The sequence below is a fragment of the Pantoea sp. 1.19 genome (genome assembly GCF_001922585.1).
Taxonomy (GTDB): Bacteria; Pseudomonadota; Gammaproteobacteria; order Enterobacterales; family Enterobacteriaceae; genus 1-19.
On the sequence record NZ_MRBS01000004.1, the window covers coordinates 115343 to 171993 of the forward strand.

The 56651-nt window shown below is 60.4% G+C and carries 57 protein-coding genes (2 of these 57 running past the window's edge); 33 read left to right on the forward strand and 24 right to left on the reverse strand.

All coding sequences use genetic code 11. The annotated features are described in order from the left end of the window. From BS626_RS09710 to yacG, 5 genes are all read left to right on the forward strand, one after another. A protein-coding gene (locus BS626_RS09710) for an ATPase, T2SS/T4P/T4SS family (RefSeq protein WP_075182199.1) crosses the window boundary here: on the forward strand, positions 1–1025 show its 3' portion. The gene continues 358 nt to the left of window position 1, outside the view; 1025 of the gene's 1383 nt are visible here — the last part of the coding sequence; its start codon lies off the left edge, out of view; it ends in the stop codon at positions 1023–1025. Beyond that, a complete protein-coding gene (gene hofC / locus BS626_RS09715) occupies positions 1012–2229 on the forward strand; it encodes a protein transport protein HofC (protein ID WP_075182200.1) in 1218 nt (405 codons plus the stop codon). Before BS626_RS09710 ends, hofC begins: the two co-directional genes overlap by 14 nt. A gap of 560 nt (positions 2230–2789) precedes the next feature. Then, the gene (coaE, locus tag BS626_RS09720) at positions 2790–3422 is read left to right on the forward strand and encodes a dephospho-CoA kinase (protein WP_075182384.1); all 633 of its coding nucleotides are present in this window, start codon (positions 2790–2792) and stop codon (positions 3420–3422) included. Beyond that, positions 3400–4143 carry a cell division protein ZapD gene (gene zapD / locus BS626_RS09725; protein WP_075182201.1) on the forward strand — a complete coding sequence of 248 codons (744 nt, stop codon included), beginning with the start codon at positions 3400–3402 and terminating at the stop codon, positions 4141–4143. The genes coaE and zapD overlap by 23 nt, the downstream gene beginning before the upstream one ends. A 9-nt stretch (positions 4144–4152) precedes the next feature. Continuing rightward, positions 4153–4350: a DNA gyrase inhibitor YacG gene (gene yacG, locus BS626_RS09730; protein ID WP_075182202.1), complete on the forward strand. Its 198-nt coding sequence runs from the start codon at positions 4153–4155 to the stop codon at positions 4348–4350. 27 nt (positions 4351–4377) lie between these two features. Here yacG and mutT read toward each other — a convergent pair whose 3' ends face one another. Beyond that, on the reverse strand, positions 4378–4776 hold the full coding sequence (mutT, locus tag BS626_RS09735; RefSeq protein ID WP_075182203.1) for an 8-oxo-dGTP diphosphatase MutT: 399 nt from the start codon (positions 4774–4776) through the stop codon (positions 4378–4380). Positions 4777–5045: 269 nt separating this feature from the next. Between mutT and BS626_RS09740 the strand changes: the two genes are divergently transcribed. The 14 genes from BS626_RS09740 (at position 5046) to BS626_RS09800 (ending at position 16560) form a co-directional block, all read left to right on the forward strand. Then, on the forward strand, positions 5046–5555 hold the full coding sequence (locus BS626_RS09740; RefSeq protein ID WP_075182204.1) for a cytochrome b/b6 domain-containing protein: 510 nt from the start codon (positions 5046–5048) through the stop codon (positions 5553–5555). 305 nt (positions 5556–5860) lie between these two features. Beyond that, positions 5861–6400 carry a helix-turn-helix domain-containing protein gene (locus BS626_RS18120; RefSeq protein WP_139308808.1) on the forward strand — a complete coding sequence of 180 codons (540 nt, stop codon included), beginning with the start codon at positions 5861–5863 and terminating at the stop codon, positions 6398–6400. Positions 6401–6458: 58 nt separating this feature from the next. Further along, on the forward strand, positions 6459–6908 hold the full coding sequence (locus BS626_RS09745; protein ID WP_075182205.1) for a type II secretion system protein N: 450 nt from the start codon (positions 6459–6461) through the stop codon (positions 6906–6908). A gap of 15 nt (positions 6909–6923) precedes the next feature. Further along, positions 6924–8873 carry a type II secretion system secretin GspD gene (gene gspD / locus BS626_RS09750; RefSeq protein WP_075182206.1) on the forward strand — a complete coding sequence of 650 codons (1950 nt, stop codon included), beginning with the start codon at positions 6924–6926 and terminating at the stop codon, positions 8871–8873. Continuing rightward, positions 8873–10333, forward strand: a complete 1461-nt coding sequence (gene gspE, locus BS626_RS09755; protein ID WP_075182207.1) for a type II secretion system ATPase GspE — start codon at positions 8873–8875, stop codon at positions 10331–10333. The genes gspD and gspE overlap by 1 nt, the downstream gene beginning before the upstream one ends. Next, positions 10330–11520 (forward strand): type II secretion system inner membrane protein GspF, encoded by a 1191-nt coding sequence (gene gspF / locus BS626_RS09760; protein ID WP_170870457.1) that lies wholly within the window; start codon positions 10330–10332, stop codon positions 11518–11520. The genes gspE and gspF overlap by 4 nt, the downstream gene beginning before the upstream one ends. An 11-nt stretch (positions 11521–11531) precedes the next feature. Continuing rightward, positions 11532–11978, forward strand: a complete 447-nt coding sequence (gene gspG, locus BS626_RS09765) for a type II secretion system major pseudopilin GspG (RefSeq protein ID WP_075182209.1) — start codon at positions 11532–11534, stop codon at positions 11976–11978. Continuing rightward, on the forward strand, positions 11975–12469 hold the full coding sequence (locus tag BS626_RS09770; protein ID WP_075182210.1) for a prepilin-type N-terminal cleavage/methylation domain-containing protein: 495 nt from the start codon (positions 11975–11977) through the stop codon (positions 12467–12469). Before gspG ends, BS626_RS09770 begins: the two co-directional genes overlap by 4 nt. After that, positions 12466–12828, forward strand: coding sequence for a type II secretion system minor pseudopilin GspI (gene gspI, locus BS626_RS09775; protein WP_075182211.1), 363 nt, complete (start codon positions 12466–12468; stop codon positions 12826–12828). Before BS626_RS09770 ends, gspI begins: the two co-directional genes overlap by 4 nt. Further along, on the forward strand, positions 12825–13388 hold the full coding sequence (gene gspJ / locus BS626_RS09780; protein ID WP_075182212.1) for a type II secretion system minor pseudopilin GspJ: 564 nt from the start codon (positions 12825–12827) through the stop codon (positions 13386–13388). Before gspI ends, gspJ begins: the two co-directional genes overlap by 4 nt. After that, positions 13385–14263, forward strand: a complete 879-nt coding sequence (locus BS626_RS09785) for a type II secretion system protein GspK (protein WP_139308809.1) — start codon at positions 13385–13387, stop codon at positions 14261–14263. The genes gspJ and BS626_RS09785 overlap by 4 nt, the downstream gene beginning before the upstream one ends. Further along, positions 14263–15330, forward strand: a complete 1068-nt coding sequence (gene gspL, locus BS626_RS09790; protein ID WP_075182214.1) for a type II secretion system protein GspL — start codon at positions 14263–14265, stop codon at positions 15328–15330. The genes BS626_RS09785 and gspL overlap by 1 nt, the downstream gene beginning before the upstream one ends. Next, positions 15327–15797 carry a type II secretion system protein GspM gene (gene gspM / locus BS626_RS09795; protein ID WP_075182215.1) on the forward strand — a complete coding sequence of 157 codons (471 nt, stop codon included), beginning with the start codon at positions 15327–15329 and terminating at the stop codon, positions 15795–15797. The genes gspL and gspM overlap by 4 nt, the downstream gene beginning before the upstream one ends. Further along, positions 15787–16560 carry an A24 family peptidase gene (locus tag BS626_RS09800; protein ID WP_075182216.1) on the forward strand — a complete coding sequence of 258 codons (774 nt, stop codon included), beginning with the start codon at positions 15787–15789 and terminating at the stop codon, positions 16558–16560. Before gspM ends, BS626_RS09800 begins: the two co-directional genes overlap by 11 nt. Here BS626_RS09800 and gspS read toward each other — a convergent pair. Next, positions 16557–16934, reverse strand: coding sequence for a type II secretion system pilot lipoprotein GspS (gene gspS, locus BS626_RS09805; protein ID WP_075182217.1), 378 nt, complete (start codon positions 16932–16934; stop codon positions 16557–16559). The genes BS626_RS09800 and gspS overlap by 4 nt on opposite strands. Before the next feature lie 292 nt (positions 16935–17226). Between gspS and gbpA the strand changes: the two genes are divergently transcribed. Then, a complete protein-coding gene (gene gbpA, locus BS626_RS09810; protein ID WP_083615933.1) occupies positions 17227–18672 on the forward strand; it encodes an N-acetylglucosamine-binding protein GbpA in 1446 nt (481 codons plus the stop codon). A gap of 122 nt (positions 18673–18794) precedes the next feature. On the opposite strand, the gene secA is transcribed toward gbpA, so the two are convergent. Both secA and secM read right to left on the reverse strand, forming a co-directional pair. Next, positions 18795–21500 carry a preprotein translocase subunit SecA gene (gene secA, locus BS626_RS09815; RefSeq protein ID WP_075182219.1) on the reverse strand — a complete coding sequence of 902 codons (2706 nt, stop codon included), beginning with the start codon at positions 21498–21500 and terminating at the stop codon, positions 18795–18797. Between the two features lie 51 nt (positions 21501–21551). Continuing rightward, a complete protein-coding gene (gene secM, locus BS626_RS09820) occupies positions 21552–22070 on the reverse strand; it encodes a secA translation cis-regulator SecM (protein ID WP_075182220.1) in 519 nt (172 codons plus the stop codon). 21 nt (positions 22071–22091) lie between these two features. Here secM and BS626_RS09825 point away from each other — a divergent pair, with 21 nt between their 5' ends. Beyond that, positions 22092–22583, forward strand: coding sequence for a DUF721 domain-containing protein (locus BS626_RS09825; protein ID WP_075182221.1), 492 nt, complete (start codon positions 22092–22094; stop codon positions 22581–22583). A gap of 25 nt (positions 22584–22608) precedes the next feature. Here BS626_RS09825 and lpxC read toward each other — a convergent pair whose 3' ends face one another. From lpxC to mraZ, 16 genes are all read right to left on the reverse strand, one after another. Continuing rightward, positions 22609–23526, reverse strand: coding sequence for a UDP-3-O-acyl-N-acetylglucosamine deacetylase (gene lpxC / locus BS626_RS09830; protein ID WP_075182222.1), 918 nt, complete (start codon positions 23524–23526; stop codon positions 22609–22611). Positions 23527–23627: 101 nt separating this feature from the next. Continuing rightward, positions 23628–24782, reverse strand: a complete 1155-nt coding sequence (ftsZ, locus tag BS626_RS09835; protein ID WP_075182223.1) for a cell division protein FtsZ — start codon at positions 24780–24782, stop codon at positions 23628–23630. A gap of 62 nt (positions 24783–24844) precedes the next feature. Next, a complete protein-coding gene (gene ftsA, locus BS626_RS09840; RefSeq protein WP_075182224.1) occupies positions 24845–26101 on the reverse strand; it encodes a cell division protein FtsA in 1257 nt (418 codons plus the stop codon). A gap of 2 nt (positions 26102–26103) precedes the next feature. Further along, positions 26104–26937, reverse strand: a complete 834-nt coding sequence (ftsQ, locus tag BS626_RS09845; protein ID WP_075182225.1) for a cell division protein FtsQ — start codon at positions 26935–26937, stop codon at positions 26104–26106. A 2-nt stretch (positions 26938–26939) separates the two neighbouring features. Next, positions 26940–27860, reverse strand: coding sequence for a D-alanine--D-alanine ligase (locus BS626_RS09850; protein WP_075182226.1), 921 nt, complete (start codon positions 27858–27860; stop codon positions 26940–26942). Beyond that, complete coding sequence (murC, locus tag BS626_RS09855; RefSeq protein WP_075182227.1) at positions 27853–29328, reverse strand: UDP-N-acetylmuramate--L-alanine ligase; 1476 nt, start codon at positions 29326–29328, stop codon at positions 27853–27855. Before murC ends, BS626_RS09850 begins: the two co-directional genes overlap by 8 nt. Positions 29329–29370: 42 nt before the next feature. Next, positions 29371–30429: an undecaprenyldiphospho-muramoylpentapeptide beta-N-acetylglucosaminyltransferase gene (gene murG / locus BS626_RS09860; protein WP_075182228.1), complete on the reverse strand. Its 1059-nt coding sequence runs from the start codon at positions 30427–30429 to the stop codon at positions 29371–29373. 2 nt (positions 30430–30431) lie between these two features. After that, the gene (gene ftsW / locus BS626_RS09865) at positions 30432–31637 is read right to left on the reverse strand and encodes a cell division protein FtsW (protein WP_075182229.1); all 1206 of its coding nucleotides are present in this window, start codon (positions 31635–31637) and stop codon (positions 30432–30434) included. Further along, positions 31634–32941 (reverse strand): UDP-N-acetylmuramoyl-L-alanine--D-glutamate ligase, encoded by a 1308-nt coding sequence (gene murD, locus BS626_RS09870; RefSeq protein ID WP_075182230.1) that lies wholly within the window; start codon positions 32939–32941, stop codon positions 31634–31636. The genes ftsW and murD overlap by 4 nt, the downstream gene beginning before the upstream one ends. 2 nt (positions 32942–32943) lie before the next feature. Beyond that, a complete protein-coding gene (gene mraY, locus BS626_RS09875) occupies positions 32944–34026 on the reverse strand; it encodes a phospho-N-acetylmuramoyl-pentapeptide-transferase (RefSeq protein ID WP_075182231.1) in 1083 nt (360 codons plus the stop codon). Next, a complete protein-coding gene (murF, locus tag BS626_RS09880) occupies positions 34020–35378 on the reverse strand; it encodes a UDP-N-acetylmuramoyl-tripeptide--D-alanyl-D-alanine ligase (RefSeq protein WP_075182232.1) in 1359 nt (452 codons plus the stop codon). The genes mraY and murF overlap by 7 nt, the downstream gene beginning before the upstream one ends. Beyond that, positions 35375–36856: a UDP-N-acetylmuramoyl-L-alanyl-D-glutamate--2,6-diaminopimelate ligase gene (gene murE / locus BS626_RS09885; protein ID WP_075182233.1), complete on the reverse strand. Its 1482-nt coding sequence runs from the start codon at positions 36854–36856 to the stop codon at positions 35375–35377. Before murE ends, murF begins: the two co-directional genes overlap by 4 nt. After that, a complete protein-coding gene (locus tag BS626_RS09890; RefSeq protein ID WP_075182234.1) occupies positions 36843–38606 on the reverse strand; it encodes a peptidoglycan glycosyltransferase FtsI in 1764 nt (587 codons plus the stop codon). The genes murE and BS626_RS09890 overlap by 14 nt, the downstream gene beginning before the upstream one ends. Before the next feature lie 15 nt (positions 38607–38621). Then, positions 38622–38942 (reverse strand): cell division protein FtsL, encoded by a 321-nt coding sequence (gene ftsL, locus BS626_RS09895; protein WP_075182235.1) that lies wholly within the window; start codon positions 38940–38942, stop codon positions 38622–38624. Next, a complete protein-coding gene (gene rsmH / locus BS626_RS09900) occupies positions 38939–39877 on the reverse strand; it encodes a 16S rRNA (cytosine(1402)-N(4))-methyltransferase RsmH (RefSeq protein ID WP_075182236.1) in 939 nt (312 codons plus the stop codon). Before rsmH ends, ftsL begins: the two co-directional genes overlap by 4 nt. Positions 39878–39879: 2 nt before the next feature. Continuing rightward, on the reverse strand, positions 39880–40338 hold the full coding sequence (gene mraZ / locus BS626_RS09905; RefSeq protein WP_075182237.1) for a division/cell wall cluster transcriptional repressor MraZ: 459 nt from the start codon (positions 40336–40338) through the stop codon (positions 39880–39882). Positions 40339–40523: 185 nt separating this feature from the next. On the opposite strand from mraZ, the gene BS626_RS18605 reads away from it, so the two are divergent. After that, entirely contained in the window at positions 40524–40778 is a 255-nt protein-coding gene (locus tag BS626_RS18605) for a hypothetical protein (protein ID WP_170870450.1), read from the forward strand. A gap of 64 nt (positions 40779–40842) precedes the next feature. On the opposite strand, the gene cra is transcribed toward BS626_RS18605, so the two are convergent. The 3 genes from cra to ilvI form a co-directional block, all read right to left on the reverse strand. Beyond that, positions 40843–41853 (reverse strand): catabolite repressor/activator, encoded by a 1011-nt coding sequence (gene cra, locus BS626_RS09910; protein ID WP_075182238.1) that lies wholly within the window; start codon positions 41851–41853, stop codon positions 40843–40845. A 177-nt stretch (positions 41854–42030) separates the two neighbouring features. Beyond that, positions 42031–42522 carry an acetolactate synthase small subunit gene (gene ilvN / locus BS626_RS09915; protein ID WP_075182239.1) on the reverse strand — a complete coding sequence of 164 codons (492 nt, stop codon included), beginning with the start codon at positions 42520–42522 and terminating at the stop codon, positions 42031–42033. A 2-nt stretch (positions 42523–42524) separates the two neighbouring features. Further along, on the reverse strand, positions 42525–44249 hold the full coding sequence (gene ilvI / locus BS626_RS09920) for an acetolactate synthase 3 large subunit (RefSeq protein ID WP_075182240.1): 1725 nt from the start codon (positions 44247–44249) through the stop codon (positions 42525–42527). 699 nt (positions 44250–44948) lie between these two features. Between ilvI and leuA the strand changes: the two genes are divergently transcribed. The 11 genes from leuA (at position 44949) to ruvX (ending at position 55638) form a co-directional block, all read left to right on the forward strand. Further along, on the forward strand, positions 44949–46511 hold the full coding sequence (gene leuA / locus BS626_RS09925; protein WP_075182241.1) for a 2-isopropylmalate synthase: 1563 nt from the start codon (positions 44949–44951) through the stop codon (positions 46509–46511). A 2-nt stretch (positions 46512–46513) separates the two neighbouring features. Next, complete coding sequence (gene leuB, locus BS626_RS09930) at positions 46514–47605, forward strand: 3-isopropylmalate dehydrogenase (protein ID WP_075182242.1); 1092 nt, start codon at positions 46514–46516, stop codon at positions 47603–47605. Position 47606: 1 nt separating this feature from the next. After that, positions 47607–49007 (forward strand): 3-isopropylmalate dehydratase large subunit, encoded by a 1401-nt coding sequence (gene leuC, locus BS626_RS09935; protein WP_075182243.1) that lies wholly within the window; start codon positions 47607–47609, stop codon positions 49005–49007. A gap of 10 nt (positions 49008–49017) precedes the next feature. Continuing rightward, positions 49018–49623 (forward strand): 3-isopropylmalate dehydratase small subunit, encoded by a 606-nt coding sequence (gene leuD / locus BS626_RS09940; RefSeq protein WP_075182244.1) that lies wholly within the window; start codon positions 49018–49020, stop codon positions 49621–49623. A 429-nt stretch (positions 49624–50052) separates the two neighbouring features. After that, a complete protein-coding gene (locus BS626_RS09945) occupies positions 50053–51447 on the forward strand; it encodes a sugar porter family MFS transporter (protein ID WP_075182245.1) in 1395 nt (464 codons plus the stop codon). A gap of 65 nt (positions 51448–51512) precedes the next feature. Beyond that, the gene (locus BS626_RS09950) at positions 51513–52034 is read left to right on the forward strand and encodes a SprT family zinc-dependent metalloprotease (protein ID WP_075182385.1); all 522 of its coding nucleotides are present in this window, start codon (positions 51513–51515) and stop codon (positions 52032–52034) included. 78 nt (positions 52035–52112) lie between these two features. Next, the gene (gene endA / locus BS626_RS09955; protein WP_075182386.1) at positions 52113–52796 is read left to right on the forward strand and encodes a deoxyribonuclease I; all 684 of its coding nucleotides are present in this window, start codon (positions 52113–52115) and stop codon (positions 52794–52796) included. A gap of 70 nt (positions 52797–52866) precedes the next feature. Next, the gene (gene rsmE, locus BS626_RS09960) at positions 52867–53598 is read left to right on the forward strand and encodes a 16S rRNA (uracil(1498)-N(3))-methyltransferase (RefSeq protein ID WP_075182246.1); all 732 of its coding nucleotides are present in this window, start codon (positions 52867–52869) and stop codon (positions 53596–53598) included. Positions 53599–53645: 47 nt separating this feature from the next. Next, positions 53646–54590: a glutathione synthase gene (gene gshB / locus BS626_RS09965; RefSeq protein WP_075182247.1), complete on the forward strand. Its 945-nt coding sequence runs from the start codon at positions 53646–53648 to the stop codon at positions 54588–54590. A 65-nt stretch (positions 54591–54655) separates the two neighbouring features. Then, entirely contained in the window at positions 54656–55216 is a 561-nt protein-coding gene (locus BS626_RS09970) for a YqgE/AlgH family protein (RefSeq protein ID WP_075182248.1), read from the forward strand. Further along, positions 55216–55638, forward strand: coding sequence for a Holliday junction resolvase RuvX (gene ruvX, locus BS626_RS09975; protein WP_170870451.1), 423 nt, complete (start codon positions 55216–55218; stop codon positions 55636–55638). The genes BS626_RS09970 and ruvX overlap by 1 nt, the downstream gene beginning before the upstream one ends. Positions 55639–55698: 60 nt before the next feature. On the opposite strand, the gene BS626_RS09980 is transcribed toward ruvX, so the two are convergent. Next, on the reverse strand, positions 55699–56651 hold the 3' portion of the coding sequence (locus BS626_RS09980) for a type IV pilus twitching motility protein PilT (protein ID WP_075182250.1). It continues 37 nt past the right edge of the window; the window shows 953 of its 990 coding nt (coding positions 38–990); its start codon lies beyond the right edge, outside the window — the gene reads right to left on this strand; it ends in the stop codon at positions 55699–55701.

A 56651-nucleotide genomic window follows, 5' to 3' on the forward strand; every position in this document is an offset into this window, starting at 1 on the left:
TGCCGCCACTCGCGCTGGCCCAGCATGCGCCGCTGCTGGCGCGGCTAAAAATCCTCGCCGGGCTGGATATTGCCGAACGTCGCCTGCCGCAGGATGGGCAGTTCAGCCAGTGGGTAGGCCAGCGTCCCTGCGCGTTTCGACTGGCTACGCTGCCGACCCGCCACGGTGAGAAAGCGGCGATTCGCCTACTGGAAAGCCGGGCGCAGGCGCGCTCGCTGGCCAACCTTGGCATGCCGGCGGAAGCGCTGGCCTGCTTTCAGGCGGCACTGGCCCGCCCACAGGGCATGATTCTGGTTACCGGACCGACCGGCAGTGGGAAAACCTTCACCCTCTACAGCGCCCTGCAGGCAATCAATACCCCCTGCCGCAAAGTGTGCAGCGTGGAAGACCCGGTGGAAATGCCGGTGGCCGGCCTTAACCAGACCCAAACGCATGCGCCCAGCGGGCTCGATTTTCAGCGGGTGCTGCGCGCGCTGCTGCGTCAGGATCCCGATGTGATCATGGTTGGCGAGATCCGCGATGCAGAGACGGCCGATATCGCACTGAAAGCGGCGCAGACCGGCCACCTGGTGCTCTCCACCCTGCACACCAACTCCACCACCGACACCCTGATCCGCCTGCGGCAGATGGGCATCCCCGGCTGGTTGCTGGCGACCTCGCTGCGTCTGATTATCGCCCAGCGGTTGGTCAGACGCCTGTGTCCGCACTGTCGCCATCCTGCGGCGGCATCTCCCTCGCCGCCGGCGGAACCGGCAGCCGCCTGCGCCTCGCCGTGGATCGCACCGGGGTGTGAGCGCTGCTATTCCGGTTTTTACGGGCGGCTGGCGCTGTTTGAAATACTGCCGATCGACGCCCGACTGCAGCAGGCCATCGCCGGTGAGGCCCCGGCCGATCGCCTGGCCGACCTGGCCCGCCAGCAGGGTATGCGCACTCTGTATCAGGCGGGAGAGCAGCAGATCGCCCTGGGTGAAACCACGCTGGCGGAGCTGCATCGCGCGGTCGGTCTACCCGATGACGACGCGTAAGCTGTGGTACTGGACGGCACTTGACGCCAATGGCGCTCTGCATACCGGATGCACCTTTGCCTCCAGCCGTCAGGTGCTGGACGAGATGCTGTGGCAGCAACAGCGGCTGCAGACGCTCAGCGTCAGGCGGCTGGCGCGCCAGCATCGCTTTCATCATCGGGATCACGAGCGGCTTATCGCGCTGTTTCGCCAGCTGGGTACGCTGCTGCACACCGGAATAACGCTGTCAGATGCGCTGCGCCTGCTGGCGGACGGCGATCCCCTGCCTGCCTGGCGGGCGCTGCTTGCCGACCTGCGCCTGCAGCTGAACCAGGGCACCCCTCTCGCTACGGCGCTACAGGCCTGGCCGGACGTGTTCAGCCCGCTCTGTGCGGCGATGATCGCCGTGGGTGAACTGACCGGCAGGCTGGCGGCATGCTGTGAACAACTGGCCGCGCAGCAGACGCGTCAGCGTCTGCTGCAGCAAAAAGTGGTAAAAGCCTTGCGCTATCCGCTGCTGATCCTGCTGGTGGCGCTGGCGGTCAGCGCCGGCATGCTGCTGTTCGTGTTACCGCAGTTCGCCGCCGTATATCGCAGCCTTGACGCGCCGCTGCCCACCTTTACCCGGATGCTGCTGGATCTCGCCGCGGCGCTGGCGCAGTGGGGCGGTGCGGCGCCGCCGCTGTGCGGGCTGGCGCTGCTCCTGTACCGGGCCGCGGGCAGGCGCTATTCGTCGTTCGTCGCCCGGCAGCAGCGGCTGCTGCTGCGATGCCCCCTGCTGGGCCCGCTGTGGCAGGGCAGCCAGCTGGCGAGGCTGTACGCTACCCTGACGCTGACGCAAACCGCCGGCCTGACGCTGGTGCAGAGCCTGAGCGCCGCAGAGCGGGTCCTGCCTCCGCCGCTGTGGCAGGAGGCGATCGCCGCGCTGCGCGCGCACATCGCCGGCGGTAACACGCTGCACAGCGGCATCGCCGCCCAGCCGCTGTTTACTCCCCTCTGCCGCCAGCTGATACGTACCGGCGAAGAGTCCGGCACGCTGGACGTGCTGCTGGAGCGGCTGGCGGTCTGGCACGAGGCACGCAGTCTTGAACGGGCGGATAGTCTGGCGGCGGCGATGGAGCCAGTGATGCTGCTGCTGACTGGCGGGCTGGTTGGGGCGCTGGTTATTGGGATGTATCTGCCGCTGTTTGGCCTGGGTGACGCGCTATCAGCGGCGGGCGGTTAGCCCGACGGCGGCGCGGGTGCCAGTGCCGCTGCTCGCTGGCGGGCGGGTCGGGGCGCGGGTTATCGGGATGTCTCGGCCGCAGGTTGGCCTGATGACGCGCGTTCAGCGGCGGGCGGTTAGCCCGGCGGCGGCGCGGGTGCCAGTGCCGCTGCTCGCTGGCGGGCGGGTGGGGCGCGGGTTATCGGGATGTCTCTGCCGCGGGTTGGCCTGGGTGACGCGCGTTCTGCGGCGGGCGGTTAGCCCGGCGGCGGCGCGGGTGCCAGTGCCGCTGCTCGCTGGCGGGCGGGTCGGGGCGCGGGTTATCGGGGTGTCTCGGCCGCAGGTTGGCCTGATGACGCGCGTTCTGCGGCGGGCGGATAACCGCCGGCACCGGCACCCGCTTTCCCCTGCGCGGGCAGTCATCCGCGTCATCCCACAGGCGGAAAAACCCGGCGCCGGGCGTGCGAATACCGGCGCTTTTAGGCTACAATCGCCTGCATACCGTGCGTGATAATACGCTACCACGCGGACGCGTCGGGACCATCGCCGGCTACGCGCACCGCAACAGAGACTGGCAGCTTATGGTTTATACAGTGGCCCTGACCGGCGGCATCGGCAGTGGCAAAAGTAAAGTCGCCGAGGCGTTTGCCGCACTGGGCGTACCGATCATAGACGCCGACGTGATTGCCCGCCAGGTGGTTGCACCGGGCCAGCCGGCGCTGGACGCTATCGTCGACCATTTTGGCGGTGAGATACTGCGGGCCGACGGCCACCTCGACAGGGCGCGACTGCGCCAGCGTATTTTCGCCGATCGCGAAGAGAAACGCTGGCTGAATGCGCTACTGCATCCACGGATTCAGGCCGAAACCCGGCGACAAATCGCCGCCTGCCGCGCCCCCTGGTGCCTGTGGGTCGTACCACTGCTGGTAGAAAATCAGCTGCAGTCGCGAGCCGATCGCGTGCTGGTGGTGGATGTGGATATCGACACCCAGCGGATCCGCACGCAGCGCAGGGATGGCGTCAGCCGCGAACAGGCTGAACAGATTATCCAGGCCCAGGCCTCGCGCGCCGCGCGCCTGGCCGTCGCGGATGATGTCATTGATAACAGCGGCAGTGCTGAAGCGATAGCACCGCGCGTTGCCGAACTGGCGCAGTGCTATGCGCGCCTGGCGGCTGAACAGGAAAACCAGCATGACAACCACCGTTCTGTTTGAACACCCTCTGAATGAGAAGATCCGTACCTGGCTGCGGATAGAATTTCTGATAGGACAGCTGCGGGCATGCCCGCCGCTGAGCGACTCCCTCAGCGCGCTCAGTTTTTTCCGTAATCTTACCGAACTGCTTGACGTGTTTGAGCGTGGCGAGCTGCGCACAGAGATAGTGAAAGAGCTGGATAAACAGCAGCAAAAGCTGCTGGCCTGGCGGGATGTACCCGGTGTCGATCCGGACGTGGTGAACAGCCTGAGTGAGAAGCTTAAACATCGGTCGGCGCAGCTGATGGCGGCCCCGCGCATGGGCCAGCCGTTGCGGGAGGACCGGCTGATTGGCCTGGTTCGCCAGCGCATGAGTATTCCAGGCGGCTGCTGCTCTTTTGATTTGCCCACCCTGCACATCTGGCTGCATATGCCGCAGGCCGTGCGGGATGCACAGGTCGCCGGGTGGCTCGCAACGCTGCTGCCGCTGGCCGAAGCGCTGGATGTAGTGCTGGAGCTGATTCGCCAGTCTGGCACCTTTCGCCAGCAAACCAGCCTGAACGGCTTCTTTCAGGATAATGCTGAGGACGGGGAGTTGCTGCGGCTGCAGCTCACGTTAGAAGATGCCCTCTATCCCCAGGTTTCCGGCCATAAAAGCCGGTATGCCATTCGTTTTTTGCCGCTGGATAGCGAACGCGGCGACGTCCCGCCGCGCCTCGATTTCCAGCTGGCCTGTTGCTAAGGAGCCGCCATGAGCGACGTCATGATTGTTAACTGCCCCACCTGCAGTAAAGCGGTCGTCTGGGGCGAAATCAGCCCTAACCGCCCCTTTTGCAGCAAGCGCTGCCAGCTGATTGATTTAGGCGAGTGGGCGGCAGAGGAAAAGCGCATTGCCAGCCAGGGTGAGCTGAACGAAACGGAGAACTGGAGCGAGTCCCAACCGGAGTGATCCGGCCAGGAGCCTCACCCGATGGCGCTATTCGGTGGCTTCACGCTTTAGCCGTTCGATAATTCCGGCGTTAGCGGGTGGAAACTCATCGGCGTCGAGTTCACCCTGCGCCACCCAGCGTCCCGGTTGCCCTTCGCGCCCCCACGGCTCACCGCGCCAGGCCTCTACCAGATAAAAGTGCAGCGTCACCCGCCGCTCGTCAAACGCGTGCTCAACAATTTCATAGGGGGAGGCACGCTCAACGTCGATACCCACCTCTTCATTGAGTTCGCGCGCCAGCGCCATGTCGGCGGTTTCGCCGGATTCAAATTTGCCACCGGCAAACTCCCATTTGCCGGCCATATGGCTCTGCGCAGCGCGCTGGGTAAGGAAAATGCGCTGTTGGCCGTCGCGGATGATGCCGACCGCGATATTGAGATGTGTCATTAAGCTGGCTCACTCTGTCGTCATGTAAACCCGCTTAGTGTATACCCAAAACCGCATTGATGGCATTGCCCACAACGGACAGCGCATTCGCCGGCCCGCTCTTCTCCTGCTATCCGGGCGGGCCGCCCCGTCGCGGCGGTCGATTACGCTCCGCCGGCCGCCCTCACCCCGGTACTGCCTTAAATTAAGGTGTGTAAGATGTAAAATCTGTACCCGGCTGGCGACCAGATTTTATAGTGATGGCCTGTTCCATCCGTTAACTACTGCACATGAAAACAACCTATTCACGACCGCAAATTTTTCTTCACTGGATGTCTGCACTGGTTATCCTCTGGGCAACGGCCAGTGGATTTTATAATGCTTTTTTTACTCCAACACCGCACATAAAAACCTGGATTGCCTGGTTCAACGTATCGCTGACCACGCTTTTCATTCCTTTTTTTCTTCTGCGCATCGCCTGTTTATGGCTTCACGGCAAGCCCGACTGCTCATTATTAAGCGCGCATGAAAAAAAGATTGCCCGTGTGGCCCACGCGTTGCTCTATATCAATATATCTGCCGTGCTGATCACCGGCGTGTTAATGATGGACCGCCCCATCAATGTCTTTCACGTAATCACCCTGCCCCAACCAATAACGGCCGCCTATCTGATTGGCGGATTTAATGTGGCACACAAAGTTTTTTGCATTTCATTAAGTATGCTGATCGTTGCACACCTTCTTGCCGTGATAAAACATCACCTGGCGGGGAAAGACATCATCAAAAAGATGCTCCCATGAAGGCGTCACCGGCAGGGCAGCAGCGGGGATACCCTGGGGAGAAAACTGTGCTCCTCCTGCGCAAATCAAGGCGCACTGAGCCCCCCTTTAATGCGTTATAAAAAATATAATCCCATATTAATATCTGCACACTAACAAACTTAAGATAAAAAAATAATTAATAAAATCATATAGATAAAACGAAAAAACTTAACATTTTTCGATTAACAAAATAAGTAAATTGCATCGTCAAACAGGGTTGCCTATAGTGCTCGCCAGATTAAGACAATCCCTGCATGATAAACCATATAAAAGGAACGTGTACCATGCTTAGTGATGAGCAATCAAGAGAACTTCTTGAGATTGAGCGGGCTCACTTCGAGGAAACCCTTTACGTCGACTGCTGCCTTAATACGCTGACCATCCCAGCCATAACGCTCACGCTATCGATAAACGAGGCGCAGAAACGCCTGCTATGCTGCCTGTTCAGTAATATCACATGTAAAAGAGAAATTATTCGCATTGTCTGGAGAGAGAATCATCAAAGAATCAGCGACAATAATTATCACCAACTCGTCTTTCAACTGCGTGCGTTACTGAACAAACACGGACTGCCGCGAAATCTTATTCTAACTATCCCGTATCACGGACTGAAGCTGAACATCCCGCTGATACGATCGTTACTTAAACAGGAACGTAATCCACCTCAAAAGGACGCGTCTGCCTGTACCAGCGCCTTTTCGGCATTATCCCGTAGTTATCCACGTAAAATACACACAGGCAACCACGGTAATAAACGCCTGCTCTCGCGTCTTTATCATATCGCTCATCCATTTATTTGTATTTCACTGGTTGTCATTATCTGATATGCGCCGCTCAGTATTAACGTCTGTTTTACACCGGATAGTGACACCGCATCAGTCATTGCTGTACCGCCTGGCCGCTATCATGCTGACGGCGCTGCTGATGGCGCGCGTCGCGCTGGCTTGCGTTGCCGCGATCGGCGAAAGGCCTGCGCTGCTGACGGCACGGCCAGCGGCAACCGGTACCCCGTCGCCCGTCGCCCCGCTTCCGCTGACGCTGTTTGACGTCACTGGTCGCGACTGGCTGTACGACACCGAATGGCTGGCGCCGGACGACCGGCGAATCGTAGATGCACCGCGCAGCCGTTTACCCCTCACCCTGACCGGCATCGTGCTCAGCTCGCATCCGCGACGATCCCTGGCGATTGTCGCGCAGGGAGCACAGCAGTTCTCCCTACAGGAACAGGATGCCCTCCCCTCCGGCGGAGCAACGGTAGTACGCATCTTTGCTGATCGGGTCATCATTGCCCATCAGGGAAGATATGAATCCTTAATCATGGAGCCCGGCTAAGCCGTCAACGTCCCGATGACTTTTCTAACATTATTACTCTTTCGCGTCAGGCTGCTCAAACGCCGCATCTGCGGACTGCTGCTGCTGCTGTTGATGTTCATCACTACGCCGCTGTGCGCCGAGGCGTATCGCGCCAGCTTTAACAAAACCGATATCAGTGAGTTCATCAGTACCGTCAGTAAAAACCTGAAAAAAACCATCATTATTGACCCTGAGGTGAAAGGCAGCATTAGCGTGCGCAGTGAAGAAACCCTGAGCGATGCGCAATATTATCAATTTTTCCTCAGCGTTCTGGAGGTTTATGGCTTTGCGGTCATTGAAATGCCTGATGAGGTATTGAAAGTGATACCGGGTAAAAAAGCGAAAAATGGCGTGCGCCCGCTGATGCAAGAGGCGGGCTCACACCCCGGAGATGCACTGGTTAGCCGGGTTATTCCTCTGCGCTATATCACCGCCCGAGAACTGGCCCCGCTGCTGCGCGAACTCAATGATGCCGCGACGGGAAGCGTGGTGCATTACGATCCCGGCAACGTAATCTTAATGACCGGACGGGCCGCGGCGATCGAACAGCTTACGGCGATCGTGGAGAGCGTCGATGTGCCGGAAGACAGTGATGTGGAGACGCTCACGCTGGAAAATGCCTCGGCGCCAGAGGTAGCGGAGATAGTGAACAGCCTGCACGCCGACCAGCAAAAAAGCGGAAAACGCGCTCCCGCCAGGGCCGTTGCCGATCAGCGCACCAACACGCTGCTGATAACGGGTGAGGCGGTGGCGCGCCAGCACATGATAGACACCGTGCTGGCGCTGGACGGCAAGAGCGAGACGCGCAGCCATGCCAAAGTGATTTACCTGAAGCATGCCAAAGCCAGGAATCTGCTGGAGGTATTGACGGGCATCTCCGGAGAGGTTGACAACCACGCCGGGCAGGGATCGGCCGCGCGTACTATTTCGCTACTGAAAGACCGGGTTGTTAAAGCGGATGAGCACACAAATTCCCTGATTATCCAGGCATCCCCCACTGAAATGAACAACCTTGAATCCATTATCCACCAGTTGGACATCGATCGCGCCCAGGTGTTAGTGGAGGGCATCATTGTGGAAGTGCAGGACGCTGATGGCCTGGGACTGGGCGTGCAATGGTTTAACAAGTATGGCGGCGGTACGCAGTTTCCCGGCGCGGGAACCCCGGTCAGCGACCTCTCCCCAAGGGGAATGGCCGCGTCGCTCGGAAAGTTTAACGGCCTGGCTGCCGGATTTTACCGCGGCAACTGGGCGGGTCTGTTTACGGCGCTGCAAACCAACAGTCAGAATAATATTCTGGCCACGCCGAGCATTGTCACCCTGGACAATATGGAGGCCGAATTTACCGTTGGTCAGGATGTGCCGGTACTGACCGGATCGCAGACCACCAGCGGCGATAATCTGTATCAGACGGTGTCGCGGCGCAGCGTGGGGATCAAGCTGAAGGTGAAGCCGCAAATTAATCAGGGTAATTCGGTAATGCTGGAGATTGAGCAGGAGGTCTCCAGCGTGGCTGAAGAGGCGTCGAAAGACAACCTTGGCCCCACCTTCAACACCCGTTCGGTGCGAAACGCGGTGCTGGTGAGTAACGGGAGTACGGTCGTGGTCGGCGGCCTGTTGGATAACAGCAGCAGCCAAACCCAGCACCGCGTCCCCCTGCTGGGCCGGCTGCCGCTGATAGGCCCGCTGTTTCGCTATCAGTCCGATAAGCGTGCTAAACGCAACTTAATGCTGTTTATTCGCCCAACGATCATGCGAACACAGCCGGATTATGCCGGTACCAGCGCAACGCAGCGGGACAAATTTACGGCGTCACTGGCTGACGATCACACAGCGGAAGCGCTGCGCCAACGGCTGGATCCTCCCCGCCAGCCCGGACAAAGCAACCATGCTGTCCGGGATACCCAGCGTTTAATTGCCGATTTTTATCGGGTGACGCCCTGATGAGCCTGACGCGATTTCCCTGGAGCTGGGTGGAGCAGCATGGGGTGCTGCTGGAAAGCGCGCCAGACTCGGTGCGCTTAGTGCTGCATCCGGGCACCGCGCTGACCGCGCTGGCTGAAGCGCTCCGGGTCGAGCCCGACGCCTCTCTGACCCTGATCGATACCGCGGAGTTTATGCCCCGGGCAGCGGCGCACTATCAGCCAGCTTTACCGGCCAATCCAATCCTGGGGCAAGCGCTGGATCTGCGTGAACTGGTAGAGGCGCTTCCGGAAGATAATGACCTGCTGGACAGCGAGGATGGCGCCCCGGTGATCCGCCTGATTAACGCCATTCTGCTGCAGGCGGTGCGTGAAGGGGCCTCTGATATCCATCTGGAACCGTTCGAAAAGCAGCTCAGCGTGCGTTTTCGCATCGATGGCATCCTGCGCCCAATACTGGCCCCGCCCGTTCAGCTGGCGCGCTACCTGATCTCGCGGATCAAAGTGATGGCCAGGCTGGATATTGCTGAAAAGCGCCTGCCGCAGGACGGGCGTATTTCCCTGCGGCTCGGTGGCCGCCATATCGACGTCAGGGTCTCCACCCTGCCCTCGCGCTTCGGTGAGCGGGTGGTGCTGCGCGTGCTGGATAAAAACGCTCAGCAGCTGTCGCTGGCGCACATCGGGATGCACGCGACGCTGCGCGATACGCTGTGCCACCAGCTGGCGCTGCCGCACGGTATCATTCTGGTAACCGGCCCAACCGGCTCTGGAAAAAGTACCTCGCTGTATGCCGCGCTCCGGCAGCTCTGGTCGCCGGAAAAAAATATTTTAACCATTGAAGATCCGGTGGAGTACGAGCTGGAAGGCGTAGGGCAAACCCAGGTGAATGCCCGGGTTGAGATGACCTTTGCCCGCGGACTGCGCGCCATTTTGCGCCAGGATCCGGATATCGTGATGATCGGTGAAATCCGCGACGGTGAAACGGCGCAGATTGCCGTGCAGGCCTCACTGACCGGCCATCTCGTGCTGTCGACGCTGCACACCAATACCGCGCTCGGGGCGATTGAGCGCCTGCGGGATATGGGGGTGGAGCCTTTTTTGCTGGCTAATGCGCTGAGTGCCGTACTGGCGCAGAGATTAGTGAGAAAACTGTGCGCTGAGTGCCGCCAGCTGGCCAGTGAACAGACGCTGCCGGCGGCGCTGGCCGCTGTCGCAGAGCCTCCGGAATCGGCACAGCTTTACCGCGCCGTTGGCTGCGACAGCTGCCGTCATACCGGGTATCGCGGCCGTACGGCTATTCACGAACTGGTCGTGATGGACGCATCACTGCGCGCTGCCATCAGCCGCGGAGAGAGCGAACAGGCGCTGCAGCAGCGGCTGAGCGGGCAGCGGCGCACCCTGCTTCAGGACGGCATCGATAAGGTACTGGCGGGCATCACCACCGGCGATGAAGTGCTGCGCGTATCCCGGGAGGTGCCATAATGCAGTTTCGCTATCAGGCGCTGAATGCGGCGGGCCAGCGGGAGAAAGGTATCATCGACGCCGACTCCCCACGCCAGGCTCGCCAGCTGCTACGCGACCGCGCACTCCAACCGCTGACCCTGCAGCCCCGACGTACCGGGCGTCCTGTCCAGCCGGTCATTAAAGGCCGCGATGCCGTGTTGCTGATCCGCCAGCTGGCCACGCTGGCGGGGGCCAGCCTGCCGCTGGAACAGACGCTGTACGCGCTGGAGCAGCAGAGCGAACGGCTGCCGCAGCGGCGGCTATTGCAGGGGCTGCGACAAAAAGTGTTGGAGGGCAGTGCATTAAGCGAAGCGGTAAAGCACTACCCAAAAACCTTTCCTCCGCTCTACCACGCGATGATTGCCGCCGGCGAAGCCTCCGGACAGCTGGCCCAGGTGCTGGAGCAGCTGGCTGACTACAGTGAAAACAGTCAGCAGCTCAAAAGCAAGCTGACCCAGTCCATGATCTATCCGCTGCTGCTGACCAGCGTTGCCCTCTGCGTCGTGATGATTTTGCTGACCGCCGTAGTACCGAACGTGATTGCGCAGTTTACCCATCTGCAGCAGACGCTACCGACGACCACTCGCGTGCTGATGGCCCTCAGCGCCGGTGCCCAGCGCTGGGGACCGGCGCTACTGGCGTCAGCGACCGTGGCCGTACTGGTTAGCCGGCTGCGCCTGCGCCAGCCGGCGTCGCGCTTTCGCTGGCATCAGCGTCAGCTTCGTCTGCCGGTGATAGGCCGCGTCGCGCGGGATCTCCACCTCGCTCGCTACGCGAGAACATTGAGCATACTGACCCGCAGTGCCGTGCCGCTGCTGGAAGGGATGCACATCAGCGCCGCCGTGCTCAGCAACGACTATGTGCGCCAGCGTCTGCAGCAGGCCCGCGAGCGGGTCCGCGAAGGTGCGACCCTCAGCCAGGCCCTCGGCGAGACGCGTCTGCTCTCCCCGATGATGCAACACATGATCGCCAGCGGAGAGCGGAGTGGCGAACTGGACAGCATGCTTACCCGCGCCGCTGACGTTCAGGACCGCGCGTTTGTCGGTCAGATGACGCTCGCGGTCGGCCTGTTTGAACCCCTGCTAATCGTGGTGATGGCCGGCGTAGTGCTGTTCATCATTCTTGCCATTCTGCAACCCATTCTTCAACTTAACAGTCTGATATAGGAACCATCGTAATGACCTGTGTTTCCCCCCCGCTTTCTCCCCGCCAGCGCGGTTTTACCCTGCTGGAAATCATGGTGGTAATTGTCATTCTCGGCGTACTGGCAAGCCTGGTGATTCCCAGCCTGATGGGCAATAAGGACCGTGCCGATCGGCAAAAAGCGGTCAGCGATATTGTCACCCTCGAGAACGCGCTGGATATGTACAAACTGGACAATGGCCGCTATCCGACGACGGAGCAGGGATTGCAGGCGCTGGTCAGTGCGCCGGTGCTGGCACCGGTGCCGCGGCAATACCGGCACGATGGTTACATCCGTCGCCTGCCGCGGGATCCCTGGGGTAATCCGTATCGCCTGGTGAGCCCCGGCAAGCATGGCGCTTATGATCTCTCCTCCAACGGTCCCGACGCGCTTCCGGAGACGGAGGATGACATTAACAACTGGCAGCTGGAGGCGCCGTGAGTCGCCGGTCTGCGCACTGTCGGGGCTTCACCCTGCTGGAAATGATGATGGTCATCCTGCTGACAGGCGTCATTGCCAGCAGCGTGATAATGACGCTGCCTGCGCCCGCTGCCGCAGGGTCACCGCTGGCCACCCTGCTTGCCACCGCGCGCTGGGCTTCAGATCAGGCGCAGCGGGAAGGCCGGATCTATCGTTTGCGTATCACCAAAACTGGCTGGCAGCTGGCGGTGCTCTCGATGAGCGCCCCCAAAGAGGATCCGCTTGCCGACGCGATTGACTGGCGGCCCGTCCGCCTGCCCGTTCAGTTACCAGAGATGACCGGCGAGCTGCGACTGGCTGGCGATCGCCTTGGGCAGCCGCTGCCGGCCTGGCTGTGGTTTATGCCAGAAGGTGAAGTCAGTCCGGCCACCCTGGAATACCATCCCACGCGCGGCCCCCGGCAGCAGCTCCGGCTGGGGACGGTGCTCGCCAGCCGCGGGAGCCCCGAATGAAGCAGCAGGGCATGACGCTGATTGAAGTGATGATTGCGCTGGCAATCCTGGCCATTGCCGGACTGGCGGTGATGAAGACCAGCATGGAGCAGGTACGTCACCTGGACAGCCTGGAAGAGCAGCAGCTGGCCGGCTGGGTGGCCGATAATCAGCTGGCGGAACGGCGTCTGCGCGGCGTGCATCCGCAGATGTTTCCCCTGCGCGGCGAGGTCACCCAGGGCGAGCGGCGCTGGCGCTGGCAAATAGTCCGGATGGCGACCAGCGATGCGCGCCTGATGGCGCTGCAGGTTACCGTGAGCCGCGCCGATTCTCCCGCCCGCCCGCTGATCACCCTCTACAGCTGGTGGCGGATGCCATGAGCAGCATAAAACAGCGCGGTTTTACACTGATAGAGATGCTGCTGGCGCTGGCTATCTTTGCGCTGATAAGCCTGGCGGGATTTCAGATTTTGCAGAGCGTGCTTCGCGCTCAGCAGCAAACGCAGGCGCACAGCGAAACGTTCGCCGATCTGGTTCGCCTGTTTAGCCTGCTGGAGCGCGACTTGCAACACGCTGTCGTTCCCAGTACGCCGCTGGCGTCAGACGCGACGCGGGCGACGCTGTACGCCACCGGGCCCGTTATTCTGGGGCTGACGCGCCGCAACCGGCCCGATCCGCAGGCGCTGGCGCGCGCATCCTGGCAGCAGGTGGAGTGGCGGTATCAGCAGCACCGCCTGCAGCGGTTCGACGCGATCGACCAGCGTGAAACGGCGCGTTTCGATCAGATTGTCCGGATAGATCTGCGTTTTTATCACGCCGGCCAGTGGCTAACCCGCTGGGAATCGCCGATATTGCTGCCCGCCGCAGTAGAGATCACGCTGCACACCGCACGCTGGGGTGCGGTGCAGCGTACCCTTCTGCTGTCGGGGGCAACGCCGTGAATCGCCAACAGGGGATGGCGCTGCTGACGGTGCTGCTGATGGTCGCCATGATGACCGCCCTGGTGGTCGCCAGTCAGCGCACGTGGCAAAGCGCCCTGCAGCGTACTTCCGCACAGCAGTTTTCTCTGCAGGCCGGCTGGACGCTGTACGGGGCCGAGCAGTGGCTGCGCGCTGCGCCGGCGCCGCCCAACGCCGGATTCGATAGCCTGCAGCTGGACACGCAGCGAGTAAACCTGCGCTGGCGCGACGCGCAGGCCTGCTTCAACCTTAACGCGCTTGCGCGACCGGGACGACGCGATGACGAGGGGCAGCTTCAGCCCACGCTGGCGCAGCAGCTGTTTCAGCGCCTGCTGGAAAACGCCGGCCAGCCGCCGGCGCAGGCGGCAGCAATCACCCAGCAGCTGCACCGGATGCTGAATCCTGATGAAACCCCTCGCCCCCCGGCGATGATGGATGAACAACGCCGGCTGATGTCGCGGCTGCCACCGGACCAGCGGCGGCATCTGGCCCCGTCGCTGTGTCTGCTGCCCACGCCGCAACTCAGCATCAGCGTCAATGGGCTGCAGCCGCACCAGGCACCGCTGCTGGTTGCCCTGCTGGACAACCGATTCAGCGAGGAGCAGGCCCGGCAACACATTGCCGCACGACCCGCGTCGGGTTGGCAACATCTGGCTGATCTGTTTGCTGACCAGACGGGCAAAGCGGCGCAGGAAAACGAGACCTTTGTGAGCCTGGCCAGGTTTACCAGCGAGTACTGGCAATTGACGCTGTGGCTTGACGAGGCCCCATATCAGGCTGTGCAGCGCAGCCTCTGGCAATGGACAGCGGGCGCGCTAATGCTTATCCACCGAGAATACGGCGTGAGTGAAGAGTGATGAAGACTAACAGAACCGCGACAACCAGCCATCTGGTGTTGCACCTGGCCCCAACAGCCTCTGCGCAGTACCGCTGGGTCTACCTGGAGAACCGGCGCGTCATCCTGCAGGGTGAGAGCCGGGAAAAAGGCGGGGTGGCGGCAGGGGCGGAGGGCATCCTGCTGCTCCCCGCCGACGATCTCATCCTGCAATGGGTGACGCTGCCGGGGGGAAATACCGATGCTCTGAAGTGGCAGCTGGAGCCGCGCATACTGTCGGATGTCGATACGCTGCACTGCGCCGTGCTGAACCAGAAAGGCGATGATTATCTGCTGGCCGCCATCGATAAACAGCGGCTCCAGCACCATATCGATACGGCGCGGGCGTGGGGTATTGAGCCGCAGCGGGCGCTGCCCGATGTTTGGACACTGCCTGACGGACAGGCGATTCAGCTGGACGATCGGTGGCTGACCCGCCCAACCGGCTCAGCAGGCTTCGCCTTTCCGACGGAGGCGCACTCCCTGCTGATCCCGGTGTATCCCGAACTCGCTGCCGTTACCCGGCTGGCCAGTGACGATCTGACGCCGCTGGCGCGGGGCGCCCTTGACGCCCCCGGTAACCTGCTGCAGCAGGACTTTGCTCCGCGCACCCGCCGCGGACCGGCGGCGCGTATCGCCGCCCTCGCCGGCATCGGCCTCCTGCTGAGCCTGCTGCTGGAACCACTGCTGCAGGGAGCATACGCCCACTATCAGCACGGGCGGCTGGAGGCTCAGGTGCTAACCCGCTATCAGCACTTTTTTCCGCACGCGCGGCCGTCGGATCCGCTGGCGCAGATGAGACGCCAGGCGCTTCAGACCGCGGCGCCGACCGCACAGGCGGGAGTGCTGGATTACCTGCGACAAAGCGCGAGCCTGCTCGCAACGCTGAACAATAATCCGCTTAAAAGACTGGATTGGGCGGCGGAGCAGCAGCGCTTATCGTTAGACTTCAGTCAGCCCGTAGCCAACCTCAGGTCGCTTCCCGCGCCGGAAGGCCTGACGCTGACTATCCATCATCAAACGGAAGTGATTATCGGGAGCGCACCATGAAAAAATACCGGATAACCCCCTGGCCTGCGCGTCAGCCGCGCGAGCAGCGCCTGCTACTCTGCGCCGCCGCGGCGCTGGGGATCCTGCTGCTGCATGGCGGCTGGCAGTGGAGCGTCGGGTTTCGCGACGCCGCCCGGCAGGCGCTGGCCGATGAACAACGCGCGCTGCGCAACCTTCCCGCGCTGGAGCAGAAGCTGGCACAGCGCCACTCCACGCCGCCGGCGGTCTCGCCGCCCGCGCTGGACGACCTGCACCGGCTGGCCGGTGAAATGGGCCTGGCGCTGAGGCTGCGTCATGAAGGCTCACGCTACCGGCTTCACGCCCCGATCGACGTTGCGTTTCCCACCCTGATACGGTGGCTGGAGGCGCTGGAGACCCGCTGGGACGTCCGCGCCAGCCGGCTGCAGCTGCAGCGGCAGCAACAGCGGCTTCAGCTGCTTCAACTGGAGTTACAGTATGGATCCTGAATGGCTGCTGTGGCTGCTTTATGCCCTGGCTGCCCTGAGCGTGGGCAGCTTCCTGAACGTGGTTATCTGCCGTCTGCCGCAGATGATCCTCTCGCCTCAGCCGGGGTATCATCTCAGCCTGCCGGCATCCCACTGCCCGCAGTGCCGCACGCCTATCCGGCCGGTGGATAACATTCCCTTACTCAGCTGGCTGAGGCTTCGCGGCCGCTGCCGCCACTGCCGGCAGCGGGTTTCGTGGCGCTATCCGGCGGTTGAGCTGGCCAGTCTGCTGATTGCCCTGCTGCTGGCGGCCTGGCTGCCGGCCGAAGGGATGCTGCTACCCGCGCTGATATTGACCTTCTTTTTGCTGGCCCTGTCGCTGATTGATGCCAGACATCAGCTGCTTCCCGATGCACTGACGCTGCCTTTGCTGTGGCTGGGTTTATTATTCAGCGCCGGCTTCTCCCTCTCTCCGGTTACGGCAGGCGACGCCATCATCGGCGCGGCCAGCGGCTACGTTCTGTTCAGGCTGCTGGCCGAGGGGTATCGCCGCCTTCGGGGCGTGGACGCACTGGGGGGCGGTGATGCCAAACTGCTGGCGGCCGCCGGGGCGTGGCTGGGCTGGCAACCGCTTCCTCAGCTGCTGCTGCTGGCGTCCTGTGGGGGATTACTGGCGGCCTTCGCCGCGAGGCTGTTCTGGCGACGGCCGCTGCATCGGGCCGTGCCTTTTGGTCCATGGCTGGCTATCGCCACAGAGATACTGTTTCTCTGGCCGCTGCGTTAGCCCGCGCTGAGCGTGCGCAGGAAAGGCGCCGCCGCCGGATTCAGCGCCGCGCATTTTTCTGCCGTGGTGCCGCGCTCAGCGCTCAGCGCCTGATAGCGGCGCTGGCTTTGCTCTCTCACCTGCTGCTCCAGCAACGGCGTGATTGTCCAGTCGCGTTGGCGCGCCTGCTGCAGCGCGTGTTCAATCAGCGGCTCTTCTGCGGCAATGTCCTGACGCTGACAGCGATCCCGCAGCCAGTTAGCTGCCGCAACCAGAGCTGACAGCTGCGCTGCCTGCTGTGATGGCGGCGGCAGTGAGCGGGAGGGATGCTGGCACCCCGTCAGTATCCACGCGGCGAGAATGCCGCAGGCCAGGCGGCCCGGTTTCACGTTCATCGTTCTGTGCCTCATGCTGTAACAGCCGGCAGTATACCGCAGGCGCCGCGTCACCCGGCGGGAGGCTAAGGACACTAAGGGGAATAAGGTGATTTCTCCACCTGTTGAAGCATATTAAGCCGAACAGATCTTTTTCCCAGACAAGATATATCCACGCCATTAATAACTCTAACGGCAATTAATTGCGGTTTTTCAATTTCTTCTATTAGCGTATCCCTGCCTGGGATGATAGCTACGCACCAGGAAAATAATGACGCCGACCGGCGTCGAGAAAAATAGAAAAGGAAACGCTATGAAATTGAGTAAACTCGCCCTGGCCATTTCCGCGCTGGCCTTCAGCGGCGGCGTACTGGCGCACGGCTATATCAGTGAACCTGCCTCGCGCGATCAAATGTGCCGCATGAAAGACGGCAACACGCAGTGCGGGCAGGCGCTGTACGAGCCGCAGAGCGCAGGCGAAGGACCGGACCGCTTTCCGGAGACGGGTCCGCGCGATGGCCATCTGGTGAGCGGCGACGGCGCCAGCGAGTGGATTGGAGCCAACCTGAATGCGCAGACCAGTGACCGCTGGGTTAAACATCGGGTTTCCGCCGGTAAGAGAGACTTTACCTGGACCTTTACCGCCTCACACCCTATTCGGGATTTTCGTTATTTTATGACCAAAGAGGGCTGGGACCCTAATAAGCCGCTGTCACGGGCGGCCTTCACCGCGGATAACCAGGACGGGCCGGAACCGTTTTGTACTATTCCGGGTGGACCCGCCATTCCCGGCAGCACCACCCACAGCTGTACCCTGCCCGAACGCAGCGGGGGCTACCACGTGATTTATGCCGCCTGGGATGTCTCGGACACGACCAATACGTTCTACAAAGTTATTGATGTCATTTACGATGACGTAGCTTCTGAGTGGAAAAACAGTATTGGCTCGATCCAGCCTTCCCGAGCACTGGAGGCCGGCGACAGCGTGAAGGCCCGACTGTTTGATGCGCACGGTGAACGCGAACCGCTGAGCGTAACGCTGAATATTGATTCTGCGGAGGCGGGCGAACCGAACAGCTGGGCGCTGGCGCTGGCGAAAAAAATCAATGCCGCGCACGACACTATCCGCGCCGGCGTGATGAATAAAGAGGGTGAAGTCGTGCCGACCGCGGGCACGAACACGATTTACAGCAAAGCCGGGAGCGAGATCGTGCGCGTGGAGATCCAGGTCAACGCGCAGGCAGACAGCCGCCCGAGCCTGACGCTGGTGACGCCGCCCACCAGGCACGTGATCACCGAAGGGGAAAACCACATTGATTTCTCAGCCAAAGTGACCGGTGAGATGGCGCTGAACGCTAAGGTGTATAACGCGAAGCAGGAAAATGTGGGCTTTGGTTCGGCGAAGCTGGAAAACAGCACCGACACTGTGACCCTGAAGCTGTGGCAGGCTGAAGCCGGCCCGCATACCGTCGTGGTTGACGGCAATACGCCGGATGGTCAGCATTTCCAGCAGAGTTTTGATTTGGCGCTGATCAACAATACCGCAGGGGATTATGACTTCGTGTTCCCGGACGGAATGGCAAACTACACAGACGGGACCAAAGTACTGCAGCCGAAAACGCAGCAGGTGTATGAATGTAAACCGTTCCCCTATTCCGGCTGGTGTAAACAAAACGCACATCCGTATGAACCGGGAGTCGGTTCAAACTGGCAGGACGCCTGGTCCCTGAGCGGCGCGACAAAAAAACACGCTCACTGATTGCTGAACGGTCACACTGAATAAACAAGCGGCAGCCCGGTGGGCTGCCGCTTTTTTTGGACCTCAGCGTCCGTGCGCCCGACAAGCACGGCCCGTCACCAAACGGGCTGTGCGTCAGAGCGTCACGCCAGGCGACCGTGGCACTGCTTGTATTTTTTGCCGGAACCGCACGGGCAGGGATCGTTACGCCCCACTTTGCGATCGCCACCCTGCGCGGCCAGCGCCTCAGCGGCTTCGGTCTCGTCATCAACGTGGTTAAAATGCTGCTGGGCGGCCAGCCGCTCGGCCTCTTCCCGACGCTGCGTTTCCATCTCTTCGACTTCTTCCGGCATCCGTACCTGCACCTTGCTCAGGGTGCTGACCACTTCATACTTCAGCGACTCCAGCATCGCGCCAAACATGGCGAACGACTCGCGCTTATACTCCTGCTTCGGATCTTTCTGCGCGTATCCGCGCAGGTGGATCCCCTGTCGCAGATAGTCCATCGCCGCCAGGTGCTCTTTCCACAGTGAGTCGAGGGTTTGCAGCATGACGCCTTTTTCAAAGTGGCGCATCATTTCGGCACCCACCACTTCCTCTTTCTGCTGAGACTGCACGCCGGCCTGTTCCAGGATCCGCTCACGCAGGGTCTCTTCGTGCAGATCCGGCTCTTTATCCAGCCATTCGGCAATCGGCAGCGCGAGGTCAAAGTCGTTTTTCAGACGCTCTTCCAGCCCGGCAACGTCCCACATCTCCTCCAGCGACTGCGGCGGAATGTAAGTATCAATGGTGGTCTTGAACACGTCTTCGCGAATACTGGCAATGGTTTCTGACACATCGGATACGTCCAGCAGTTCGTTACGCTGGGTGTAAATCGCACGACGCTGGTCGTTGGCCACATCGTCGTATTCCAGCAGCTGCTTACGGATATCAAAGTTGCGGCTTTCCACTTTACGCTGCGCGTTGGCAATCGCTTTGGTGACCCACGGGTGCTCAATCGCTTCACCCGGCTTCATACCGAGCTTACGCATCATGCCGGAGACGCGATCGGAGGCAAAAATACGCATCAGCGCATCTTCCATCGACAGATAGAAGCGGGAGGATCCTTTGTCGCCCTGACGTCCTGAGCGCCCGCGCAGCTGGTTGTCGATACGGCGGGATTCGTGGCGCTCGGTACCAATAATGTGTAAACCACCGGAGGCCAGTACCGCATCGTGACGCGTTTGCCAGTCGGCTTTAATCTGCGCAATTTGCTCATCGTCAGGTGCATCCAGCGCCGCCACTTCTGTCTGCCAGCTGCCGCCCAGTACGATATCGGTACCGCGGCCGGCCATGTTGGTCGCAATGGTGACCGCGCCCGGCTGACCGGCCTGAGCCACAATGTCCGCTTCGCGGGCGTGGAATTTGGCGTTAAGTACGTTATGTTTAACGCCCGCACGGGTCAGTTCGTGGGAAATCACTTCCGATTTCTCGATCGAGATAGTTCCCACCAGCACCGGCTGGCCGTTGGCGGTGCGCTCACGAATGTCCTCAATGATCGCCTGGATCTTATCCATTTCGGTCATATAAACCAGATCCGGCAGATCTTTACGCACCATCGGACGGTTGGTCGGCACCACAATGGTATCCAACTTGTAGATCGAGCTGAATTCAAAGGCTTCGGTATCAGCCGTCCCGGTCATCCCGGCCAGTTTCTCGTACAGGCGGAAGTAGTTCTGGAAGGTGATGGAGGCCAGGGTTTGGTTCTCATTCTGGATTTCCACACCCTCTTTCGCTTCGACGGCCTGATGCAAACCGTCCGACCAGCGGCGCCCCTGCATGGTTCGGCCGGTGTGCTCATCGACGATGATCACTTCGCCCTCTTTGACGATGTAGTCCACGTCGCGGGTAAACAGCGCGTGGGCTCGCAGCGCCGCGGTAACGTGGTGCATCAGCATGATATTGGTCGGTGAGTAAAGCGATTCGCCCTCCTCCATGATGCCTTCGCTGACCAGCAGCTCTTCCACGGAGACCAGACCACGCTCGGTCAGATGCACCTGACGCGCCTTCTCATCTACCGAGAAGTGCCCTTCGCCGGTGAAGGAGTCGGAGTCTTCCTTTTCCTGACGAATCAGGCGCGGAATGATTTTGTTCACTTTGATGTACAGCTCAGAGCTGTCTTCGGCCGGACCGGAAATGATCAGCGGCGTACGCGCTTCATCGATCAGAATGGAGTCGACTTCATCCACCAGCGCATAGTGCAGTTTGCGCTGCACGCGATCTTCCGGGCTGAACGCCATGTTGTCGCGCAGGTAATCAAAACCATATTCGTTGTTAGTGCCGTAGGTGATATCGGCAGCGTAGGCTTCGCGCTTCGCCGGTGCCGGCATGCCCGGCAGGTTAATCCCGACGCTCAGACCGAGAAACTCAAACAGCGGGCGGTTGTTTTCCGCATCGCGCTGAGCAAGGTAGTCGTTGACGGTCACCACATGAACCCCTTTGCCAGTCAGGGCATTGAGGTAGGCCGGCAGCGTGGCGGTCAGGGTTTTACCCTCACCGGTACGCATCTCGGCGATGCAGCGGTTGTTGAGGATCATGCCGCCCATCAGCTGCACGTCAAAGTGGCGCATGCCGAAGACGCGCTTGCTGGCCTCACGCGCGGTAGCAAAGGCCTCCGGGATCAGGCTCTCCAGCGTCTCGCCTTTTTCCAGGCGGGTGCGGAATTCAACGGTTTTCGCTTTCAGTTCGTCATCGGAGAGCTTCTCAAAATCCGGCTCCATTTTATTGATGACGTCCACCACCTTACGCATGCGACGCAGGGTACGATCGTTACTGCTACCAAATACTTTGGTTAAAATTTTACCTAACATAATTCGCTTTCTCTCAGCTCGCGCTGTGTGTATTCAAAAGATAGTGTGCTGTTACAGAGGGATGGCGCTGAGAGCGGCGGGGCCGGCGCGGGTGCCCTGCACCTGCGATAGCCAGATCCCGGCCTGCCATGCCGCCGGCGGATGGGTCACGCTGGCGGGAAGGATCGGCGCGCTGACCCGCGAACGCGATTCGTGCGTTAGCAGCACGCTTAGGGTATCCAGCAGCACCAGCGCGTGGGCTTCGGCCGGCAGCGCACTGATCAGTCTGTCCTCGTGCAGCGGGGTCAGCGTGGTAAATGACAGGTGACGAATGACGGTGCGGATGGCGTGCTGCTGCCAGAAATCCACCTGACTGCCGGGGCGGCGCAGGCTGCCTTGCAGCAGGGCAAGGTTGTTGAGCGGGGTGATCCGGGTAATGGTGTGGCTGCGGCTCAGGGTCTCCGGATGCGCGCTGGCCTCATTCGCCTGTGCAACGGGCAGACCAAAGCCGGCCGCAACCATCCCCAGCAGGAGATGAGGCCAAAAATAACGTCTGCCAAATTGTCGCCAACGATTTAGAATAGCGATCACGTTTCTTCACCGGAGTCCGCCATGCGTAGCAGCAGACCACATTCCTTAGAGCATTTGTTCGATGAGACGCAGGACAAAAGTATTCTGCGCCAGGTGCAACAGCGCGCCGGTGTACTGGTGCGGTTAAACCGTGCCGTACAGGGGCTGCTGCCAGCCACGCTGCATCCATGGGTTCGCGTGGCAAATTATCGTCAGGGCATTCTGGTGCTGGAAGTCGCAAACGCCAGCTGGATGATGCGTTTACGCTACGAACAATCCGCCCTGCTCTCTGCATTGCGAGCGGAAATTCTACCATCATTGGCGGCGATCGACATCAGGATTAATCCCGCGCTGGCGGCAAAAGGGGAACCGACTGCGCAGGAAAGCAGCAGTCAGGCGGAGAAGAAAGTGGCAAAGCGACAGCTCAGCGCAGCCAGTGCCCAATCCCTGCGGGATGTGGCAGAGCGCAGTCCGGAAAAATTACGCAGGATAATAGAACGACTGGCTTCACGGGCCGGAGAGGGTACCCGCTAAACCAGTCGTTACTGACAGGCCTGGCTTACGCCAGAACCAGATTAGGTGCTTTGAATGCCAGCGGCAGCTCGGCTTCGTCTTCGAAGGTCGCCCATTCCCAGGCTTCCTGCTTCGCCAGTACGGCCTGCAGCAGCTTATTGTTCAGCGCGTGGCCAGATTTGTAGGCGGTGAAGGCACCAATGATGTTGTGCCCGCACATAAACAAGTCACCGATCGCATCAAGCATCTTGTGACGCACAAACTCGTCTTCAAAACGCAGGCCGTCTTCATTCAGTACGCGGTAGTCATCGACCACGATCGCGCAGTCGAAGCTGCCGCCGAGGCACAGGCCACGCGACTGCAGCGCTTCAATATCGCGCATAAAGCCGAAGGTACGGGCGCGACTGATTTGACGCGTAAAGGCCTCCGCAGAGAAGTTCATGCGGTAGCGCTGCGAACTGGCATCGATCGCCGGGTGATTAAAGTCGATGGTGAAATCGAGAGAAAACCCGTTAAACGGCGCCAGTTCAGCCCATTTGTCGCCGTCTTCCACCCGGACAGGCTGTTTCAGACGGACAAACTTCTTGGCACAGTTCAGCTCTTCGATGCCGGCATCCATCAGCAGATAGATAAAGGGGGCGGCGCTGCCATCCATAATTGGAATTTCAGGCGCGTTCACTTCCACCACAATATTATCGATACCGAGGCCTGCCAGCGCAGCGTTCAGGTGCTCGACCGTGGAAATACGCACGTCATGCTCATTGACCAGGCAAGTACAGAGCATGGTATCACGCACGGATTTGGCATCAGCCGGGAAATCAACCGGTGGATTCAAGTCAGTGCGACGATAGATGACCCCCGTATTCGCCGGTGCAGGGCGCAGCGTCAGGGTGACTTTTTTGCCGGTATGCAAACCGACGCCAGTCGCCTGAACAATACGTTTTAGTGTCCGTTGTTTGATCATCGCATTATCTCGCAAAATTACTGATCCTACCGCCAGTTTACTCGACTAACGGCGGGACAGTTTAGCACAAAAAGCGGAGATGCCAAATTTTCGGCTTATTCCTAGTCCGCCTGCTTACGCAGGAAGGCAGGAATATCGAGGTAATCCGGCTCTTTACCCGACTGTGCACTCTGATCGTTAACCACTTTGGCGGCCGGCTTCTGCTCCTGCGGCAGCGGCGACATGCCGTGCTGCTGATAGCGGTGGTCGATTACCGGCTGCGGCTGCTGCTTGTTGGTGACCAGGGTAATTTCCGGGCGTTTATCCATACCGATGCCGGTGGCGACGACGGTCACGCGCAGCTCGTCGTTCATTTCCGGATCCAGCGAGGTACCGATGACCACGGTGGCGTTATCGGAGGCGAAGGCGCGAATAGTGTTACCCACGGTTTCAAACTCATCCAGACGCAGGTCGAAGCCGGCGGTGATGTTGACCAGCACGCCGCGCGCACCGGACAGATCGATGTCTTCCAGCAGCGGACTGGAGATCGCCATCTCGGCGGCCTCTTCCGCACGGTCTTCACCGCAGGCGACGCCGGAGCCCATCATCGCGTAGCCCATTTCGGACATCACGGTGCGCACGTCAGCGAAGTCGACGTTCATCAGCCCCGGACGGGTGATCAGTTCGGCAATGCCCTGCACCGCGCCTTTCAGCACATCGTTCGCCGCGCCAAAGGCATCCAGCAGAGAGATACCGCGACCCAGCACTTTCAGCAGCTTGTCGTTCGGGATGGTGATCAGCGAGTCTACATGTTTGGAGAGCTCGGCAATCCCCTGCTCGGCAAACGCCATGCGCTTTTTGCCTTCAAAGTTAAACGGTTTAGTGACGACGGCTACGGTCAGGATCCCGAGATCTTTCGCCACTTCCGCCACCACTGGCGCGGCTCCGGTACCGGTGCCGCCGCCCATACCCGCGGCGATGAAGACCATGTCAGCGCCGTCCAGCGCTGAGCGCAGGGCTTCGCGGTCCTCTTCCGCTGAGGTACGGCCCACTTCGGGGTTGGCGCCGGCGCCAAGCCCTTTGGTGATATTGGTACCGATTTGAATCGTCTGACCCACGGCAGTTTTACGCAACGCTTGCGCGTCGGTATTCACCGCGAAGAACTCTACACCTTCAATGCGCTCGCGCACCATATGCTCTACGGCGTTGCCACCGCCACCGCCGACGCCGATGACTTTAATCACCGCGTCATTGGTTAATTCCATAGGTTCAAACATGATTTCTCTCCGTTATGTGCCTGTCGCCTGGGAGTCCCAACACCACCGACTCCCTTTGAAAATTAAAACTCTTTTTTCAGCCAGCTGTTGATTCGTTTGAACCAGTTGCCAACCGACGCGCGTTTTTCAACATCCGCCTCACCGCTGAGGTGAGACTCTTTACCGTAGTGCAGCAGCCCCACCGCCGTTGAGTAGTAGGGCTCCTGCGCGTAATCCGTCAACCCGGTGATGTTCAGCGGCTGCCCAATGCGCACCTGCGTATGGAATACGCGCTGAGCGCAGGCCGCCAGGCCTTCAATTTGTGCCGCACCACCGGTCAACACGATACCGGCGGCCAGGTGATGCTTCACCCCCTGCTGACGCAGCTGCTCTTGCAGCTGCAGGATCTCGTCGTTGACCAGATTCAGCAGCTCGGTGTAGCGCGGCTCAATCACCTCTGCCAGCGTTTGACGCTGCAAACTGCGCGGTGGACGCCCTCCCACACTGGGCACCTCGACATTCTCATCTTTCCCCACCATCGACCCCAGCGCGCAGCCGTGGCGAACTTTGATCGCCTCGGCGTCGGTGGGCGGCGTGCCAAAAGCATAGGCAATATCGCTGGTTACCACATTTCCGGCGTAAGGAATCACTTTCGTGTGCCGCAGCGCGCCACCGGTGTACACCGCCATGTCCATGGTGCCACCACCGACGTCCACGACGCAAACGCCCAGCTCACGTTCGTCTTCAGTCAGTACGGCAAAACTGGACGCCAGCCCGGCGAAAATCAGTTGGTCCACTTTCAGGCCGCATCGTTCAACGGCTTTGACGATGTTTTTCGCCATATCGTTGTGACAGGTGATTAAATGGACTTTCGCCTGCATCCGCACGCCGGACAAACCGACCGGATTCTTGATGCCTTCCTGATAATCGATCGCGTACTCTTGCGGAATGACGTGCAGGATGCGGTGCTCGTCGCGCACCCGAACGGACTTGGCGGTATGGACCACGTTATCCACATCTTCCTGGGTCACTTCCTCTTCTGAAATAGGAACCATCCCTATTTCGTTCTGACAACTGATATGTTTACCCGAAAGCGCAAGATAAACCGAGGAAATTTGGCAATCTGCCATTAATTCGGCCTGATCGATGGCGCGCTGTACGCATTTTACCACCGATTCCAGGTCATTCACCCCGCCTTTGTCCATTCCGCGCGACGGGCAGCTGCCCACGCCAATGATATTGACCATGCCATCGGGCAGAATTTCACCCACTAATGCGGCGACCTTCGCAGTGCCAATCTCGAGTCCAACTACCAGTTTTCTGTCCGTCGCCTTGATCATTGTTATTCAGCCTGTGCCTGATTCTGTTGTTGATTACTCACCTGGGGCTCCAGTGGCGCCGCCGCCCAGCCGACGGCCGCGCCGGAGTCATAGCGTAAATCCACATAGCCAATCCGCTTGTTCTCCGCGATGGCCTGCTGCTGTAGCACCGGGTAGAGCTCGATAAAGCGCTTCAGGCGCTTCATGTCCTCGTTGCGTCCCAGTTCCAGACGGACATCGTCGCTCAGCACCAGTTGCCAGGAGCGACGCGCCGTCATCGACGCCATCTTCAACTTCATTTTCGCCGCGGCCAGCACCTGATCCATGGCGCGGTAGCCGCTTAACACATCTTTTTCCGTCCCTTCCGGACCGTACAGCATGGGCAGTTGGCCTTTGCCAATATAGCGAGTGGGTACGCTAAACGACTTACCGTCGGCATCGACCATGTGCAAATCATTCCAGCGCGCCACCGGCACATACTCCACCAGATGGATTTTCAGCTCATCCGGCCACTGCTTGCGCACGCTGACCTGCTTAATCCACGGCAGACGTTCAATCTGCTGCTGAATGACGTTCACGTCCTGCGTCATAAAGGTCCCGGGCGAACCAAGCGATAAAATCGCCTGGCGAATATCGTTCTTGCTGGTGTAATGCAGGTCACCGGTCACCACCAGTCGCGAGAGCGGCAGCCGCGAGGCGTCATTCATCCACTTCAGCACCGTCCAGCCGCCCCAAACCAGGGTGCCTAGTACCATCAGCAGGAACAGCATCCCGGCCAGGTGGCTGCCGTAGCTGCGCCCCCGAGTGCGCTTTTCCTGCTTCTCACTTTTTCGAACTCTGATCGCCGCCTGAGACATAATCAGTCGGCCAGCTCCAGAATACGCGCCACCAGCTGCGAGAAGCTCATGCCCGCCTGCTTAGCGGCCATCGGCACCAGGCTGTGACTGGTCATGCCCGGCGAGGTGTTCACTTCCAGCAGGAAGAACGCCCCGTTACCGTCCATCATCACATCGACCCGCCCCCAGCCGCTGCAGCCCATCACCTGCCAGGCGCGCTTCACCAGCGCGTGCAGCTCTGCCTCACGTTCGTCGGTCAGACCGCTGGGGCAAAAATACTGTGTCTCGTCGGAGAGATACTTCGCCTCGTAATCGTAAAAGGAACTGGCAGGCTGAATGCGGATAGACGGCAGTGTACGATCGCCCACGATCGCCACCGTGTACTCAGCCCCGGCCAGAAAGGCCTCCACCAGCACGTCATCATCATGGCGGAAAGCCTCCTCCAGCGCCGCCGGCAGTTCGCTGGCGACATTCACCCGGGAGATACCGACGCTGGACCCTTCGCAGCTCGGCTTAACGAACACCGGCAGTCCCAGCGCCGCAATGGCGTCGCGCTGCGCCTGCTCCAGGCCGGCCGTAAACTGCTGACGGGTAAGCGCCACGTACGGAGCAATCGGTAAGCCGGCCGCCTGCCACAGCATTTTGGTGCGCATTTTGTCCATGGTGATCGCCGACGCCATTACGCCGCTGCCGGTATAGGGCAGCTGCAGATACTCCAGCACGCCCTGCAGAGTGCCGTCTTCACCGCCGCGGCCGTGCAGGGCAATAAAAACTTTCTCAAAGCCCGCTTCTTTCAGGCGCATGACCGGATACGCGCACGGGTCTACCGGATGCGCGTCCACGCCAGCTTCATGTAATCCGGCCAGCACTGCGGCGCCGGAGAGCAGGGAAACGTCGCGCTCAGCAGAGGTGCCACCAAACAATACCGCTACTTTTTCAGCCATGTTGTTCCTCTTCGTTTTTTTGCGGCTGCAATTTTTGTTCTGCCAGTTTGCGCGCGATCTTGCCGATATTACCCGCTCCCTGGACGAGGATCAGATCGTTACCGGTCAGGGTCGGCGCCAGCATATCGGCGATCGCCTCGTGATCCGGCACGAGGATCGGATCGACTTTGCCGCGGCCGCGAATCGTGCGGCATAGCGAGCGGCTGTCGGCCCCGGCGATCGGCGCTTCACCCGCCGGATACACATCCAGCATCAGCAGCACATCCACCTGCGACAGCACGTTTGCGAAATCGTCGTACAGGTCACGGGTGCGCGTGTAGCGATGGGGCTGGAAAACCATCACCAGATTTTTATCCGGCCAGCCGGCGCGGGCGGCTTTAATCGTCACGTCGACCTCTGTGGGGTGATGGCCGTAGTCATCCACCAGCATCGCGCTACCGGCTTTCCCGTTCACCGGCAGCAGCGGGAAGTCACCGAGGTGATCGAAACGACGCCCGGTTCCCTGGAACTGGCTCAGCGCGCTGAGGATCTCCTCATCGTCAATGCCCTCTTCGGTCGCCACCGCCACCGCCGCCGCCGCGTTCAGGGCGTTGTGACGCCCCGGCGCGTTCAGCGTGACGCACATCGGTGCTTTATCCTGACGGATCAGGGTAAAGTGCCCCTGCGCTCCGCGCTGCTCGTAGTGTTCGATTCGCACATCAGCATCGTCGCTAAAGCCGTAGGTGGTGACGTGTCGGCCTACGCGCGGCAGCAGCTCGCGGATCACCGTATCGTCCACGCACAGCACTGCGCGACCGTAAAACGGCAGATTGTGCAGAAAGTTAATGAACGTCTGCTTCAGGTTCTCAAAATCGCCCTGATAGGTATCCATGTGATCCGCTTCGATATTGGTCACGATCGCCACCATCGGCTGCAGGTGCAGGAACGACGCATCGCTTTCGTCCGCTTCGGCAATCAGATAGCGGCTGCTGCCGAGGCGCGCATGGGTGCCCGCCGCCTTCACCAGCCCCCCGTTAACAAAAGTCGGATCGAGTCCGCCCTCGGCGTAAATGCTGGCGACCATCGCCGTGGTGGTGGTTTTTCCGTGGGTACCGGCTACGGCAATACCGTGGCGGAATCGCATCAGCTCTGCCAGCATCTCTGCGCGACGGATCACCGGGACGCGCGCTTCCCGCGCCGCAACGATCTCCGGGTTGTCCGCTGAAATGGCGGTAGACACCACCACCACGCTGGCATCCTTCACATTTTCCGCCCGGTGATGGTAGTAAATCGTCGCGCCCAGCGCGCTCAGGTGCTGCGTTACCGCGTTGGGGGCCAAATCGGAACCGCTAATGGCGTACCCTTCATTCGCCAACACTTCGGCAATACCGCCCATGCCGGCACCGCCGATGCCAACAAAGTGAATGTGCCGGACGCGACGCATCTCGGGCACGATAGAACGCAGTTTTGCCAGTTGTTGTGTATTCATCTCGTCGTCTGTTCCCGGGCGGGCTGAGCCCTGCCCTTACTATTACAATGCGGCACGCGTAATCGCTTCGGCGACGCGTTCGGTCGCATCCGGAATGGCTACCGCACGCGCCTTTTCAGCCATCGCCAGCAGCGTGGGGCGATCCCAGCCGGCCAGTGTGTCCGCCACAACCGCCGCGTTAAACTGCGGCTGCTCATAAATTTTTGCCGCTCCGGCCTGCTCCAGCGGCAAAGCATTCCAGTACTGCTGACGATCTTTATGCTGAAACGGCACGAGGATCGCCGGCAAACCGGCGGCGGCCACTTCGCTGACGGTCAGCGCGCCGGAGCGGCACACCACCACGTCGGCCCACGCATAGGCCGCGGCCATGTCGTCAATAAATTCGGCCACCCGATGTCCGTGCTGCCCGACGGCGTCATAGGCCGCCTGCACCGACGGAAGATTGCCTTTCCCTACCTGATGCCAGAGGGTGATTTTATCACCCAGACGGGCCGCCACGTCCGGAAGTGTCTGATTTAGCACGCGAGCCCCCTGACTGCCGCCAATCACCAGCACCCGAATCGGGCCATCGCGATCGGCCAGCCGCACGGCCGGCAGCGGCAGCGCCAGCACGTCGGTGCGCACCGGGTTACCTACCACCGCCGCGCGGCGGAAGGCTCCGGGAAAGGCCTGCATGACCGTCGTGGCAATTTTCGCCAGCCATTTATTGGTCAGGCCGGCGATACCGTTCTGCTCGTGCAGGACCACCGGGATACCGCAGCTCCACGCCGCCAGGCCACCGGGTCCGGAGACGTAGCCGCCCATCCCGAGTACCGCATCCGGTTTCCACGCTTTCAGGATCGCGCGCGCCTGACGTACCGCCTGAAAAATGCGCACTGGCGCGGCCAGCAGCGCCAGAATGCCCTTACCGCGCAGTCCGCTGATGCGGATAAAATCAATCCCGATACCGTGCTTCGGCACCAGATCGGCCTCCATGCGATCGGCCGTCCCCAGCCAGCGCACTTCCCAGCCTTGCGCCATCAGGTAATGCGCCACGGCCAGTCCGGGAAACACATGCCCGCCGGTGCCGCCCGCCATGACCATCAATCGCTTGCCACTCATCCTTACCTCGCGAACGCCTGGGCTTTTGCCAGGCGCGTTTCATAATCTATGCGTAACAACAACACGATGGCCGTCGACATAATGATCAGGCTCGATCCGCCGTAGCTGATAAGCGGCAGCGTCAGCCCTTTGGTCGGCAGCATACCGGCGGCGGCGCCAACGTTGACCAGCGCCTGAAAACTAAACCAGACGCCAATTGAGCAGGCCAGAAAACCGGAAAACCGCTGGTCAATTTCCAGCGCGCGGCGGCCAATCGACATCGCGCGAAAAGCGACGAAGAATACCATTAACAAGGCGAAAACCACACCGATATAACCCAGTTCCTCGCCGATAATCGAGAAGATAAAATCGGTGTGCGCCTCCGGCAAATACTCCAGTTTTTGCACCGAATTTCCCAGCCCCTGCCCCCACACTTCACCGCGGCCAAAGGCCATCAGGGATTGCGTCAGCTGATAGCCGCTCCCGAAAGGATCGTCCCACGGATTGAGGAACGAGGTGACGCGGCGCATACGGTAAGGCTCTGCAATAATCAGTAACACAACGGCAAAGATGCCGGAGCCGATAATCGCCAGAAACTGCCACAGTTTGGCACCAGCAAGGAACAGCATCGCCAGCGTGGTGACGAACAGCACCACCACCGTACCAAGATCCGGCTGGGCCAGCAGCAGTACCGCCAGCACCACCATCACGCCCATCGGTTTGCAAAAGCCCCAGAAGTTATTACGCACCTCTTCTACCTTGCGTACCAGATAGCTGGCGAGGTAGCAGAACAGCGACAGTTTAGAGAGCTCCGCCGGCTGAATACGCAGCGGGCCCAGCGCGATCCAGCGCGAGGCGCCGTTGACCGAACTGCCCACCACCAGCACGATCAGCAGCATGATCACCGAGATCAGCAGCATAATGTTGCTGTAGCGCTGCCAGACATCCATTGGTATACGCAGCGTCACCAGCGACAGGGCGAACGCCAGGCCAAGATAGAAAGCATCGCGCTTGGCGAAGAAGAACGGATCTTCCTGCAGCCGCTGCCCTACCGGCATGGAAGCCGAAGTCACCATCACAAAGCCGACGATCGCCAGGGCAAAAGTCATCCACAGTAGCTTACGGTCATACAGCACCAGCGAGTTGGCATCGCCGTCGCGTGTGCCCATCACCCAAGTCCTGGCGCGGGCAGATAGCCAGTTCAGCACCCCCAGCCCCGGCATCTTCATGCGCCTAACTCCTGTGCCAGCTGGGCAAACTGCTCGCCGCGCTGCTCAAAATTCTTAAACTGATCGAGGCTGGCACAGGCCGGGGACAGCAACACCATATCGCCGGGTTGCACCTGCGCGGCGATCTGGCGCATGGCGTCTGCGAGGGTATCGGTCTGCGTCGCTGCGTCCGGCCGCAGCGCCGCCAGCGCCGCGCGATCGCGGCCAAAACAGAACAGGCGCACTTTATCGCCCTGCAGCCAGCGCGCCAGCGGAGTAAAGTCAGCCGATTTGCCGTCTCCTCCCAGCAGCAGCCATAGCGTGCCCGCCACCTGTAAACCGTTTAGCGCCGCTTCGGTGCTGCCGACGTTGGTGGCTTTTGAATCATTGATCCAACGTACACCGCGTGCTTCATACACCTGCTGAAAGCGGTGCGGTAAGCCGCGAAAGGTGTGCAGCGCACGCAGCGCACCCTCACGCGCTACGCCGACCGCGTCCGCCAGCGCCAGCGCCGCCAGCGCATTGGTATAGTTATGCTGGCCAACCAGCTTCAACGCGTCGACCGGCAGCAGCGCCTCACCGTGCGCCTCAAGCCAGCCATCGCGCAGGCGGTAATCGCCCTGAGCAATGCCAAAGCTCACCGCCCGGCCGCGCTGATCGCGCAGCGGCTGAGTCAGGGGATCGTCTGCGTTGCTGACGCACACCGCGGCGCGGTCATAAATGCGCAGCTTGGCAGCGCGATACTGCTGCATCCCCAGCGGATAGCGATCCATATGATCTTCGCTCACGTTCAGCACGGTGGCCGCCGCCGCACGCAGCGTCGAGGTGGTTTCAAGCTGGAAGCTGGAGAGTTCCAGCACGTAGATATCGGCCGGCTGCTTCAGCAGGCTCAGCGCCGGCAGGCCAATGTTGCCGCCAACGCCGGCTTTCAGCCCGGCGGCCCGAACCATCTCGCCCACCAGCGTGGTGACGGTGCTCTTGCCGTTGGAGCCGGTGATCGCCACGATCGGCTGCTGCGCCTCGCGGCAAAACAGTTCGATATCGCCAACGATCTCTACTCCCGCTGCCGCCGCGGCCGCCAGCGCGGGGTGGCTGAGGGCCATTCCCGGGCTGGCGACAATCAGATCGGCGGTCAGCAGCCATTCTTCATGGAGCGAACCGGTCCAGCGCTCCACGCTGACCGGCAGCCGATCAAGGCCCGGGGGCGACACGCGGGTATCCAGCACCCGCGGCACCACACCGCGCGAGAGGAAGAAATCAACACAGGAGAGGCCAGTTAGGCCCAGCCCGATGATGACCACTTTTTTACCCTGATAGTCAGCCATGATTAACGTACCTTCAGCGTGGCCAGGCCAATCAGCACCAGCATCAGTGAGATAATCCAGAAGCGCACAATCACGCGCGGTTCCGGCCAGCCTTTTAATTCGTAATGGTGATGAATCGGCGCCATGCGGAAGATGCGCTGACCGCGCAGCTTAAATGAGCCGACCTGCAGAATCACCGACAGGGTCTCAACCACAAACACTCCACCCATGATCACCAGCAGAAACTCCTGGCGCAGCAGCACGGCGATAGTGCCCAGCGCGCCGCCCAGCGCCAGCGAACCGACGTCGCCCATAAACACCTGTGCTGGATAGGTGTTAAACCACAGGAAGCCCAGCCCGGCACCCACGATGGCGGTACAGACAATCACCAGCTCCCCCGCGTGGCGCAGATAGGGAATGTGCAGGTATTCGGCAAACTTGACGTTCCCCGTCGCCCAGGCGACCAGCGCAAAACCGGCGGCGACGAACACCGTCGGCATGATGGCCAGACCGTCCAGTCCGTCGGTCAGGTTCACCGCATTACTGGTACCCACAATCACGAAGTAGGCCAACAGCAGATAAAGCAGCCCCAGCTGCGGCATGATGTCTTTGAAAAAGGGCACGACCAGCTGGGTCGCCGGGGTGTCTTTACCAATGGCATACATGGCAAAAGCGACGCCCAGCGCAATCACCGATTGCCAGAAGTATTTCCAGCGGGCGATCAGCCCGCGGGTGTCCTTGCGCACCACTTTGCGGTAGTCATCAACAAAGCCCACGATGCCATACCCAATCAGCACCACCAGCACGCACCAGACGTAAGGATTTGATGGATAGGCCCACAGCAGTACCGACACGGTGATGGAGGTCAGGATCAGGATGCCACCCATGGTTGGCGTCCCGCGCTTACTGAAGTGCGACTCCGGACCGTCGTTACGTACCACCTGACCGAAGGACATCTCCTGCAGGCGGGCGATCAGCCGCGGTCCCAGCCACAGCGAAATAAACAGGGCGGTCAGCAGGCTGACGATGGCGCGAAACGTCAGATAGGAAAAGACGTTGAAGCCAGAATAAAACGCGACCAGATGCTCGGCCAGCCAGACTAACATGACCCTTTCTCCTGTAAGGCTTGTACTACCTGCTCCATGGCGGCACTACGAGACCCTTTAACTAAAATGGTGGCTTGTGAATGTTCGGCCAGCAGCTGGCGAACGCGTGCGGTCAGCGCCGCTTTATCGCAAAAATGTTCACCGCAGCCGCTGGCGTCGCTCAGATGCTGACTCAGACTGCCCACGCTCAGCACCCGGTCGATACCGGCGTCGCGCGCGGCCTCTCCCACCTGGCGGTGGCAATCGACGGCGTCCTGACCCAGTTCGCCCATATCGCCCACCACCATCACCCGATGGCCCGGCATCTCTGCCAGCACGCGGGCGGCGGCAATCATCGAACCGACGTTAGCGTTGTAGCTATCGTCCAGCAGCAGCTGGTCGTTGGTGAGTGGGATTGGAAACAGCCGGCCCGGCACCGCCTGCAGCGTCGCCAGCCCGGCGGCAATCACGCCGAGCGGCGCGCCAACCGACAGCGCCAGCGCGGCGGCCGCCAGCGCATTCGCAATGTTGTGGCGCCCGGGCAGCGGCAGCGTGATCGCCACCTCGCCCTGCGGAGTGCACAGGGTAAACTGCGTACCCGCCACGCTAAAGCGCACATCGCGGGCGTGGAATTCCGCCTGTGGATTGTCCGGCGCAAAGCGCCACAACCGCTTGTCGGCAAACTTCGGCTGCCAGTTTGGCAGATCGTTGCTGTCAAGATTGACGATCGCCGTTCCGCCAGCGGGCAGGCCGTCAAAGATTTCGCCTTTGGCCCTGGCGACGCCGGCCAGCGAGCCAAAGCCCTCCAGGTGCGCCGCAGCCAGGTTATTGACCAGCGCGGTCTCCGGGCGGGTTAGCGACGTGGTCCAGGCGATTTCTCCCTGGTGGTTAGCTCCCAGCTCAATCACCGCGAAGCGGTGGGCCGGCGTGAGGCGCAGCAGCGTCAGCGGCACGCCGATATCATTATTCAGGTTGCCGGCGGTATACAGGGTCTCACCGCACTGACGCAGAATCGCCGCGGTCATCTCTTTGACCGACGTTTTGCCGGACGATCCGGTCAGCGCCACGACCCGGGCCGCAGACTGCTGACGCACCCAGGCGCTGAGCAGTCCCAGGGCGTGACGCGTATCGGCGACAATCACCTGCGGTACGGATACCTGTAAGTGCTTACTGACCAGTAGCGCCGCGGAGCCGTTGGCGATGGCATCACCCACGAAATCATGGGCATCAAAGCGATCGCCCTTAAGCGCGATAAACAGGGCCCCGGCCGATGCCTTCCGCGTATCGGTGGTGACCGCGTCGACGGTCAGGTCGCTGCCGACCAGCGTTCCCTGAACGACGGCGGCCAGCGTGCTCAGTGACAGCGCAATCATGCCATCACCCCCAGCAGACGCGCGACGGTATCGCGGTCCGAGTAGTCCAGTCGACGCTGGCCAATAATTTGGTAATCTTCATGCCCCTTCCCGGCCACCAGAACGATATCATCTGGCTGTGCCTGCATTACCGCGTTAGTAACCGCTTGCGCACGCCCGGATACGACGCGCGCGCGCCCCGGATCCAGCAGGCCGCTGAGGATATCGCTCACGATGGCCGCCGGATCCTCACTGCGCGGGTTGTCATCGGTAATGACCGTGATATCCGCAAACTGCTCGGCAATGGCTCCCATTAGTGGGCGCTTACCTTTATCACGATCGCCGCCGCAGCCAAATACGCACCACAGCTTACCTTTACAGTGCAGGCGAGCGGCCTGCAGCGCTTTTTCCAACGCGTCCGGCGTGTGGGCATAATCCACCACTACCGCCGGTTTACCCGCAGCGCTAAAGACCTCCATGCGGCCGCACACCGGCTGCAGCTGGCTGCCGCTGGCAATCAGCCGCGCCAGCGGATACCCCAGGGCCAGCAGCGTGGCCAGCGCCACCAGCAGGTTGCTGACGTTGAATGCGCCCATCAGGCGGCTCTCAATACGTCCGTCCCCCCAGCTGGAGCGGAAATCAATGGTCGCACCGCCGTCGTGCCAGGCGACGTGAGTGGCCTTCAGCCAGCGGCCCGTTTCCGGCAGCGTCGCTTCCAGACTGACCGCCACCGCATCCGGCAGCTTCGCCAGCCAGCGGCGGCCGGTGTCATCGTCAGCATTGATGATCGCCTGCCCCACCTGGTGCTCGGCAAACAGCTGCCACTTCGCCGCCTCATAGGCGGCCATATCACCGTGATAGTCCAGATGATCGCGGCTGAGGTTGGTAAAGGCGGCGGCGGCAAAGGGCAGCGCCGCAACGCGGTGCTGCACCAGACCGTGCGAAGAGACCTCCATCGCCGTCAGGGTGGCGCCCTGCGCGCGCAGCTGATTCAGCTCATGCTGCACGTCGACCGCCGACCCTGTCGTGTTTTCACTCGGCACCAGTCGTCCATACAGGCCGTTGCCAACCGTTCCCATCACCGCGCCGGTCTCTCCGAGCAGCTGAGCCCACTGCGCCAGCAGCTGGGTGGTGGTGGTTTTGCCGTTCGTGCCGGTGACGCCAATCAGCGTCATCTGTTCTGCCGGCTGTTGATAAAAGCGGCCGGCTAAGGCCGATAAGCGCTGCGGCAGCTGCGCCAGCCAGATGACCGGCACACCATGCTCTTCGGTGATCTCACCGTCGTGGCGCTCACCGTCGGCCTCGGCTATCACCGCCGCGGCGCCCTGAGCAATTGCCTGCGGAATAAAACCGCGTCCGTCCAGCCGATGGCCTTTCAGCGCGACAAACAGGTCACCTGACGCCACCTGACGGCTGTCGAGGGTCATCTCCCGCAGCGCGCGCGCGGGCACGTTGGTGACCCAGGGCCCCACCAGGTCGCGTAGATTACGATCGATCACCGGGTACCTCTTTTCTGTTCGTTACCATGTCGTTTTCGTTGACCGGCAGCGCATCCGGCTCGATATTCATCGTGCGTAATACGCCGCCCATGATGGCGCCAAATACCGGTGCGGATACCGCACCACCGTAGTATTTCCCGCCTTGCGGATCGTTGATCACCACCACCAGTGAGAAGCGCGGATGACTGGCTGGCGCAACTCCTGCGGTATAAGCGATATATTTGTTTTCATAGCGGCCATCGGCGCCGACTTTCTTTGCCGTACCGGTTTTGATTGCGATGCGGTAGCCTTTGATCGCCGCCTTCACGCCGCCGCCGCCGGGCAGAGCGACACTCTCCATCATGTGCATCACGGTACGCACGACGCTCTCCTGGAAAATACGCTCTCCGGGAACCGGCGGATCCACTTTAGTGATAGAAAGCGGGCGGTAAATGCCGTAGCTGCCAATCGTGGCGTAGACACGCGCTAACTGTAACGGGGTTACCATTAGCCCGTAGCCGAAAGAGAAGGTGGCCCTCTCTATGTCAGACCACCGTTGTTTTTGAGGATATCTGCCACTGCTTTCTCCGACCAACCCCAAATTGGTCGCTTTTCCCAAGCCAAAGCGCGAGTAAGTGTCTACCAGCGCTGAGGAGGGCATCGCTAACGCGAGGCGGGACACCCCGACGTTACTCGATTTCTGTAGTACTCCGGTCAGGGTCAATTCGCTATAGCGCGCCACGTCTTTGATTTCGTGACCGTTAATACGGAAAGGAACGGTATTGAGCACCGAGTTTTCGCGCACCACGCCGCGCTGTAGCGCGGTCATTACCACCATCGGTTTTACCGTCGAGCCGGGTTCGAAGATGTCGGTAATGGCGCGGTTACGCATCACGTCTTTCGGCGTACCACTGTAGTTATTCGGGTTGTAAGCCGGGCTGTTGGCCATCGCGAGGATTTCACCGGTGCTCACATCAACCAGCACCGCGGTACCCGACACCGCTTTATTAAACGCCACCGCGTTGTTCAGCTCGCGATACACCAGCGCCTGCAGGCGTTCATCAATGCTCAAGGCCAGATTGTGGGCTGCCTGACTATCGACCGAAGAGATATCTTCAATCACCCGGCCATAGCGATCCTTACGCACGGTACGTTCGCCAGGTTGACCGGTCAGCCAGCGGTCAAAGCTCTTCTCCACGCCCTCAATGCCCTCGCCATCAATGTTGGTAAAGCCAATCAGGTGGGAGGTGACCGACCCCGCCGGGTAGTAGCGGCGCGACTCTTCACGCAGGTGCACGCCGGGCAGCTTCAACTTTTTGATATAGTCGCCGACCTGCGGGTTAACCTGACGGGCCAGATAGATAAAGCGGCCCTTGGGGTTGACGTTCACTTTCGCCGCAATCTGATCCAGTGGGATATTCAGCGCATCGGAGAGTGCCTGCCAGCGGCTGTCTACGGTAATACCGCCGTGGTCGTGCAGCTCTTTCGGATCCGCCCAGATGGCGTTAACCGGTACGCTGACCGCCAGCGGGCGCCCGGCGCGATCGGTTATCATGCCGCGCGCGGTGGGCACAGCCTGTACGCGCAGCGAGCGCATATCTCCTTCGCGCACCAGCTTGTCGGGATTGATCACCTGAAGCCAGGCCGCGCGCGCCAGCAGTCCCAGCAGCGCGAGTAAAATACAGCCGCAGAGCAACGCAAAACGCCAGCTCACAAAGCTGGCTTTTTCTTCCTGACGTTTAAGCTTAAGAGTCCTTGTCGCCGCTCTCATGTGTCATGTGGTTCCTTATTGCTGTACCACGATATTTTCCTGGGCCGGGTCGACATGCTGCATCTGCAGCTTCTCCGTCGCGTTACGTTCAACACGACTGTGGTCTCCCAGCGCGTTTTCTTCCAGAATCAGGTTGCGCCACTCGATATCTAATGCGTCACGCTCCAGTACCAGCTGCTCACGCTCGGCGGTCAGCAGACGCGTGCGGTGGGCGGTGGTCACCACCAGAACCGCAGAGATAAGCACGGCCAGCGTCAGGATCAGTGGGATCTTGGCATTGCGCATCAAATCACTGCCAATGACCCCCGGCAGACTGTGACGCTCGTTAGCGATCATCCGACGATCCTTTCGGCAATACGCAGTACTGAGCTGCGCGCACGCGGATTATCTGCCACTTCCCGCTCGCCCGGCATCATTTTGCCCAGTGCTTTCAGCGTGCGCCCACCGCGGCGGCTGATCTCTGCCTCGGTCAGCGGGATCCCCGCCGGCAGCTGCGGCCCGCGCGTCTGTTCGCGCATAAAGCGTTTCACGATGCGATCTTCCAGCGAATGGAAGCTTATCACTGACAGCCGGCCCTCCGGCGCCAGCACCGCCACCGCGCCTTTCAGCGCCTGCTCAATCTCTTCCAACTCGCTGTTGACCCAGATGCGGATCGCCTGGAAGCTGCGCGTTGCCGGATGCTTGAACTTGTCTTTCACCGGCATCGCAGCGGCAATCACCTCTGCCAGTACTTTGGTACGCACAATCGGCTCTTCGCGGTTGCGCTCGACAATCGCCCGGGCAATACGCTTAGCAAAACGCTCTTCGCCAAAGGTTTTCAGCACAAAGGCGATATCGCTCTCTTCCGCCTGCAGCAGCCATTCGCTGGCCGACAGACCGCGGGTGGGATCCATGCGCATATCCAGCGGGCCATCGCGCATAAAAGAGAAGCCGCGTTCAGCATCATCCAGCTGCGGTGATGAGACGCCCAGATCCAGCAGCACGCCGTCGATCTTGCCGGCCAGTCCGCGCGCTTCGGCGTACTCCGCCAGCGCTGAAAAGGGGCCGTGAATAATGCTGAATCGCGGATCGTCAATCTCTGCGGCGGCGGCTATCGCTTGCGGATCGCGATCGATGGCATAAAGCCGGCCCTGCGGGCCCAGCCGGGAAAGAATCAGGCGCGAATGTCCACCGCGCCCGAAAGTCCCGTCAATGTAGATGCCATCAGCTTTGAGGTTCAGTCCATCGACCGCCTCGTCCAACAGCACCGTGCGGTGCGTAAAATCCTGCATAGCTATAGCGATAAATCCTGCAAGCGGTCAGAGAGGGGGGTATCGCCCGCGTGTTCCGCGTCGATGTCCTCTTTAACCTGTTGATACCAGGTCTGCTCATCCCACAGTTCAAACTTATTGAACTGCCCGACCAGCATTACGTGTTTGGTCAGACTGGCATGCTGGCGTAGCGTACTCGCCAACAGCAGCCGTCCGGCGCTGTCCATCTGACACTCGCTGGCATGGCCCAGTAACAGCCGCTGCACGCGACGCTCTGACGGGTTCATGCTGGACAGGCGAGCCAGTTTCTTTTCGATCACTTCCCATTCGGGCAGGGTATACAGCAGCAGACAGGGTTGATGAAGATCAATGGTGCACACCATTTGCCCCAGGGACGATTCGATCAGCATATCGCGATAGCGCGTTGGCACTGCCAGGCGACCCTTGCTGTCGAGATTGACTAATGTTGCCCCACGGAACATGCCAGGCTGCCCCCTCAGTTACCCAAAACCACCACTTTAACCCACATTTTCCCACGAAAAGAGTTTACGGAGCGAAGGAAAACATTGTCAAGCCGCAGCACAGGCTGAAGAGGATTATTTACAGGGCGGAAATCGCGCTGAAAAAGAAAATGAGAATGCGGAAGTGTTAAACAGCAGAAATTAAGATGATGAATAACGTCGCAAAAATGTTACCCCCGACTTTTTTGCTCAAAAATATAGCAAAAATAGCCCCTACTTTTTTGCCGCGAACTTTGCGACACGGGCGGCATTTTAAGGGTTTTCTTAGCGGAATGCCAGCGCTGGCGCGGTGCGGCCGGTGCCGGGCGAAACCGGCGGGTGGCGCCGAAGAAGAAAAAGTGAACGCCGGTGAATTGACGTTATTTTACACGTCGCAAGACAAGGCGGGCCGCACAGGATAAAGGCAATAAGAAAGAATTAAAAAAGCGTGTATTAATGTAAATGGCAGCCGCGGCTGCCTATCTATCAGTTAGCTTTGCGATTTAACTTGCCGCGCTTAAACAAATTACGCCGAATACGGGTTAATCCGGGTTTCGGCCGGCGCGGCTCATCGAGGCTGGCCAGCACCAGTTCCAACACCCTTTCCGCCACGTCGCGATGGCGCTGCGCCACCGCCAGCACCGGGCACTCCAAAAAATCCAGCAGTTCATGATCGCCAAAGGTGGCGATGGCGAGATCTTTTGGCAGGTGCCCTTCCCGCTTCAGCGTCACATCCATTACCCCCTGCAGCAGGCCGAAAGAGGTGGTGAACAGCGCCTCGGGCATCGGATTATCCTGCAGGTAGCGTTCGAATACCGCCGCCGCCGCGCTGCGCTCATAGCTGTTCGTGTAGATAAAATGGCAGGGGCGGGGATCGTTAGCCCACGCCTGCCGAAAACCGCTCTCCCGCAAATAGCTGACCGACAGCTCCGGCAGCGCCCCCAGAAACAGAACGTCTTTGACCGGCAGCTGCCGCAGTTCGGCGGCCAGCGCCTCCGCATCATCCTGGTCTGCACCGACGACGCTGGTAAAGTGTTCGCGATCCAGCGCGCGATCCAGCGCGATGATCGGCAGCGAACCGTTGGCCCAGCGCTGATAGAAGGGGTGCTCCGGCGGCAGCGACGTCGACACGATGATCGCATCGACCTGGCGCTGCAGCAGATGCTCAATGCAGCGCATTTCATTATCGGGCTGATCTTCCGAACAGGCGATCAGCAGCTGATAGCCACGCTGGCGCGCCTGGCGTTCGAGATAATTCGCAATACGGGTATAGCTGGTGTTTTCCAGATCGGGGATCACTAGCCCAATCGATCGGGTCCGTCCGGCGCGCAATCCGGCCGCCACCGCATTAGGATGGTAATTATGCTCTCTGACCACCGCCATCACTTTCTCAACGGTCTTGTCGCTGACACGATACTGCTTTGCCTTGCCGTTTATGACATAGCTGGCCGTGGTGCGCGATACGCCTGCCAGTCGCGCTATTTCATCCAGTTTCACGTTTACTCCAGGGAATCATGACGTTGGGCCGGACGTGACCGGCACCTGACTCACATCTAACAGCAGAATACCGCGTTGAGCAACCGCTTTTATTGGTCTGCTACCGCCAAACGGCGGACAGAAAAAACCCGGCGGAACGCCGGGTTAGCTAAGATGACCGCGATTAACAGGGCCGCTCTAGCGCATCACCCGCTCCCCGCGGGAAACGCCGACGACGCCGGAGCGCGCCACCTCAACAATTTCCGCTACCTCGCGCACGGTGGCCAGAAACGCGTCGAGCTTGTCACTGGTGCCCGCCAGCTGAACCGTGTAAAGCGTCGGCGTGACGTCGACAATCTGACCGCGAAAAATCTCCGCACTGCGCTTCACCTCTTCGCGACCGTAACCGCTGGCCTGAATCTTCACCAGCATGATCTCCCGCTCGACGTGCGCCCCCTGCCCCAGCTCGCTGACGCGCAGCACATCCACCAGCTTGTGCAGCTGCTTCTCGATTTGCTCCAACACCTTTTCATCGCCGACGGTCTGAATAGTCATCCGCGACAGCGTGGGATCGTCCGTCGGGGCGACGGTTAAACTTTCAATGTTATAGCCGCGCTGGGAGAACAGCCCAACCACGCGGGATAATGCGCCAGACTCGTTCTCCAGCAGAACCGATAAAATACGCCGCATGATCAGGTCCTCTCCGTTTTACTCAACCACATTTCGTCCATTGCGCCACCGCGAATCTGCATCGGGTAGACGTGTTCACTGCCGTCGACATTGACATCGACAAACACCAGCCGCCCTTTATTCAGCTCTTCCAGCGCGTAAATCAGTTTTGACTCCAGCTCTTCCGGATGACTAATGGAGACGCCTACGTGACCAAACGCTTCGGCCAGGCGCACAAAGTCCGGCAGGGACTCCATGTAGGACTGCGAATGGCGACCGGAATAGATCATATCCTGCCACTGCTTCACCATCCCGAGATAGCGGTTGTTCAGGCTCAATACCAGCACCGGTAAACCATACTGCAGCGCGGTAGAGAGCTCCTGAATGTTCATCTGGATACTGCCGTCACCGGTTACGCACACCACGGTCGCCTCCGGCAGGGCCAGTTTTACCCCCAGCGCAGCAGGCAGGCCAAAGCCCATCGTGCCCAGTCCGCCGGAGTTAATCCAGCGACGCGGCTTATCAAAGGGGTAATACAGAGCGGCAAACATCTGATGCTGGCCGACGTCTGAAGCGACGTACGCTTCGCCGCGGGTCAGCTTATAAATCGCTTCAATCGCCGCCTGGGGTTTAATCAGGTGGCTGTCGCGATCGAATTCGAGGCACTGGCGGGCGCGCCAGCCGTCTATCTGCTGCCACCAGTCACGGAGGCTATCAAAATTCTGCTTCGCCTCCTGCTGCGGCAGCAGCTCCAGCATCTGCGCCAGCACGCCTTTCGCGTCGCCGACGATGGGAATATCGGCAGAAACGGTTTTCGAAATGGAGGTAGGATCGACATCGATATGCATCACCGTCGCCTGCGGGCAATATTTGCTCAGGTTGTTCGTGGTGCGATCGTCAAAGCGTACGCCAATACCGAAGATCAGGTCGGCATTGTGCATGGTTTTATTGGCTTCATAGGTACCGTGCATCCCCAGCATGCCAACGCTTTGGCGGTGCGTGCCCGGGAAGGCCCCCAGCCCCATCAGCGTACAGGTCACCGGAATATTCAGCGCTTCCGCCAGCTGCAGCAGTTCGGCTTCACAGCCGCTGTTAATCGCCCCGCCGCCGACGTAGAGCACCGGGCGATGCGCGGCCAGCAGCGCCTGCAGGCCGCGTTTAATCTGCCCTTTATGTCCCTGTACGGTAGGGTTGTAGGAGCGCATGCTGACCGACTCCGGCCAGAGGTAGGGAAAGGTATGCGCCGGGTTCACCACGTCTTTCGGCAAATCCACCACCACCGGTCCGGGACGGCCGCTGGCTGCCAGCCAGAAAGCCTTTTTCAGGACGACGGGAATATCCTCCGCCTGCTTCACCAGAAAGCTGTGCTTCACCACCGGACGCGAGATGCCCACCATGTCGCACTCCTGGAAAGCATCGGAGCCAATCAGCGACGACGCCACCTGTCCGGAGAGCACCACCATCGGTATAGAATCCATGTAAGCAGTAGCAATGCCGGTAATCGCATTGGTCGCCCCCGGGCCGGAGGTGACCAGCACTACGCCGACGTCGCCGGTGGCGCGGGCGTAACCATCGGCCATATGCACAGCGCCCTGTTCGTGGCGTACCAGAATATGATCAATCCCGCCGACGGTTTGCAGGGCGTCATAAATATCGAGTACCGCCCCGCCCGGATAACCGAACACATGCTTAACGCCCTGGTCTATCAGCGACCGGACGACCATTTCGGCTCCTGACAACATCTCCATTTTTTGCCTCCAGGCTTAGTGTGCCAAGCTCGCTGACTGCGCGCGACGCCCGGCCGCAATGAATGGCCAGCCAGCCTCGTCGTATTGGCACCGGATGTTAACGCGAAGATGCCGGAAATCATTTCCAGCATCCAGGTACAGGAACGGCGCGGTTCCTGAAAAATCGGTTTGATTCGCTAATGCCAAATACCTTAACCGCAGAGTTGGCACCATGGCAAACGGCAAACGTGGCGGTCATAACAAAAAACAATGGGCGCGTCTCTGAGGGACACTGCCGACGTCGAGCATTCCACTGATCGACAGGCTAAATAAAAGTACATTATCCTGCGTGGAGAATAATTCGTGGCGCAATACTGGAAATAATCGAAACAGAGTATCGGGATACGTCAGACGATGCGCCGGATACAGAAGGCTCTGCCAGCACCGCCGCCGCCATCGGGTGCGGTCGGCAGCCTCAACGGTTGACATGCCCGCACAGATCAAGTACCAATAAAGCACAGCTAATTTTATACGGGTTCGACACGCACTATGATTATTTCACGCCTGCTGGCTCTACTACTCGTCGCAATCCAATTGCGCGGTAGAGTCGTGGGCCAAAATAAGCAGTGAATCGAGCCTGACGATGATTTAAAACCCGCGCCAATGCGCGGGTTTTTTTATGCTCGTGACACTGGCGACATAAACAGGAAGGGATGAACGATGAGCCAACAAGTCATTATTTTTGATACGACCTTACGCGACGGCGAACAGGCCCTGCAGGCCAGTCTGAGCGTTAAAGAGAAATTGCAAATCGCACTGGCGCTGGAGCGTATGGGCGTTGACGTTATGGAAGTTGGATTTCCGGTCTCTTCTCCGGGGGATTTTGAGTCCGTACAAACCATCGCTCGCCACGTTAAAAACAGTCGGGTGTGCGCGCTGGCCCGCTGTGTGGAAAAAGACATCGACGCGGCCTATGAATCCCTGCGCGTCGCCGAGGCCTACCGCATTCACACCTTCCTCGCCACGTCGCCCATGCATATCGCCACCAAACTGCGTAGCACCCTGCCCGAGGTGATTGAGCGCGCGACCCGCATGATCAAGCGGGCGCGTAATTACACCGACGACGTCGAGTTCTCCTGCGAAGACGGCGGCCGCACGCCGATTGACGATCTGTGCCGGGTGGTTGAAGCCGCCATCAATGCCGGTGCGACCACCATCAATATCCCCGACACCGTCGGCTACACCCTGCCAAACGAATACGCCACTATCTTTGCCCAGCTGCGCGCCCGGGTGCCCAACATAGATAAAGCGATCCTCTCGGTACATACCCACGATGACCTGGGGATGGCGGTCGGCAACGCCATTGCCGCAGTCAGCGCCGGCGCGCGCCAGATTGAGGGCGCCATGAACGGACTCGGCGAGCGCGCCGGCAACTGTGCGCTGGAAGAGACCATCATGGCGATTAAAACCCGCAGTCAAATCATGAATGTGCACACCAACATTCAGCATCATGAGATCTACCGCACCAGCCAAATCGTCAGTCAAATCTGCAACATGCCTATCCCGGCGAACAAAGCGGTCGTCGGTACCAACGCCTTTGCGCACTCCTCCGGTATCCACCAGGACGGTGTGCTGAAAAACCGTGAAAACTACGAAATCATGACGCCAGAGTCGATCGGTCTGAATCAAATCCAGCTGAACCTGACCTCGCGTTCCGGCCGCGCGGCGGTGAAGCACCGCATGGAAGAGATGGGTTACAAAGAGAGCGACTACAACCTCGACACCCTGTATGAAGCCTTCCTGAAGCTGGCCGACAAAAAAGGGCAGGTGTTTGATTACGATCTGGAGGCGCTGGCGTTTATCGGTAAGCGCAGTGAAGAGCCGGAATATTACCAGATGGAGTATTTCAACGTGCAGTCCGGTTCCAGCGTGATTGCCACCGCCACCGTCAAACTGCGCTGCGGCGAAGAGAGCCATTCGGAAGCCGCTACCGGCAACGGGCCGGTGGATGCCGTTTATCAGGCGATCAACCGTATTACCGACGTTGATATTGAGCTGAAATCCTATCAGTTAACCGCCAAGGGCCAGGGTAAAAACGCGCTGGGTCAGGTGGATATCGTGGTCAGCTATAACGGCCGTAACTTCCACGGCGTCGGCCTGACGACCGACATTGTCGAATCCTCCACCGCGGCGATGATCAATGCGCTGAATAACATCTGGCGCGCCCGTCAGGTGGAGCAGGAGCTGCAGCGCAAGCATAACGAACAGAAGGAAGCGGTGTAACTATGTCCAAACAATACCATCTTGCCGTATTGCCCGGCGACGGCATCGGTCCCGAAGTGATGGCGCAGGCGATGAAAGTGCTCGACGCGCTGCGCCAGCGTTTTGGACTGCGTATCACCACCAGCGAATATGACGTCGGCGGTGCGGCCATTGATCGCCATGGCGAGCCACTGCCGGCCGACACCGTGCGCGGCTGTGAGCAGGCCGATGCCATTCTGTTTGGCTCCGTGGGCGGCCCGAAATGGGAACATCTGCCGCCGGCCAGCCAGCCGGAACGCGGCGCGCTGCTGCCACTGCGCAAGCATTTTCAGCTGTTCAGTAATCTGCGCCCGGCCCGCCTGTATGACAGCCTGCAGGCATTCTGCCCGCTGCGCAGCGATATCGCCGCGCAGGGATTTGATCTGCTGTGCGTGCGCGAACTGACCGGGGGGATCTATTTTGGTCAGCCAAAGGGCCGCGAAGGCAGTGGCCCGCACGAGCGCGCCTGGGACACGGAAGTGTACCACCGCTACGAAATCGAACGCATTGCGCGACTGGCCTTCACTTCCGCCCGCGGCCGCCGCGGCAAAGTCTGCTCCATCGACAAAGCCAACGTGCTGCAAAGCTCGGTACTGTGGCGCGAAGTGGTCACCGCCGTGGCCAGCGACTTTCCGGACGTGCAGCTGACCCATATGTACATCGATAATGCCACGATGCAGCTGATCAAAGCGCCGTCGCAGTTTGACGTCCTGCTCTGCTCCAACCTGTTTGGCGATATCCTCTCCGACGAATGCGCGATGATCACCGGATCAATGGGCATGCTGCCGTCGGCCAGCCTGAACGAGCAGGGCTTTGGCCTGTACGAACCGGCAGGCGGATCCGCGCCGGATATCGCCGGAAAAAATATCGCCAACCCAATCGCCCAGATCCTGTCGCTGGCGCTGCTGCTGCGCCACAGCCTGAGCGCCTGCGACGCCGCTGATGCGATAGAGTCTGCGGTTAATCAGGCGCTGGCGGCCGGTTATCGTACCCGGGATCTGGCCGGTGAAGGCAAGGCGGTTGGTACCGATGAAATGGGCAGTCTGATTGCCCGTACGATTGCGGCGGGGGAATAAGATGGGCAAAACGCTGTATCAAAAACTCTACGATGCCCACGTGGTGGTTGAATCCGCGGGGGAGACTCCGCTGATTTATATTGACCGCCATCTGGTGCACGAAGTGACATCACCACAGGCTTTTGACGGCCTGCGCGCACACGGCCGCCCGCTGCGCCAGCCGTCAAAAACCTTCGCCACCATGGATCACAACGTCTCCACCCAGACGAAAGACATCAACGCCTCCGGCGAAATGGCCCGCGTGCAGATGCAGGCGCTGATCCAGAACTGCGCCGAGTTTGGCGTCGAGCTGTTTGATCTTAACCACCCGTGGCAGGGCATCGTCCACGTGATGGGGCCGGAGCAGGGATTGACGCTGCCCGGCATGACGCTGGTATGTGGCGATTCCCATACTTCCACCCACGGCGCGCTGGGTGCGCTGGCGTTCGGCATCGGCACCTCTGAAGTGGAGCACGTGATGGCGACCCAGACTCTGAAGCAGGCGCGCGCCAGAAGCATGAAAATTGAGGTCGTCGGTGAGACCGCACCGGGCATCACCGCTAAGGATATCGTGCTGGCGATCATCGGCAAGGTCGGCACTGCCGGCGGTACCGGACACGTGGTGGAGTTCTGCGGTCCGGCAATCCGTGCGCTGAGCATGGAGGGGCGGATGACGGTGTGCAACATGGCCATCGAGCTGGGTGCCAAGGCCGGGCTGATTGCCCCGGATGACACGACCTTCCGCTGGCTGCAGGGCCGTACCTACGTGCCGACCGGCGCGGAGTGGGATGCGGCGGTCAACGACTGGCGCACGCTGAGCTCGGATGACGATGCCCACTTTGATACCGTGGTCACGCTGGACGCCGCCGCCATTGCGCCACAGATAACCTGGGGCACCAATCCCGGCCAGGTGATGGCGATCACCGATCGTATTCCCTCTCCGGCCGCGTTCAGCGATCCGGTTGAGCGGGCGTCGGTAGAGAAAGCGCTGGCGTATATGGATCTGCAGCCCGGCCGCTCGCTGCAGGAGGTGACGATCGATAAAGTCTTTATCGGCTCCTGCACCAACTCGCGGATTGAAGATCTGCGCGCGGCAGCCCACATAGCCAAAGGGCGCCGCGTCGCCCCCGGCGTTCAGGCGATGGTGGTTCCCGGCTCCGGGCCGGTCAAAGCCCAGGCGGAAGCGGAGGGACTGGATAAAATTTTTCTCGATGCCGGCTTCGAATGGCGCCTCCCCGGCTGCTCAATGTGCCTCGCGATGAATAACGATCGTCTGCAGCCCGGCGAGCGCTGCGCCTCTACCAGCAACCGTAACTTTGAAGGGCGGCAGGGACGCGGTGGACGCACCCATCTGGTCAGCCCGGCCATGGCTGCCGCCGCCGCCGTCAGTGGACATTTCGCAGACGTACGCGATTTTTCATAGGAGAACGTTTGTGGCGAAGACCTTTACGCAACACCGCGGCATTGTCGTCCCGCTCGACGCTGCCAACATTGATACCGACGCCATTTTGCCGAAGCAGTTTCTGCAAAAAGTGACTCGCACCGGCTTCGGGGCGCACCTGTTTCACGACTGGCGCTATCTCGATGACGCCGGAACGCAGGAAAATCCGGAGTTTATTCTCAATCAGCCGCCGTATCGCGAGGCCTCCATTTTGCTGGCACGAGAGAACTTTGCCAGCGGCTCTTCGCGCGAACATGCGCCCTGGGCACTGACCGATTTTGGCATTCGGGTAGTGATCGCACCGAGCTTTGCCGATATTTTTTACGGCAATGCGTTTAATAATCAGCTGCTGCCGGTTACCCTGCCCGCCCCGCAGGTGGAGACGCTGTTTCAGATTGCCCTCGCCGAACCCGGCGTCGCCTTTACCGTCGATCTGGAACAGCAAACGGTCAGCGCCGGGCCGCACTGCTTCACCTTCACGCTGGATCCGTTCCGTCGCCACTGCCTGCTGAACGGACTCGACGGCATTGGCCTGACGCTGGAGCACGAAGCGGCCATTGCCCGCTACGAGCAGCAACAGCCCGTTTTTTTACGTTAATTCTCGCGGCCCTCACGGGCCGTTTTTTACCCCGCAGTCCCACCGACATCACACTTTTCCCACGCTCCGCACATTATGCCAGGCGAACGCAGCCACGTTTTATAAGCTAAATGGCACCACCACCGCGCGGGCGTCAACCAATGCCGAACAAAATTACTGATTTATCCGCAATAAAGAAAAAGTGCTGTTAGTATCTGGCGGCCATGTGCGCTATTTTTCAGTGCTGTCCGATAGTCCCGCGTGAAGGTTACGACAGAGACTGTGCGGCGGTAAATTTGACGCGTTTTCGGCTCGCGGATGCGTGGAAAGCGCCCATACCTGATGTCGCGCGGCGTAGCGTGACATCCGCGCGACCTGCGATACGGCAGGCTGTGGCAGGGATTCTACGCGACATAACAACAACATCTCTTTATCACCATGGAGGCGATAATGCCTGAAAAAAAATCTGGAACAGGCCCGTCTAACAGGGTTATGACCCTGTTTGTGTGTTTTCTGGCCGCGTTGGCCGGGTTGCTCTTTGGCCTGGATATCGGTGTCATCGCCGGTGCGCTGCCGTTTATTGCGAAAGACTTCGACGTCACTGCGCATCAGCAGGAGTGGATCGTCAGTTCGATGATGTTCGGCGCCGCGATCGGCGCCATCGGCAGCGGCTGGATGTCCTCCAGCCTCGGTCGGAAAAAAAGCCTGATGTCGGGGGCAATCCTGTTTGTCATTGGGTCGCTGCTCTCTGCGTCTGCCGCCAATCCGGAAATGCTGATTGTCGCCCGCGTGGTCCTCGGCCTGGCCGTGGGTATCGCCTCCTTCACCGCACCGCTCTATTTATCTGAGATTGCATCGGAAAAAATTCGCGGCAGCATGATTTCACTGTATCAGCTGATGATCACCATCGGGATTCTCGGCGCCTATTTGTCAGATACCTATTTCAGCTTTACCGGCGCGTGGCGCTGGATGCTGGGCGTGATCACCATCCCGGCAATGCTGCTGCTGATCGGCGTGTGCTTCCTGCCTAACAGCCCGCGCTGGCTGGCGGCAAAAGGCAACTTCCGCGATGCGCAGCGGGTACTGGATCGCCTGCGCGACACCTCTCAACAAGCGAAAGAGGAGCTGGATGAGATCCGCGAAAGCCTGAAGGTCAAACAGAGCGGCTGGAGCCTGTTTAAAGACAACGGTAATTTCCGCCGCGCGGTGTTCCTCGGCGTGCTGCTGCAGGTCATGCAGCAGTTCACCGGCATGAACGTGATCATGTACTACGCGCCGAAAATCTTCGAAATTGCCGGCTTTGCCAACACGACCCAGCAGATGTGGGGGACGGTAATTGTCGGTCTGATTAACGTGCTGGCGACCTTTATCGCCATCGGCCTGGTGGATCGCTGGGGACGCAAACCGACGCTGATCCTCGGCTTCCTGGTCATGGCCGCCGGCATGGGCGTACTGGGCACCCTGCTGCACATCGGCATCGATTCGCAGCAGATGCAATACTTTGCCATCGGGATGCTGCTGATGTTCATTGTGGGATTTGCCATGAGCGCCGGCCCGCTGATTTGGGTGCTGTGTTCCGAAATCCAGCCGCTGAAAGGCCGCGACTTTGGTATCACTGTCTCCACCACCACCAACTGGCTGGCTAACATGATTGTCGGGGCTACCTTCCTGACCATGCTGAACACGCTCGGCAACGCGAATACCTTCTGGGTCTACGGCGCGCTGAACCTGTTCTTCATCGTGCTGACGCTGATGCTGATCCCGGAAACCAAAAACATCTCGCTCGAGCACATTGAGCGTAACCTGATGTCCGGTAAAAAACTGCGCGATATCGGCTCACGCTAACGCCATCGGGGCAGGCGCAGCCTGCCCCTTGCCTTCCCCCCTTCCCCCATCGTATGCTGCCAAACATGAAAACCCCACGAGTGCCGATTGCGCTACAGCAGGCCGCCCTGGCCCGCCTGCGCGCCCAGCTCCGGCTGGCCAGCGATACGCTGGCACGCCCGTTCCCCGAGCCGACGCTCAGCTTTCAGCAGCGCGGCACCGCGGCCGGTACGGCCTGGCTGGAAAAATGGGAAATCCGCCTTAACCCAACGCTGTTCCTTGAAAACCGCGAGGCGTTTATCGCCGAAGTGATTCCGCACGAGCTGGCACACCTGCTGGTCTGGACGCTGTACGGCCGCGTCCCGCCGCACGGCAAAGCGTGGCGCTGGATGATGGAAGAGGTGCTGGGGGTGCCGGCAAACCGCACTCACCGGTTCACGACCGACAGCGTGCGCGGTAGCCACTTTCCCTGGTTTTGCGCCTGCCAGCAGCATCAGCTAACGGTGCGGCGCCACAATAAAGCCCTGCGCGGGGACAGCCAGTATCGCTGCGTACACTGCGGCGAGCGGCTGCGGCCGGGAACATTTCCGGCGGCACTCCTGCCGTAGGCGACCAGCCGCAATTCTGCTACTCTCCCGCCTTTTGCTACCGGGATGGAGTGAGTCACTGTGTTATACCGGGTTTTACTGCTGTGGGTGCTGTTCACCCTGCATCACGCGCACGCCGCTCAGTCGGTGTATCATCAGAATAATTTCAGCCAGGCGAAAGCCTGGGCGGTTACCCTCCACGCCGATGCACCCGGCACTGTCTACTGCGGCTGCCCGATCCGCTGGCAGGGCAAAAAGGGGATACCCGATCTCGCCGCCTGCGGCTATCAGCCGCGTAAAAACGCCGCCCGCGCGCAGCGCATTGAGTGGGAGCACGTGGTGCCCGCCTGGGCATTTGGCCACCAGCGCCAGTGCTGGCAGCACGGCGGCCGTAAGGCCTGCGCGAAAGATGCCGGCTACCGCCGCATTGAGTCAGATCTGCACAATCTTCAGCCGGCGATTGGCGAGGTGAACGGCGATCGCGGCAACTTTGCCTGGAGCCAGTGGAACGGCGGCGAAGGGCAATATGGCCAGTGTGCGATGAAGGTTGACTTTAAAGCCCAGCGCGCCGAGCCGCCGCCGCGCGCGCGCGGCGTCATTGCGCGCACCGCATTCTACATGCGCGATCAGTACAAACTGCGCCTGTCGCGCCAGCAAACGCAGCTATTTACCGCCTGGAACGCGCGCTATCCCGTTACGCAATGGGAGTGTGAACGAGACCGGCGTATCGCCGCCGCGCAGGGGAATCACAATCCCTGGGTGCAACAAGCTTGCCAGCCATAAAAGCCCTCCCCTACACTAGAGGGATACTTATTCGTCACGCCCGGCGTGACACCGGCTTATCAGGATATTCATGCGTATACCCCGCATTTGGCACCCCGAACCGCTTAAGCCCGGCACCGAAGTGCTGCTGAGCGACGAAGCGGCACATCACGTTGGCCGCGTTCTGCGTATGAGCACCGGCCAGGCGCTGACGCTGTTTGATGGCAGTAATCTGACTTTTGCCGCCAGCATTGTGCAGGCCGATAAAAAGAGCGTAAAAGTATCCCTTGCCGAGGCCACTCTCGACGATCGGGAATCTCCGCTGCATCTGCATCTAGGCCAGGTCATGTCGCGCGGCGAAAAGATGGAATTCACCATCCAGAAATCCATTGAGCTGGGCGTTAACGCGATCACCCCGCTCTACTCAGCGCGCTGCGGCGTGAAGCTGGATGCGGAACGGATGGCAAAAAAAGTGCAGCAGTGGCAAAAAATCGTCATCGCCGCCTGTGAACAGTGCGGACGCAATCGCGTACCCACCGTGCGTGAACCGGTGCCGCTGGAAACCTGGTGCGCCGAAGCCGACGACGGGCTGAAGCTTAATCTGCATCCCCGCGCCAGCCAGAGCATTAATACTCTTCCCCAGCCGGTCTCGCGTGTGCGATTGTTAATTGGCCCGGAAGGCGGCCTCAGCGCCGAGGAGATTGCCATGACTGCCCACCACGGCTTTACCGATATTTTACTGGGTCCGCGAGTATTGCGGACAGAAACCACCGCGCTGACGGCCATTACCGCACTGCAGGTACGCTTTGGCGATTTAGGCTAATTTGAGACGACGCGCACGCGCGTCCCCTCCCCTTGTCAGGAGACACCATGATCAAGCTCGGCATTGTGATGGACCCGATTTCCTCCATCAACATCAAAAAAGACACCAGCTTTGCCTTCCTGCTGGAGGCGCAGCGCCGCGGCTACGCGCTGCACTATATGGAGATGAACGATCTCTATCTGCGCCAGGGCGAAGCCCGCGCACGCAGCCGTTCGCTCGGCGTTGAGCAAAACCCGGACGGCTGGTACAGCTTCACCGGCGAGCAGGATATCGCGCTGGCCGATCTTGACGTTATCCTGATGCGTAAAGATCCGCCGTTTGATACCGAATTCATTTACGCGACCTACATTCTTGAGCGCGCCGAAGAGCAAGGCACGCTGATCGTCAATAAGCCGCAGAGCCTGCGCGACTGTAACGAAAAGTTGTTCACCGCCTGGTTTGCCGATCTGACGCCGGATACGCTGGTTACCCGGCAAACGGCGCGAATCCGCGAGTTCTGGCAGCAACACGGCGATATCATCCTCAAACCGCTCGATGGCATGGGCGGCGCCTCCATTTTCCGCGTCAAGCAGGACGATCCTAACCTGTCCGTGATCGTGGAAACCCTGACTCAGCAGGGCAGCACCTACTGCATGGCGCAAAATTACCTGCCGGCAATCAAAGAGGGCGATAAGCGCGTGCTGGTGGTCGACGGTGAGCCGGTGCCCTGGTGTCTGGCGCGCATTCCAAAATCAGGTGAAACGCGTGGAAACCTCGCCGCCGGCGGCCGCGGTGAAGCGCGACCGCTGAGCGACAGTGACTGGGCCATCGCGCGCCGCGTCGCCCCGACGCTGAAAGCTAAAGGGCTGATTTTCGTTGGTCTGGATATCATCGGCGATAAGCTGACGGAAATTAACGTCACCAGCCCGACCTGCGTCCGCGAAATCGAGGCGGCGTTTCCGGTCTCGATCAGCGGCATGCTGATGGACGCGATCGAAAAACGTCTGGCCTGACAGGTCCCGTCTGGAACCGTCCGCTGATGCCCGCCGTCAGCGGACCTCAATACAGAACTCTGCGAATGAATTTACAGCATCACTTTTTGATTGCCATGCCCGGCCTTCAGGACCCGATGTTCAAACGATCGGTAATCTACATCTGCGAACACAATGATGAAGGGGCTATGGGCCTGATCGTCAATAAGCCGATGGAGAACCTGAACGTTGCGGGCATCCTGAAAAAACTGAAGATTACGCCGCCGGCCGATCCCATTCACAAGCTGGATAAACCGGTGTTTGCCGGTGGCCCGCTGGCGGAAGACCGCGGCTTTATCCTGCACTCCAGCCAGGGAACGTTTGGCTCCAGCATTCGCATTTCGGACAACACGGTGATCACCACCTCTCGCGATGTTCTGGAATCACTGGGCACCGACGGCCAGCCACAGCAGGTGCTGGTGGCGCTGGGCTACTGCGCCTGGGAGCGCGATCAGCTGGAGGAGGAACTGCTGGAGAACGCCTGGCTGACCGCACCGGCCAACAGCAATATTCTGTTCCACACGCCGATCGCCGCCCGCTGGCGCGAAGCCGCGAAAAGCATCGGGGTCGATATCCACAATATCGCCGGCGAAGCGGGGCACGCCTGATGCAAACGGAAACGCTGCTGGCGTTTGATTTTGGCACCAAAAGCATCGGTGTCGCGGTCGGTCAGAGTCTGACCGGCAGCGCCCGGCCGTTAACGGCGCTAAAGGCCCGGGACGGCGTGCCGGACTGGGAAAAAATTGCCGCGCTGCTGCAAGAGTGGCAACCCCAGCGCCTGGTGGTTGGCCTGCCGCTGAATATGGACGGCACCGAGCAGCCGCTGACTCAGCGGGCGCGTAAGTTCGCCAATCGCCTGCACGGCCGTTTTGGCCTGCCGGTTGAACTGCAGGATGAGCGGCTGAGCACGGTGGCGGCACGCGCCGATCTGTTCTCCCGCGGCGGTTTCCGCGCGCTGGAAAAAGGCAGCGTGGACTCCGCCTCTGCCGCGCTGATTCTGGAAAGCTGGTTCGAAAGCCGTCCGCAGTAGGCCCCATTTGCCCCCGGCCAGATGCCCCCGTCGCGGGCAAACGGGGTACGCCCGTGGTGATCACAGTACGCCCGCAGCCTGACGCTGCGCCAGGCTTTGGGCAAAAGTCTGCATGCCACTGCGGCTGGCGGTCTCCATCAGCCCGGGTAGCTGATGTCCCTTGCCTTCACGGATCAGCGTCGCCACCGCGGGGGTGCTCAGCAGCAGCTCAAACAGCGCCACCCGCCCGCAGCCGGCGGCCGGAACCAGCCGCTGAGCAACCACCGCCCGCAGGCTTCCGGCCAGCTGGCTACGCACCGTCGCTTTCTCCTCCGCCGGAAAAACGTCGACCAACCGCTCAATGGCCTGCGCGGCGTGGCGGGCGTGCAGCGTGGCCAGCACCAGGTGCCCGGTTTCGGCGGCGGTCAGCGCCAACCGGATACTGTCGGCATCGCGCAGCTCGCCCAGCAGGATCACATCCGGGTCTTCGCGCAGCGCCGCGCGCAGCCCTTCGCTGAACGATGCGCAGTGTTCACCCACTTCGCGCTGTTGAATGAGTGACGCGCCCTCGCCGTACAGGTACTCGATCGGATCTTCCAGGGTAATGATATGCCGCGCCGGCTGCTGATGCATCGCCGCAACGAGCGCCGTCAGGGTGGTGGATTTACCGCTGCCGGTGGCGCCGCTCACGAGAATTAACCCTCCGTCGCAGTCGGTGAGCGCCGTAACCGCCGCCGGCAGACCCAGTGCGGCGGGCGTGGGCGCCTCGGTCGCCAGCCGGCGCAGCGCCAGCGACAGGCCGTGGTGCTGATAAAACAGGTTGGCGCGCAGGCGATGACCGCACACCGTCAGGGCAAAATCGAGCTGCCCGTGCTTCGCCAGCCGCGCGCGCTGGCGCGCATCCAGCTGCTGCTCTGCCCATGCGGCCAGCACGCTGGCCGCCAGCGGTTGCGCGTTGGGCAGCGGCGACAGACGCCCCTCGCAGCGCCAGCGCGGGAAATGGCCACTACACAGGTGTAGATCCGAGGCGTTCT

What these genes read in the sequence shown, in the direction of transcription:
- hofC (WP_075182200.1), top strand. Translation starts at nt 1,012, where the DNA reads ATGACGACGCGTAAGCTGTGGTACTGGACGGCACTTGACGCCAATGGC.
- coaE (WP_075182384.1), top strand. Translation starts at nt 2,790, where the DNA reads ATGGTTTATACAGTGGCCCTGACCGGCGGCATCGGCAGTGGCAAAAGT.
- zapD (WP_075182201.1), top strand. Translation starts at nt 3,400, where the DNA reads ATGACAACCACCGTTCTGTTTGAACACCCTCTGAATGAGAAGATCCGT.
- yacG (WP_075182202.1), top strand. Translation starts at nt 4,153, where the DNA reads ATGAGCGACGTCATGATTGTTAACTGCCCCACCTGCAGTAAAGCGGTC.
- mutT (WP_075182203.1), bottom strand. Translation starts at nt 4,776, where the DNA reads ATGACACATCTCAATATCGCGGTCGGCATCATCCGCGACGGCCAACAG.
- BS626_RS09740 (WP_075182204.1), top strand. Translation starts at nt 5,046, where the DNA reads ATGAAAACAACCTATTCACGACCGCAAATTTTTCTTCACTGGATGTCT.
- BS626_RS18120 (WP_139308808.1), top strand. Translation starts at nt 5,861, where the DNA reads ATGCTTAGTGATGAGCAATCAAGAGAACTTCTTGAGATTGAGCGGGCT.
- gspD (WP_075182206.1), top strand. Translation starts at nt 6,924, where the DNA reads ATGACTTTTCTAACATTATTACTCTTTCGCGTCAGGCTGCTCAAACGC.
- gspE (WP_075182207.1), top strand. Translation starts at nt 8,873, where the DNA reads ATGAGCCTGACGCGATTTCCCTGGAGCTGGGTGGAGCAGCATGGGGTG.
- gspG (WP_075182209.1), top strand. Translation starts at nt 11,532, where the DNA reads ATGACCTGTGTTTCCCCCCCGCTTTCTCCCCGCCAGCGCGGTTTTACC.
- gspI (WP_075182211.1), top strand. Translation starts at nt 12,466, where the DNA reads ATGAAGCAGCAGGGCATGACGCTGATTGAAGTGATGATTGCGCTGGCA.
- gspJ (WP_075182212.1), top strand. Translation starts at nt 12,825, where the DNA reads ATGAGCAGCATAAAACAGCGCGGTTTTACACTGATAGAGATGCTGCTG.
- gspL (WP_075182214.1), top strand. Translation starts at nt 14,263, where the DNA reads ATGAAGACTAACAGAACCGCGACAACCAGCCATCTGGTGTTGCACCTG.
- gspM (WP_075182215.1), top strand. Translation starts at nt 15,327, where the DNA reads ATGAAAAAATACCGGATAACCCCCTGGCCTGCGCGTCAGCCGCGCGAG.
- BS626_RS09800 (WP_075182216.1), top strand. Translation starts at nt 15,787, where the DNA reads ATGGATCCTGAATGGCTGCTGTGGCTGCTTTATGCCCTGGCTGCCCTG.
- gspS (WP_075182217.1), bottom strand. Translation starts at nt 16,934, where the DNA reads ATGAACGTGAAACCGGGCCGCCTGGCCTGCGGCATTCTCGCCGCGTGG.
- gbpA (WP_083615933.1), top strand. Translation starts at nt 17,227, where the DNA reads ATGAAATTGAGTAAACTCGCCCTGGCCATTTCCGCGCTGGCCTTCAGC.
- secA (WP_075182219.1), bottom strand. Translation starts at nt 21,500, where the DNA reads ATGTTAGGTAAAATTTTAACCAAAGTATTTGGTAGCAGTAACGATCGT.
- BS626_RS09825 (WP_075182221.1), top strand. Translation starts at nt 22,092, where the DNA reads ATGCGTAGCAGCAGACCACATTCCTTAGAGCATTTGTTCGATGAGACG.
- lpxC (WP_075182222.1), bottom strand. Translation starts at nt 23,526, where the DNA reads ATGATCAAACAACGGACACTAAAACGTATTGTTCAGGCGACTGGCGTC.
- ftsZ (WP_075182223.1), bottom strand. Translation starts at nt 24,782, where the DNA reads ATGTTTGAACCTATGGAATTAACCAATGACGCGGTGATTAAAGTCATC.
- ftsA (WP_075182224.1), bottom strand. Translation starts at nt 26,101, where the DNA reads ATGATCAAGGCGACGGACAGAAAACTGGTAGTTGGACTCGAGATTGGC.
- ftsQ (WP_075182225.1), bottom strand. Translation starts at nt 26,937, where the DNA reads ATGTCTCAGGCGGCGATCAGAGTTCGAAAAAGTGAGAAGCAGGAAAAG.
- BS626_RS09850 (WP_075182226.1), bottom strand. Translation starts at nt 27,860, where the DNA reads ATGGCTGAAAAAGTAGCGGTATTGTTTGGTGGCACCTCTGCTGAGCGC.
- murC (WP_075182227.1), bottom strand. Translation starts at nt 29,328, where the DNA reads ATGAATACACAACAACTGGCAAAACTGCGTTCTATCGTGCCCGAGATG.
- murG (WP_075182228.1), bottom strand. Translation starts at nt 30,429, where the DNA reads ATGAGTGGCAAGCGATTGATGGTCATGGCGGGCGGCACCGGCGGGCAT.
- ftsW (WP_075182229.1), bottom strand. Translation starts at nt 31,637, where the DNA reads ATGAAGATGCCGGGGCTGGGGGTGCTGAACTGGCTATCTGCCCGCGCC.
- murD (WP_075182230.1), bottom strand. Translation starts at nt 32,941, where the DNA reads ATGGCTGACTATCAGGGTAAAAAAGTGGTCATCATCGGGCTGGGCCTA.
- mraY (WP_075182231.1), bottom strand. Translation starts at nt 34,026, where the DNA reads ATGTTAGTCTGGCTGGCCGAGCATCTGGTCGCGTTTTATTCTGGCTTC.
- murF (WP_075182232.1), bottom strand. Translation starts at nt 35,378, where the DNA reads ATGATTGCGCTGTCACTGAGCACGCTGGCCGCCGTCGTTCAGGGAACG.
- BS626_RS09890 (WP_075182234.1), bottom strand. Translation starts at nt 38,606, where the DNA reads ATGAGAGCGGCGACAAGGACTCTTAAGCTTAAACGTCAGGAAGAAAAA.
- ftsL (WP_075182235.1), bottom strand. Translation starts at nt 38,942, where the DNA reads ATGATCGCTAACGAGCGTCACAGTCTGCCGGGGGTCATTGGCAGTGAT.
- rsmH (WP_075182236.1), bottom strand. Translation starts at nt 39,877, where the DNA reads ATGCAGGATTTTACGCACCGCACGGTGCTGTTGGACGAGGCGGTCGAT.
- mraZ (WP_075182237.1), bottom strand. Translation starts at nt 40,338, where the DNA reads ATGTTCCGTGGGGCAACATTAGTCAATCTCGACAGCAAGGGTCGCCTG.
- BS626_RS18605 (WP_170870450.1), top strand. Translation starts at nt 40,524, where the DNA reads ATGATGAATAACGTCGCAAAAATGTTACCCCCGACTTTTTTGCTCAAA.
- ilvN (WP_075182239.1), bottom strand. Translation starts at nt 42,522, where the DNA reads ATGCGGCGTATTTTATCGGTTCTGCTGGAGAACGAGTCTGGCGCATTA.
- ilvI (WP_075182240.1), bottom strand. Translation starts at nt 44,249, where the DNA reads ATGGAGATGTTGTCAGGAGCCGAAATGGTCGTCCGGTCGCTGATAGAC.
- leuA (WP_075182241.1), top strand. Translation starts at nt 44,949, where the DNA reads ATGAGCCAACAAGTCATTATTTTTGATACGACCTTACGCGACGGCGAA.
- leuB (WP_075182242.1), top strand. Translation starts at nt 46,514, where the DNA reads ATGTCCAAACAATACCATCTTGCCGTATTGCCCGGCGACGGCATCGGT.
- leuC (WP_075182243.1), top strand. Translation starts at nt 47,607, where the DNA reads ATGGGCAAAACGCTGTATCAAAAACTCTACGATGCCCACGTGGTGGTT.
- BS626_RS09945 (WP_075182245.1), top strand. Translation starts at nt 50,053, where the DNA reads ATGCCTGAAAAAAAATCTGGAACAGGCCCGTCTAACAGGGTTATGACC.
- BS626_RS09950 (WP_075182385.1), top strand. Translation starts at nt 51,513, where the DNA reads ATGAAAACCCCACGAGTGCCGATTGCGCTACAGCAGGCCGCCCTGGCC.
- rsmE (WP_075182246.1), top strand. Translation starts at nt 52,867, where the DNA reads ATGCGTATACCCCGCATTTGGCACCCCGAACCGCTTAAGCCCGGCACC.
- gshB (WP_075182247.1), top strand. Translation starts at nt 53,646, where the DNA reads ATGATCAAGCTCGGCATTGTGATGGACCCGATTTCCTCCATCAACATC.
- BS626_RS09970 (WP_075182248.1), top strand. Translation starts at nt 54,656, where the DNA reads ATGAATTTACAGCATCACTTTTTGATTGCCATGCCCGGCCTTCAGGAC.
- ruvX (WP_170870451.1), top strand. Translation starts at nt 55,216, where the DNA reads ATGCAAACGGAAACGCTGCTGGCGTTTGATTTTGGCACCAAAAGCATC.